Source organism: Paraburkholderia sp. J10-1, assembly GCF_905220165.1.
Taxonomy (GTDB): Bacteria; Pseudomonadota; Gammaproteobacteria; order Burkholderiales; family Burkholderiaceae; genus Paraburkholderia.
Genome location: NZ_CAJMYW010000003.1, coordinates 170,811 through 226,679, shown reverse-complemented (window position 1 = coordinate 226,679; position 55,869 = coordinate 170,811). Strand labels below are relative to the sequence as shown.

General features: G+C 61.6%; 60 protein-coding genes (2 of these 60 running past the window's edge). 37 read left to right on the top strand and 23 right to left on the bottom strand.

Annotated features, from left to right (window positions below):
- Positions 1–606 carry the 5' portion of a Bro-N domain-containing protein gene (locus U5A65_RS13650; RefSeq protein WP_321946560.1) on the bottom strand. Its footprint begins 213 nt before the window's first position, so the window shows 606 of its 819 coding nt (coding positions 1–606); its start codon is at positions 604–606; its stop codon lies beyond the left edge, outside the window.
- Between the two features lie 1,405 nt (positions 607–2,011).
- A complete protein-coding gene (locus U5A65_RS13645; protein WP_321946559.1) occupies positions 2,012–2,755 on the bottom strand; it encodes an XRE family transcriptional regulator in 744 nt (247 codons plus the stop codon).
- A gap of 405 nt (positions 2,756–3,160) precedes the next feature.
- Here U5A65_RS13645 and U5A65_RS13640 point away from each other — a divergent pair, with 405 nt between their 5' ends.
- The 21 genes from U5A65_RS13640 (at position 3,161) to U5A65_RS13540 (ending at position 17,981) form a co-directional block, all read left to right on the top strand.
- Entirely contained in the window at positions 3,161–3,427 is a 267-nt protein-coding gene (locus tag U5A65_RS13640; protein WP_321946558.1) for a hypothetical protein, read from the top strand.
- Positions 3,428–3,745: 318 nt separating this feature from the next.
- The gene (locus U5A65_RS13635) at positions 3,746–4,165 is read left to right on the top strand and encodes a hypothetical protein (RefSeq protein ID WP_321946557.1); all 420 of its coding nucleotides are present in this window, start codon (positions 3,746–3,748) and stop codon (positions 4,163–4,165) included.
- Between the two features lie 23 nt (positions 4,166–4,188).
- Complete coding sequence (locus tag U5A65_RS13630; RefSeq protein WP_321946556.1) at positions 4,189–4,785, top strand: nuclease domain-containing protein; 597 nt, start codon at positions 4,189–4,191, stop codon at positions 4,783–4,785.
- A 213-nt stretch (positions 4,786–4,998) separates the two neighbouring features.
- Positions 4,999–6,027, top strand: coding sequence for a site-specific DNA-methyltransferase (locus tag U5A65_RS13625; RefSeq protein ID WP_321946555.1), 1,029 nt, complete (start codon positions 4,999–5,001; stop codon positions 6,025–6,027).
- The gene (locus tag U5A65_RS13620; protein WP_321946554.1) at positions 6,021–6,467 is read left to right on the top strand and encodes an XF1762 family protein; all 447 of its coding nucleotides are present in this window, start codon (positions 6,021–6,023) and stop codon (positions 6,465–6,467) included. The genes U5A65_RS13625 and U5A65_RS13620 overlap by 7 nt, the downstream gene beginning before the upstream one ends.
- Positions 6,464–7,801, top strand: coding sequence for a DNA cytosine methyltransferase (locus U5A65_RS13615; RefSeq protein ID WP_321946553.1), 1,338 nt, complete (start codon positions 6,464–6,466; stop codon positions 7,799–7,801). The genes U5A65_RS13620 and U5A65_RS13615 overlap by 4 nt, the downstream gene beginning before the upstream one ends.
- Positions 7,798–8,073, top strand: a complete 276-nt coding sequence (locus tag U5A65_RS13610; RefSeq protein WP_321946552.1) for a hypothetical protein — start codon at positions 7,798–7,800, stop codon at positions 8,071–8,073. The genes U5A65_RS13615 and U5A65_RS13610 overlap by 4 nt, the downstream gene beginning before the upstream one ends.
- Before the next feature lie 89 nt (positions 8,074–8,162).
- The gene (locus U5A65_RS13605) at positions 8,163–9,005 is read left to right on the top strand and encodes a hypothetical protein (RefSeq protein ID WP_321946551.1); all 843 of its coding nucleotides are present in this window, start codon (positions 8,163–8,165) and stop codon (positions 9,003–9,005) included.
- Positions 9,002–9,298, top strand: a complete 297-nt coding sequence (locus U5A65_RS13600; RefSeq protein ID WP_321946550.1) for a hypothetical protein — start codon at positions 9,002–9,004, stop codon at positions 9,296–9,298. The genes U5A65_RS13605 and U5A65_RS13600 overlap by 4 nt, the downstream gene beginning before the upstream one ends.
- Positions 9,295–10,452, top strand: coding sequence for a hypothetical protein (locus U5A65_RS13595; RefSeq protein WP_321946549.1), 1,158 nt, complete (start codon positions 9,295–9,297; stop codon positions 10,450–10,452). Before U5A65_RS13600 ends, U5A65_RS13595 begins: the two co-directional genes overlap by 4 nt.
- Entirely contained in the window at positions 10,449–11,384 is a 936-nt protein-coding gene (locus U5A65_RS13590; protein ID WP_321946548.1) for a hypothetical protein, read from the top strand. The genes U5A65_RS13595 and U5A65_RS13590 overlap by 4 nt, the downstream gene beginning before the upstream one ends.
- A 518-nt stretch (positions 11,385–11,902) precedes the next feature.
- Positions 11,903–12,397: a hypothetical protein gene (locus U5A65_RS13585; protein WP_321946547.1), complete on the top strand. Its 495-nt coding sequence runs from the start codon at positions 11,903–11,905 to the stop codon at positions 12,395–12,397.
- Positions 12,394–12,627 (top strand): DUF2188 domain-containing protein, encoded by a 234-nt coding sequence (locus U5A65_RS13580; RefSeq protein WP_321946546.1) that lies wholly within the window; start codon positions 12,394–12,396, stop codon positions 12,625–12,627. Before U5A65_RS13585 ends, U5A65_RS13580 begins: the two co-directional genes overlap by 4 nt.
- The gene (locus U5A65_RS13575) at positions 12,620–13,123 is read left to right on the top strand and encodes a hypothetical protein (protein WP_321946545.1); all 504 of its coding nucleotides are present in this window, start codon (positions 12,620–12,622) and stop codon (positions 13,121–13,123) included. Before U5A65_RS13580 ends, U5A65_RS13575 begins: the two co-directional genes overlap by 8 nt.
- Entirely contained in the window at positions 13,123–13,644 is a 522-nt protein-coding gene (locus U5A65_RS13570) for a hypothetical protein (RefSeq protein WP_321946544.1), read from the top strand. The genes U5A65_RS13575 and U5A65_RS13570 overlap by 1 nt, the downstream gene beginning before the upstream one ends.
- A gap of 41 nt (positions 13,645–13,685) precedes the next feature.
- Positions 13,686–14,378, top strand: coding sequence for an XRE family transcriptional regulator (locus tag U5A65_RS13565; RefSeq protein ID WP_321946543.1), 693 nt, complete (start codon positions 13,686–13,688; stop codon positions 14,376–14,378).
- A gap of 9 nt (positions 14,379–14,387) precedes the next feature.
- On the top strand, positions 14,388–15,137 hold the full coding sequence (locus U5A65_RS13560) for a hypothetical protein (protein WP_321946542.1): 750 nt from the start codon (positions 14,388–14,390) through the stop codon (positions 15,135–15,137).
- 7 nt (positions 15,138–15,144) lie between these two features.
- Positions 15,145–16,686 (top strand): hypothetical protein, encoded by a 1,542-nt coding sequence (locus tag U5A65_RS13555; protein WP_321946541.1) that lies wholly within the window; start codon positions 15,145–15,147, stop codon positions 16,684–16,686.
- 214 nt (positions 16,687–16,900) lie between these two features.
- Entirely contained in the window at positions 16,901–17,107 is a 207-nt protein-coding gene (locus U5A65_RS13550) for a hypothetical protein (RefSeq protein ID WP_321946540.1), read from the top strand.
- Between the two features lie 21 nt (positions 17,108–17,128).
- Positions 17,129–17,362 carry a hypothetical protein gene (locus U5A65_RS13545; RefSeq protein WP_321946539.1) on the top strand — a complete coding sequence of 78 codons (234 nt, stop codon included), beginning with the start codon at positions 17,129–17,131 and terminating at the stop codon, positions 17,360–17,362.
- A gap of 139 nt (positions 17,363–17,501) precedes the next feature.
- A complete protein-coding gene (locus U5A65_RS13540) occupies positions 17,502–17,981 on the top strand; it encodes a hypothetical protein (protein ID WP_321946538.1) in 480 nt (159 codons plus the stop codon).
- A gap of 94 nt (positions 17,982–18,075) precedes the next feature.
- Here the strand turns inward: U5A65_RS13540 and U5A65_RS13535 are convergent, their stop codons facing one another.
- The 5 genes from U5A65_RS13535 to U5A65_RS13515 all read right to left on the bottom strand — a co-directional run bounded on the left by U5A65_RS13535 (position 18,076) and on the right by U5A65_RS13515 (position 21,545).
- Positions 18,076–18,288 carry a hypothetical protein gene (locus U5A65_RS13535; protein ID WP_321946537.1) on the bottom strand — a complete coding sequence of 71 codons (213 nt, stop codon included), beginning with the start codon at positions 18,286–18,288 and terminating at the stop codon, positions 18,076–18,078.
- A complete protein-coding gene (locus tag U5A65_RS13530) occupies positions 18,278–18,889 on the bottom strand; it encodes a macro domain-containing protein (protein ID WP_321946536.1) in 612 nt (203 codons plus the stop codon). The genes U5A65_RS13535 and U5A65_RS13530 overlap by 11 nt, the downstream gene beginning before the upstream one ends.
- Positions 18,886–20,361 carry a hypothetical protein gene (locus tag U5A65_RS13525; RefSeq protein ID WP_321946535.1) on the bottom strand — a complete coding sequence of 492 codons (1,476 nt, stop codon included), beginning with the start codon at positions 20,359–20,361 and terminating at the stop codon, positions 18,886–18,888. The genes U5A65_RS13530 and U5A65_RS13525 overlap by 4 nt, the downstream gene beginning before the upstream one ends.
- An 8-nt stretch (positions 20,362–20,369) precedes the next feature.
- Complete coding sequence (locus tag U5A65_RS13520) at positions 20,370–20,984, bottom strand: hypothetical protein (RefSeq protein ID WP_321946534.1); 615 nt, start codon at positions 20,982–20,984, stop codon at positions 20,370–20,372.
- A 270-nt stretch (positions 20,985–21,254) separates the two neighbouring features.
- Positions 21,255–21,545: a hypothetical protein gene (locus U5A65_RS13515; RefSeq protein WP_321946533.1), complete on the bottom strand. Its 291-nt coding sequence runs from the start codon at positions 21,543–21,545 to the stop codon at positions 21,255–21,257.
- Positions 21,546–21,729: 184 nt separating this feature from the next.
- Here U5A65_RS13515 and U5A65_RS13510 point away from each other — a divergent pair, with 184 nt between their 5' ends.
- The 6 genes from U5A65_RS13510 (at position 21,730) to U5A65_RS13485 (ending at position 32,001) form a co-directional block, all read left to right on the top strand.
- The gene (locus tag U5A65_RS13510) at positions 21,730–22,131 is read left to right on the top strand and encodes a hypothetical protein (protein WP_321946532.1); all 402 of its coding nucleotides are present in this window, start codon (positions 21,730–21,732) and stop codon (positions 22,129–22,131) included.
- A gap of 767 nt (positions 22,132–22,898) precedes the next feature.
- Positions 22,899–30,230, top strand: a complete 7,332-nt coding sequence (locus U5A65_RS13505) for a carbohydrate binding domain-containing protein (RefSeq protein ID WP_321946531.1) — start codon at positions 22,899–22,901, stop codon at positions 30,228–30,230.
- Between the two features lie 22 nt (positions 30,231–30,252).
- Positions 30,253–30,630: a hypothetical protein gene (locus tag U5A65_RS13500; protein WP_321946530.1), complete on the top strand. Its 378-nt coding sequence runs from the start codon at positions 30,253–30,255 to the stop codon at positions 30,628–30,630.
- An 81-nt stretch (positions 30,631–30,711) separates the two neighbouring features.
- On the top strand, positions 30,712–31,134 hold the full coding sequence (locus U5A65_RS13495; RefSeq protein WP_321946529.1) for a glycoside hydrolase family protein: 423 nt from the start codon (positions 30,712–30,714) through the stop codon (positions 31,132–31,134).
- Positions 31,134–31,550 (top strand): hypothetical protein, encoded by a 417-nt coding sequence (locus U5A65_RS13490; RefSeq protein WP_321946528.1) that lies wholly within the window; start codon positions 31,134–31,136, stop codon positions 31,548–31,550. Before U5A65_RS13495 ends, U5A65_RS13490 begins: the two co-directional genes overlap by 1 nt.
- Complete coding sequence (locus U5A65_RS13485) at positions 31,543–32,001, top strand: hypothetical protein (protein WP_321946527.1); 459 nt, start codon at positions 31,543–31,545, stop codon at positions 31,999–32,001. The genes U5A65_RS13490 and U5A65_RS13485 overlap by 8 nt, the downstream gene beginning before the upstream one ends.
- On the opposite strand, the gene U5A65_RS13480 is transcribed toward U5A65_RS13485, so the two are convergent.
- The 4 genes from U5A65_RS13480 to U5A65_RS13465 form a co-directional block, all read right to left on the bottom strand.
- Positions 31,988–32,311, bottom strand: coding sequence for an FxLYD domain-containing protein (locus U5A65_RS13480; RefSeq protein WP_321946526.1), 324 nt, complete (start codon positions 32,309–32,311; stop codon positions 31,988–31,990). The two genes, U5A65_RS13485 and U5A65_RS13480, sit on opposite strands and share 14 nt — an antisense overlap.
- Positions 32,312–32,382: 71 nt before the next feature.
- Positions 32,383–32,724, bottom strand: coding sequence for a hypothetical protein (locus tag U5A65_RS13475; protein WP_321946525.1), 342 nt, complete (start codon positions 32,722–32,724; stop codon positions 32,383–32,385).
- Positions 32,721–33,086 carry a tlde1 domain-containing protein gene (locus tag U5A65_RS13470; RefSeq protein WP_321946734.1) on the bottom strand — a complete coding sequence of 122 codons (366 nt, stop codon included), beginning with the start codon at positions 33,084–33,086 and terminating at the stop codon, positions 32,721–32,723. The genes U5A65_RS13475 and U5A65_RS13470 overlap by 4 nt, the downstream gene beginning before the upstream one ends.
- A 156-nt stretch (positions 33,087–33,242) precedes the next feature.
- On the bottom strand, positions 33,243–33,686 hold the full coding sequence (locus U5A65_RS13465; protein ID WP_321946524.1) for a hypothetical protein: 444 nt from the start codon (positions 33,684–33,686) through the stop codon (positions 33,243–33,245).
- Positions 33,687–33,864: 178 nt separating this feature from the next.
- Here U5A65_RS13465 and U5A65_RS13460 point away from each other — a divergent pair, with 178 nt between their 5' ends.
- On the top strand, positions 33,865–34,530 hold the full coding sequence (locus U5A65_RS13460; RefSeq protein ID WP_321946523.1) for an SOS response-associated peptidase: 666 nt from the start codon (positions 33,865–33,867) through the stop codon (positions 34,528–34,530).
- 13 nt (positions 34,531–34,543) lie between these two features.
- Here the strand turns inward: U5A65_RS13460 and U5A65_RS13455 are convergent, their stop codons facing one another.
- The 3 genes from U5A65_RS13455 to U5A65_RS13445 form a co-directional block, all read right to left on the bottom strand.
- Complete coding sequence (locus U5A65_RS13455) at positions 34,544–34,978, bottom strand: hypothetical protein (protein WP_321946522.1); 435 nt, start codon at positions 34,976–34,978, stop codon at positions 34,544–34,546.
- On the bottom strand, positions 34,975–35,742 hold the full coding sequence (locus U5A65_RS13450; protein ID WP_321946521.1) for a hypothetical protein: 768 nt from the start codon (positions 35,740–35,742) through the stop codon (positions 34,975–34,977). Before U5A65_RS13450 ends, U5A65_RS13455 begins: the two co-directional genes overlap by 4 nt.
- A gap of 287 nt (positions 35,743–36,029) precedes the next feature.
- Positions 36,030–37,304, bottom strand: coding sequence for a tyrosine-type recombinase/integrase (locus tag U5A65_RS13445; RefSeq protein WP_321946520.1), 1,275 nt, complete (start codon positions 37,302–37,304; stop codon positions 36,030–36,032).
- Between the two features lie 206 nt (positions 37,305–37,510).
- Between U5A65_RS13445 and U5A65_RS13440 the strand changes: the two genes are divergently transcribed.
- The 7 genes from U5A65_RS13440 (at position 37,511) to U5A65_RS13410 (ending at position 45,240) form a co-directional block, all read left to right on the top strand.
- Positions 37,511–38,212: a CDP-alcohol phosphatidyltransferase family protein gene (locus U5A65_RS13440; protein WP_321946519.1), complete on the top strand. Its 702-nt coding sequence runs from the start codon at positions 37,511–37,513 to the stop codon at positions 38,210–38,212.
- A complete protein-coding gene (locus tag U5A65_RS13435; RefSeq protein WP_321946518.1) occupies positions 38,209–39,018 on the top strand; it encodes a 2OG-Fe(II) oxygenase in 810 nt (269 codons plus the stop codon). Before U5A65_RS13440 ends, U5A65_RS13435 begins: the two co-directional genes overlap by 4 nt.
- On the top strand, positions 39,015–40,025 hold the full coding sequence (locus U5A65_RS13430; protein ID WP_321910816.1) for a flippase-like domain-containing protein: 1,011 nt from the start codon (positions 39,015–39,017) through the stop codon (positions 40,023–40,025). Before U5A65_RS13435 ends, U5A65_RS13430 begins: the two co-directional genes overlap by 4 nt.
- 28 nt (positions 40,026–40,053) lie before the next feature.
- Complete coding sequence (locus tag U5A65_RS13425) at positions 40,054–40,833, top strand: phosphocholine cytidylyltransferase family protein (RefSeq protein WP_321946517.1); 780 nt, start codon at positions 40,054–40,056, stop codon at positions 40,831–40,833.
- Positions 40,834–41,062: 229 nt separating this feature from the next.
- Complete coding sequence (locus tag U5A65_RS13420) at positions 41,063–42,466, top strand: MFS transporter (protein WP_321910821.1); 1,404 nt, start codon at positions 41,063–41,065, stop codon at positions 42,464–42,466.
- Positions 42,467–42,599: 133 nt separating this feature from the next.
- Complete coding sequence (gene ggt / locus U5A65_RS13415) at positions 42,600–44,330, top strand: gamma-glutamyltransferase (protein WP_321910823.1); 1,731 nt, start codon at positions 42,600–42,602, stop codon at positions 44,328–44,330.
- A gap of 367 nt (positions 44,331–44,697) precedes the next feature.
- Positions 44,698–45,240, top strand: coding sequence for a helix-turn-helix transcriptional regulator (locus tag U5A65_RS13410; RefSeq protein WP_321910825.1), 543 nt, complete (start codon positions 44,698–44,700; stop codon positions 45,238–45,240).
- Positions 45,241–45,258: 18 nt separating this feature from the next.
- Here the strand turns inward: U5A65_RS13410 and U5A65_RS13405 are convergent, their stop codons facing one another.
- The 3 genes from U5A65_RS13405 to U5A65_RS13395 form a co-directional block, all read right to left on the bottom strand.
- A complete protein-coding gene (locus U5A65_RS13405) occupies positions 45,259–45,450 on the bottom strand; it encodes a hypothetical protein (RefSeq protein ID WP_321946516.1) in 192 nt (63 codons plus the stop codon).
- Between the two features lie 34 nt (positions 45,451–45,484).
- The gene (locus U5A65_RS13400) at positions 45,485–47,188 is read right to left on the bottom strand and encodes an FAD-dependent oxidoreductase (RefSeq protein WP_321946515.1); all 1,704 of its coding nucleotides are present in this window, start codon (positions 47,186–47,188) and stop codon (positions 45,485–45,487) included.
- 156 nt (positions 47,189–47,344) lie between these two features.
- Entirely contained in the window at positions 47,345–48,163 is an 819-nt protein-coding gene (locus U5A65_RS13395) for a helix-turn-helix transcriptional regulator (protein ID WP_321910829.1), read from the bottom strand.
- Positions 48,164–48,392: 229 nt separating this feature from the next.
- Here U5A65_RS13395 and U5A65_RS13390 point away from each other — a divergent pair, with 229 nt between their 5' ends.
- Positions 48,393–49,415, top strand: a complete 1,023-nt coding sequence (locus U5A65_RS13390) for a VTT domain-containing protein (protein WP_321946514.1) — start codon at positions 48,393–48,395, stop codon at positions 49,413–49,415.
- A gap of 39 nt (positions 49,416–49,454) precedes the next feature.
- On the opposite strand, the gene U5A65_RS13385 is transcribed toward U5A65_RS13390, so the two are convergent.
- On the bottom strand, positions 49,455–50,882 hold the full coding sequence (locus tag U5A65_RS13385; RefSeq protein ID WP_321910831.1) for an MFS transporter: 1,428 nt from the start codon (positions 50,880–50,882) through the stop codon (positions 49,455–49,457).
- Between the two features lie 286 nt (positions 50,883–51,168).
- On the opposite strand from U5A65_RS13385, the gene U5A65_RS13380 reads away from it, so the two are divergent.
- Entirely contained in the window at positions 51,169–52,194 is a 1,026-nt protein-coding gene (locus tag U5A65_RS13380; RefSeq protein ID WP_321910833.1) for an aldo/keto reductase, read from the top strand.
- 27 nt (positions 52,195–52,221) lie between these two features.
- Here the strand turns inward: U5A65_RS13380 and U5A65_RS13375 are convergent, their stop codons facing one another.
- From U5A65_RS13375 to U5A65_RS13355, 5 genes are all read right to left on the bottom strand, one after another.
- Positions 52,222–52,398 (bottom strand): hypothetical protein, encoded by a 177-nt coding sequence (locus U5A65_RS13375; RefSeq protein ID WP_321910834.1) that lies wholly within the window; start codon positions 52,396–52,398, stop codon positions 52,222–52,224.
- Between the two features lie 558 nt (positions 52,399–52,956).
- A complete protein-coding gene (locus U5A65_RS13370) occupies positions 52,957–53,658 on the bottom strand; it encodes a carbonic anhydrase (protein ID WP_321910835.1) in 702 nt (233 codons plus the stop codon).
- A gap of 343 nt (positions 53,659–54,001) precedes the next feature.
- A complete protein-coding gene (locus U5A65_RS13365; protein WP_321946513.1) occupies positions 54,002–54,835 on the bottom strand; it encodes an ABC transporter ATP-binding protein in 834 nt (277 codons plus the stop codon).
- A 38-nt stretch (positions 54,836–54,873) separates the two neighbouring features.
- Positions 54,874–55,650, bottom strand: coding sequence for an ABC transporter permease (locus tag U5A65_RS13360; protein WP_321910883.1), 777 nt, complete (start codon positions 55,648–55,650; stop codon positions 54,874–54,876).
- A gap of 89 nt (positions 55,651–55,739) precedes the next feature.
- On the bottom strand, positions 55,740–55,869 hold the 3' end of the coding sequence (locus U5A65_RS13355; RefSeq protein ID WP_321946512.1) for an ABC transporter permease. 731 nt of this gene lie beyond the right edge of the window; the window shows 130 of its 861 coding nt (coding positions 732–861); its start codon lies beyond the right edge, outside the window; its stop codon occupies positions 55,740–55,742.

Below are 55,869 nucleotides of genomic sequence, written 5' to 3'. Positions count from 1 at the left end.
CCGGCGAAGCTCTTGAAGCAGGATCGGCATATGACGGTGTTCGAACGGATTCGGAGCGGGGCAGTTCGCGGCGCGCCTGAGCGCCGCCCAGACTGCTCTATTCGCGGTACGGTCGTATCGGAACTGGCCGGCGATGAGGTGAACGATGCGCGTGAGCTCGGTCATCTGCGCATAGGAGAGGGGGCCGGTGGGGAGATCGTCTTGCGGGTCGACGATAGGGGCGGGCTGCTCATAGCGGCCGTGCTTGCGGATGGCGGGCAGGACTTCGGCGGTGACCCACTTGCGGAAGCGGTGAGGGAGTGTCCCGCGCTTCACAGCGTCGCGGCAGCGAAGGATGAGGGTATAGAGGCCGGATTCGTTGATGATGTTGGCTTGGTCGTTACCGCGACTTAAGCCCTGAATTGAAGTAAGGGCTTGTTCGTCAGCGTCGAGCGCGTGCAGCGCCTTGGTTGGATTGCCGATACCAATGGCTCGGCAGACATCGGCGGCAACAAACCACGGCTCTCCATCGCGCTTGACACCGCGAATTGGATGACCTTCAAAGGAAAAGGAAAAATCGGGGGAACTAAGGTCGAGCGCGAGCGCGCCCTGTTGTGGGTGTGCCATGAAGCGACTCCTGCGTGAGCTTTGAAACCATCGCGGAGTCGCTTCTACACAACTCCGGGTGGTGGCCGGGAGGGTAGAAGCCGAACGCAGTCGGTGGGCGTATTCCCCTTGCGGGTATTGTGTTAGCCGCACTCCCGGCCTCTGAAAGGAGGCTGGACACAATAAATCCACGGGCTGACGGGCGTGGCGGCCGCTGCGTTTGGAGCTTCTACCCTCCAAGCGCGCACTATACCCATTCAGCAGTCAAACAATTATCCCATAATTGAAAACGTTGAGCGGCGTCAGGGTTGACGCTCAGGCCAGCGCCTTCGAAATGGCTGAATCGCCGTGGAGTGGTCGTATTGCGCGCGAGAGGGTGGCGGCGCTCGAGCGACCCGGTCGAGAGTTCCGGGGAGGGCTTTGCCGCTCGAGGCCACCATAGAGACGCCGGCCTGACATGCTGGCGGCCGACTCAACGAGGATAGCGACTCCCAACGCGGTGAACATGCTCGTTACCCCTCGGTGCGGCAATCGGTCCTGGTCACTGCGTTGTCACAATTCCAGTTCGCCAATTGGATCGAAGGACGGGCACGCGACGGGCACATTGTGCGCAGGCTTGCGAGCCGAGTTGCCGCGCCGTGCTCGACGCTCGCGCTTGCGCAATCGAACGTTGGAGCGCTCGCAGGCTTGTCCATATACGCCTGCACGATGCAGTACAACCAAAGGCCCAGTGCACACGCGACCCAGCGTGCGAGGACTTGAAAGCCCGATCTAAGGCTGGTCTTTGAGTTCATCGTGAGATCTCCCGTCGGTGGGCGGCAGCGCTGCTGCCTTGCCCGCTGTGGCACTTCGCCTGATGTAATCCGGTTGAAAGGGAAGCTCTGCGGCATCCTCGCCATCTGCGATCGCGTCGAAGCCATGCGCGGGCGGGCGCCCGGTAAGCTCGCGCAATCGCTTTTGAGCGAACCCGGGGTTAGGCCTTTCGAGAACAGGCAGCCTTTGAGTCATTGGTAGTGCGAAGGAGATTGAGGGCGCCGCAGCGGCGTAACAGCTACGCCGCATACGCCGAAGCGCTCAGCACTAGACTCTTGCACCGTCTCGTAGACGTCCATCGAAGACGGCCCAAGTGCACTAAAACGGAGCACGTCCCCTTGAGGCGTCTTGACCTTGACCGAAAACGTAATCATGAGAGCACTCCCGATCCAATCAACGATATTGTCGATATAGATATATCGATGAGCGAAGCGTATTCTGCTCCGATCGAGGGTGTCAATTCAAATGTCTATGTTTGCGTGCGCGGAGATTGATCGGGTGCAAGCTTGCGTATGATGCAAGTAGCGTGAAACTAGATAGGAGGCGTTTGCCCCCTGTCTTTTACAAAGAATTACGGCGGAGTTGGGGGACCTAGGTTTCCAGCTTGGCTCTTTCAGCCTTCACGACTTAGCAGACGACCCAAACACTTGAACTTGGTCAATTGCTCGACGGTTATGTCTTCGTCTGGATATCTGTGCTTGTCTTCGTTGACACTCGTGAGGGTTGCTTTGTCGCCGGTTGTTGCGACTTGGACGCGCTTTATTCGGACGCCTGCTGGCGTGCCGAGCGCGTAGACGTGTCCGCCTTCAAATGCTGCTGAGGGAGGGGCAACAAAGAGGCATAGATCGCCGTGAACAATGCTGGGATACATTGAATCACCGTCTGCGATGACTGCGACTACAGACTTTGGATCTAAACCGCGGGCCTCAAAGAATTGCTTAGTTTTTATGACTGGAGACCAAAGTTTCTCGAGGTCGGAAACTTTAACTTGAGCGGGTCCGGCTCCGCCGCAACTACCGGCGGAGGGCAGGAGCTTGATTGTGCGAAGCTCCGGTTGATTGCCGGCTTGTTGCTTTAGACCCTTCGGCCCCTCAGCCAAATCTGGCGTGCCTCGGCCAGTCTCAAGCCAAAGAGCGTCGACTTCGAGTGCCTTAGCGATGCTCGCGATCTTGCCGCTCGAGATTGAGCGTCCTTTCTCAAGCGCGGAGATCGTCGGCTGTCGCAGCTCCGCACGCTCGCCCAGCTCCAATTGTGACATTGGAGGGTTCTTGCTCAGACGTATTCTGCGCACGCGTTCGCCGATTGACTCTTGCTTCTTCATGAAAGGTTGCTCGATGGCGTTGAGAGTGTTGGCCATTTTGGCCAACACGTTGACTTTGTCGTGTCGGGCCACAGTCACGGTGCGAGTCCCGAGGATGTTTCAACTTGGCGACAGGGCCGCGGTGGCCACCCCCGTGCTTTAACTGTCGAATTCATCGTCCCCCCGCTATTTGATGGTGGTCTATAGATGCGTTTGACGGCTCAGCCCGATGCACTCCAACGACGGCGCGTCAGCGCGCGGTGTCACGCGAAGAGCAGAAATGACCATGCTAAATGACCATGCCTCAGGGCGTGCTTATACCATGAAATAGCACCATTCGAAACCCGGCCAAACTTTGACGTGGCACCGGCTACGTGTCGATCGTCAATCAAACATCTATTTGGTCTGTTGTTTCCATCTATTGAAATGCTTATACTTGTCCGACCGGTAAGGATGTCGGGAATGCGGTTCGCTCCCGATGAAACGAACGAGACGAACATGCGCATCTCCGAAACAATCCAGGCACTTCAAAAGGTTGGGCTCACGCAAGTGGCAATCGCGAAGGAGCTCGGCTGCCAGCAGGCGAATGTCAGTTATCACCTCAACGGCCGACGCGGAGGACGGGCCCGGAGCCCGCGTCCGTCCGAGAAGTTCGTTAGCGGGTTGCGAAGGCTGGTGCAGCGCTACGCAGACAGGCTCGACCTTCCGGCAGGGGCGCTCGATGAATAGGGTCGAGGGTTGCAATCGGGCGGCGCGTTGTCTTGCGTTCGCAAACGTTACACCTGTTCTCTACAGGTGCCGTCTGGGAAAGTTGTATGCGCAAGACATGATAAAAGCGCGAAACGCACCGTTGCGGATAGAGTTGCGTGCAGACCGGCCAGGAGGGCTGGCGGTCGACGGTTCAGGAGTTCTGACCGTGTGTCGTACTTACGATATGCATATAGAGCAGATCGAGGTTGTGAGGAGGGCGGACTGCGCCGCGGCAATCCGGGGGCCGGCGAGACGCATCGCAACAAGAGATCGGCTTTCATCGCTTGGGTGAGACAAATGAATCTTTCGGCAAGCAAGGACGAGACAGAAGTTGCTGCTGTCGGCAGGTTGAAACGATCGGGGCCATGGCGCGCGTATGCGTGCGCAGAGGGCATGGTCATTGCGAGTGACCGGGAAACGGCTAAACGGCTTTGCGACTGCTCCACGATCGGGTATGTGGGGATGACGTTGGGCTACAAGCGGTTCGTTGAGCGCCTGATCGACGATGAAATTCTGACGGACGACGGGCTGCCGCTGCGGGAGTACGTGGAGAGCGGCTTTTTCCTCGTGCATCTTGGTGACGATGACTACGACTCGGGAGCCGCACAGCGCGCACCGGGACTTGTCACGCTAGTCAGTCCGGAGGGGCAGGTCTGGCTTGCGAGGCGATATCCGCCCCGGGCAACAGCACGCACCGAGCGGCGAATGTTGGAGTGAATCGGCTACAAACGGGTTGAACGATGTCGAAGATTACGGACTCGGCGCGCGGCGAAGAATGCACGCTGCGCCTGCCGGGCATCTGCAGCTACGACCGTGAGCAGACGGTCTGGGCGCACGCCAACATCCTGGATGGTGGGAAAGCGTTGGGGAAGAAGCTCAAGCGCGTCGACCACCTTGGCGCCTACGCGTGCTACTTCTGCCACATGATTCTCGACGGCCAGGCGCCGCGACCGGCTTGGATGACGCGCGGCTTTGTGCTTGGCTGCTTCGAGCGCGGAATGGATACGAGCCGCTTGATCCTGGTGCGCAAGGGGCTCTGGCCGAAGGAAGCCGATCTCGCGACGAAGCCGGTGCGCCGTGCTCGCCCGATTACGAAGCGACCGACGGCGCCGGAAGATGACGCGCGCGAGAAGCGGCGATGGCCGTCGCGGCCGATGAAGACATCAGGGACCGGCGAGAGCCGCGCGAGCTACAACTGGCCGAGCCGGGAGCTCAAATCGGCGAATCGTCTTCAATCGCGTCCCTTTCCCTCACAGGCGAAAGGTGAGCGTTTGCGGGAGTCAAAGAGTCAACGGAGGGCTGACGTAAATCGGTCTGTGCGAAAAGCTGGCCTTTAGAGATAGAAACGCCTATATACTCATGATGAAATATAGAAATGGGAATTTTCTTCGGTGCAGGCACAACGATAGGGAGCGAGGGGAAGTGAAGGTTGGGGCAGGGCTTGCAATAGCTGGCGGGGCGGCGGTCTTTGCGTGGATCGCCGTCGCTTCGCCGTTCTCCGGCGCGGTCCTGTTGCTGCTCGGGTTTCTTTACCATTTCGTGGAGTGACCATGGGGCTCAATGATTGGCTCGACCGCTGCCACTTCGGCGACTGCCGCGACACGATGCGCGCCATGATCGCTGACGGCGTGAAAGTGCAGACGTGCGTGACGTCGCCGCCGTACTACGGACTCCGCGACTACGGGCACGCCGGCCAGTTTGGCCTCGAAGAGACACCCGCCCTCTATATCGAGGCGATGGTCGAAGTATTCCGGGCCGTGCGCGACGTGCTCGCTGATGATGGGACGCTTTGGCTGAACATCGGGGACAGTTACGCTGGCTCGTGGGGCTCGCAAGGACGCCAGGGCAACACCGGGCAGATGGCCGGAAGGTCCGTTGCGAATGTTCGTGAGCGATCGAAGATCCAAGCTGCGCGAATTGAAGCCGGCGCGTATCCGGCGAAGATGACTCGAACGAGCGCGATTCCAGAGGCCTCCGGGCTCAAGCCGAAAGACCTGATTGGCATCCCGTGGATGCTCGCCTTCGCACTACGCGCTGACGGGTGGTATCTGCGCTCTGACATCATCTGGTCGAAGGGTAACCCCATGCCGGAAAGCGTGACTGACCGCCCGACGAAAAGTCACGAGTACCTGTTCCTGCTCTCGAAATCAGAGCGCTACCACTACAACCACGAGGCGATCAAAGAGCCCGCTGTGAGCGAGCATGCGTCTGGCAACGGTTTCAAGCGCGATGCACGCCTGTCGTACATGGACGCAAATGGTGCCCGCGGGAACGATGAACATTGGACTGACGTTGGCGGCAGCCGGAATCGGCGTTCGGTCTGGAATATCAATACCCAACCATACAAGGGCGCGCACTTCGCTACGTTTCCCGAGGGTCTCGTTGAGCCTTGCGTGCTCGCAGGCTCGCGTGCTGGCGATGTCGTCTTTGATCCTTTCTTTGGTAGTGGCACGAGCGGCCGGGTCGCTCAACGCCTCGGGCGCAGCTACATCGGCCTTGAACTGAACTGCGAATACGAGCCGTTGCAGCGCGATCGCCTGCGACAGCCGTCGCTCCCGCTGGAGATCGGCTCGTGCTGACGGTCTCCCCGATCTCGCTCGATGAGGCGAACGCATTCGTTGCCGCGCACCATCGGCACCACGGCCCAGTCGTGGGCCACAAGTTCAGCATCGCTGCGGTCGACTCGCGCGCTGCGGTGTGCGGTGTCGCGATCGTCGGGCGCCCTGTAGCACGCGGCAACGACGACGGGTGGACCCTCGAGGTGAGTCGATGCTGCACAGATGGCACGCGTAACGCCTGTTCGATGCTCTACGGCGCCGCTTGGCGCGCGACGCGCGCGCTCGGATATCGGCGGTTGATCACCTACACGTTGCCTGCCGAGGGTGGTTCGAGCCTTCGTGGCGCTGGATGGCGACTCGTCGGCGCGCGCGGTGGCGGCAACTGGAACACGCCAGCGAGGCCGCGCGTCGATACCGACCAACTGCTGCGCGGACAAAAGCTTTTATGGGAGGCGGTGTGATCTACGGTTCCGTTTGCTCGGGGATCGAGGCCGCGAGTGTCGCGTGGCATCCACTGGGCTGGCGCGCGGCATGGTTCAGCGAGATCGAGCCGTTTCCGTGCGCTTTGCTCGCGCATCACTATCCGACCGTGCCGAATCTCGGCGACATGACGAACTTCAAGGTATGGCCCGATGCAGCTATCGATCTTCTCGTCGGCGGAACTCCCTGCCAAAGCTTCAGCGTCGCCGGACTCCGAAAAGGACTGGCAGACCCGCGTGGCAACCTCATGCTTACCTATCTTGCCATTGCTGCAAGATATCGGCCCCGCTGGCTGGTATGGGAAAACGTCCCCGGCGTCCTGTCGGCAGACGGAGGTAGGGCATTTGGAACCCTGCTCGGGGGGCTGGCAGAACTCGGGTATGGGTTCGCCTACCGCATTCTTGACGCTCAATATTTCGGAGTGGCCCAGCGACGCCGCCGTGTGTTCGTTGTCGGACACCTTGGAGACTGGCGACGTGCAGCCGCGGTACTTTTTGAGCGCGAAAGCCTGCTCGGGAATCCTGCGCCGAGCCGCGAAGCGGGGAAAGGAATTGCCCCGACCCTTAGCGCTCGCACTAAAGGTGGTGGCGGACTCGGCACGGACTTCGAATGCGACGGAGGATTGATTCCCGGCGTCGCTCGAGCACTGACGACCAGCAATCAGCGCATCGATGCCGAAACTGAAACGCTTCTCGTGGCGCATTTGTTGCGCGGCGAGGGCTTCGACACCACCGAGGACGGAACGGGGCGCGGTACGCCGCTAGTGCCGGTGGTCGCCCCAACGCTTCGAGCTGGAGGCAACGCAACCGGTGGAGCGCGGCCGTATGGAACCGATGTTGATACATGCGACAGCGTTGTTCCTGTTGCGTTCGATCTCCAGCAGATCACAAGCAAGGCGAACCGTTCACGTGTCGATGCTGCATTGCCAGCGCCGACGATGGCGAAACAAATTCAGATGCACGCCATTACGTTTCAGTCCTCGCAATCCGGCGTGCGCCTTGGCGATACGCATGCGACCTTGGACGCGAATAACGGGCCGCGCCGGCATAACGGCGTAATGGTCGGATCTGCTGTTCGCCGCTTAACCCCGCGCGAATGCGAGCGCCTTCAAGGTTTCCCCGACGACTACACCCGCATCACCCTGCGCGGTAAACCTGCCGCCGACGGCCCGCGCTACAAGGCGCTCGGGAACAGTATGGCGATTCCGCCCATGCGCTGGATTGGGGAGCGTATTCAGACGGTGGACGAATTGATCGCGTCACTAGGCGCGTATGTGCCTACTTCCGGGTTTCTGAGTAAGGAGGAATTGCGATGAATATTTCAGGGAAGCACATAGACACCTTGGTTGCACTCGTGGAGAACGGTCCATGCTGGGACGGCGACGTACCGAGCAAGAGCGCTCGCGACGAACTGATCGAGGCTGGCCTTGCTGTGCGCGTTGTCGTGAAGCTCGAAGACGGCTACACAGCGGCGACTTATGCGGGCCGCGAAGCATACAAGGCGCAGTTCGGCAATGCGGACACGATGCAGGAGGCGAAGGCATCTCGGCTGGCGGGGCGCGCGATCAGCAGCGCTAAGGCGCGTTGATTCGACTACGAGGCGCGCGGCTCTATCGGGGTGCAGATAGGGTGCGCAAGCGTATAGATCGAACAAGCTAACTATATCGGGATTGGGGCATGGCAAAGAACAGCGTTGACGTATACGGGGCGAAGACCAAAACGAATCTGATGGGCTTTGATCCCGATGAGCTCGTACTAGTGACGGATGAAAAGCATCCACTCTATGACTCGCGTGTGCACTTGCCGCTCGACGAGAACATGGTGCGCAACATCGACTACCAAGGAGTGATACAGCCGATCGAGGTCTGCAAGAACACCGAGACGGGGAAGATCGAGGTGGTTCTGGGGCGACAGCGCGTAAAGAACGCACGTGAGGCGAATCGCAGGCGCCGCGAACGCGGCGACCCGATTCGTTTGGTGCCCGGGTTCGTTCGTAGTCTCAAGCCGAAAGACCGCGTGAAAGCGCTGACTACTGCGATAGCAAGTGAAAACGTAATGCGTAAGCAGGAGACGCCCATATCGCGCGCCGAGAAGATGGCGCAGCAGATTGCGCTTGGTCGCAGTGACGCGGAGATGGAAGTTATCTTCGGCTGCAAGATGGCGACGATTCACGAAGCGCTGCGTTTGCTCGAGTGCTGCCAGGCGGTGCGGGACGCCGTTGAGAGCGGCACGATCAAGGCGAATCACGCATTGAAGCTGGCGGAACTCCCGCCGGAAGAGCAGCGCGCCAAGGTCGAGGCTCTCTGTGTGGCCGGCGAGGGCGCGAAGGGGCACGCAAAGGCGCGTGCACAGCGCGCGGTGCTGGAAGGCGAGGCGCCGCCGCGGATGATGACCCGAAAGAAGATTGAAGCGGAACTCGAGCAGGCGACGGGTGAGCGCGCCTCTGCTTTGCGCTGGGTGCTGGGCTTTGTCGAAGACGGCGCGGCGACCGGAACAGAAGACGAGCGGCGGCCGACATGAAGGCCTTCGGTTACGAGATCCCGGCGAAGGTTGAGGCCGCAATTCTTGACAGGATGCGTACCGCGACGTTTTTGCCCGTCAACATCGAAACGGAACTTCAGCGCCTTCTTCCGGCTGATGCGAGGCCCTGCGCGGGACGCGCACATCGGCGCGCGAGCCGTCCGGATATCTGCCGTCAGGCTTCAGAGCGGCTGATCAAGCGCGAGCGGCAAGCAGGAAGTATCGAAGTCATCGCTCGTCTTGGCCGCACGCCGATATTCAAATGGAGCGGACCGGGGGGTGAGGCGCAGTGAGGCTTTCCGACTTTCTCGATGGCGTCGGTCATCCCGTCGCTTACTACCCAGCGCTGGCGCAGCCATTGGGCGGGGTGAACGCGGCCATCTTATTCGGGCAGATCTATTACTGGCTCAAGCGCTCGACGCATGAGTTAGGTGTCCACAAGACGATGGCGGAACTGACCCGGGAGACGGGGCTATCGCGCACGGAGCAGGAGACTGCCCGGAAGGCTTTGCGGCGCTGCGGCGTGTTGATCGAGACGCATCGCCGCCTTGAGCACAAGGTCTATTTTCAGCTTGATCTGGACCGGCTTGAAGCGCTGATGGTTGAGCGCGCGCGAGCCGAGGAAGAGGGCGAAGGGGCGGCTGCATCCGCGAGTGCAGAAAGTCCGCATTCCCCAATGCAGGATTCCTGCATTGGGGGAATCGGGAAACCTGCATCCGGGGAAGCGGGAAACCCGCAGTCGCGAAGCGGCAAATCCAGCATCCGCGGCGCGGCAAATCCTGCATTCGTTAACGGGGTTAAGACTACTGCAGAGACTACAGCAGAGAGCAGCAGCAACGCGCACGAGGCTCCGCCTGTGGATAACTCGGGCCCGGATCTGCTGCCGCTGCTGCCTGACGGAGAAAAACCCGGACCACAACCCGGCGCGTCGGCTGCCGTTGCCGCGCCGCCGACACGCGAGGCCGAGCTCGTTGCGGCTCTGGCCGCGCTGCCGCGATGCGGATTCGACGCCGCGACGGACCGCACGCTGCTGCTGACGTGGGTCGGGCGCGAGGTGACGACGGCCGAGCTGGTCACGGCGCATGGCCGTGCGCTGGCGGCGAGAGCGCGCGACGGCGACGATCGGGCGGTGTTTGCGAATTTTCTCGCGCGATTTGTCGACGAGGTGCTGGCGGAGCGCGCCCCGGAGGCTGGCGGCGCTCCGGAATGGTGGGCGGCTGGCGAGCGCGAGGTCTGCAACGAGGGTTACCGGCTCGGTGTGCGCCCGAAGAAGCCGGACGAGCCGCTACACGCCTACCGGGTGCTTGTTGCGAAGGCCGCGGGCAAAGGCCCGTGGATCGATTGGGTCGTGAAACACGCGGAGCGCACGAACTCCCCCGAATTCTTCCGATACGTCACCGAGACATTCGGTGATGCCTTGATGCCTACGGACTACTACCCATCGTGAACGACATCCTTCAACAACCGGGCATGCGCGTGAAGACTTGGACGCACGATCAGCTCGCGCACGATCTCGCGGCACACCTTCGCGGCATGACAGACCGGCGTGTCTGGGTGGATATGCAACTCGGGCCTGCTGCGAGCGCTCGACCCGACGTGTACACGATCCCTTGCAGCTTCAGCCGCTTTACGCCGCTGGCGTACGAGGTGAAGGTGAGCATGGCGGATTTCCGGCGCGATATCACGAAGGGCAAATACACCGACTATCTCGCATACGCGAGTGGCGTCATCTTTGCGTGCCCGGCTGGCTTATTGAAGCGCGACGACATTCCCGCCGGCGCAGGCCTGATGACGCGGGGTGATGAGGGCTGGCGTGTCGTGAAGGCGCCGACGCTGACGAAGTGCCCTGATTTGCCGCGCGCGCTCTGGCTGAAGCTCGTGATGGACGGCGAGCGGCGCGACCATGAGCGCCACGCGTACATGGCACTGCATTGCCGGCGCGACCTCGTCGAACATCTGGCGGTCGAGAAGGTGCGGCGGCAGTTCGGCGAGGTGGTGGCCGCAGCCGTGCAGGACCATCGGAGCGCAACGACCGGTCGGCTCGCGGGCCTGCGCGCCGCGATCGATCATCAGGCGATGCTGCTCGAGGCGGAACTCGCGCGCGTGCAGCAGCGCCGCTCGGAAGAGTTGGCTGACCAGGGGCGCCAGTGCAGCGACCTGCTGCGCGATCTCGCCGCGGCGGTCGGCATGGAAGCGGACCCGCGCCCAGCGCACATCGAGAAGATGGTCCGACGGCTCGAGGCCATGATCGCACTTTCGCAACGGGACACGGCCGTGAAGGAACTGCTGGGGATCGTCGGGCAGTTCCGCTGGGGCGTGGATCGCGCGCGCGAAATCGAAGCGGCGGTGAAGGCGCGACAGCAACAGGAGGCAGCATGAGTAACGTTTCGTCGCTCAACGACAGGCGCAGATCGGTCTTTTACACCGTCACGATCGAGCACAAGTGGTCTGGGGCATTTAGTTTTTGGATAACGGGTGTCGGTGATGACCCGACGCCACAAAGCAGGCAGGCGATCGCTGCTGGGCTCCTGGAGGCGATTCGACTCATCGATTCATCCGTACTGGAAACCGCGGGCAGTTCGGTCAATTGTGCCGCGAATGACCACGGGCACGATGCGCGATCGTCGCAAGGGCCGTGCTGTTGTCGAGACTCCGACACCTGGCCGAGCGGCCAGTATTGCGCCTATGTCAACGGGCAACCGGCGTGTCGGAATGTCTCAACAGCAGACGGGGATACCGAGGGAAGTACCGGGGGTGAAGCATGAAGTCAGTGGTGCTTGTGGCGCTTTGCGCGTTGATCACCTGCATCAACGTAGCGCTGTTCTGGAAGAACTCGGAGTTGTACCAGAGCAGGGCCTATTGGCAAGGCTACGTTCGCGGTGCTTGTCAAAGCGGAGATGAAAAATGACTCCGGTGACTTTGCATCTAACCGTCTGGTTCCTCATTTATCTCTCAGTTGGCTTGGTCTTGATCGGTTACCGCTGGGCTGGGCTTTGCAGCGTGGTCATGGCGTTCGTGGCCGCGATCGCGCAGGCGCGTTCGCACGGGGTGGGCGCATGTTGACGGTGCTACGCGTCGAGGTGCCCAAGCTCGTCCCAATCACATACGGCAAATACAGGAACCGCGTCACCTACGAAGAGCGCGATACCGAACTTGTGACGTCGGTGCGCGCGCTTCGCCGCATCGAAAAGGCTGGCGGCTGGGACGAAGAGCGGATCGAGGCCGATGCGTATATCACGCCCGGTGAGGCCCGACAGATTGAGGGCAGGCGATCGGCGTGGAAAACACCGGAGATTCGCACATGCATTGTCCATGTGAGCAAAAACCGGAAGTCGCTGGCGGGCTTTCTTGCGAGCGGCGATCGCGAATGGGACGTGAGCGAAAAGCCATGACGAACAAGGATCAAGTGGTGGAGGACGCATTCTGGGTCGTTTCTCCGGAGGGCAAGTTGCCGCCTGAACTTCGCCACTCGACTCCGGCGGCTGCCGTTGCAGTGGCCGAAGGCATGGCGCGCGATAACCCCGGCGTGAAGTTTTACGTGCTTGTGCCGACTGCCGCGCGAGAGGCTAGCGGCATGGTGCAGACCGAGATCACGGCGCCGAAAGGTGGGCGGCATGGGTAAGGGCTCCCTTCGCTATCCAGCGAGCGCGATTGCAGGCGGGCGTTTCAATAACGCGGTGGTGCGCGGTGCGATTGTGGAAGCCGCGACAAATCTCGCGGACACGGCGCCAGTGCCGCTCGACGGCGCGATAGCCGCGCTATCGGGGCGCGCAAAGGTCGAGCCGAAGGCAAGCATGCAGGCGCTCGGCCGCCTCGGCGGCGGCGTGATGAACAAGACCGAGGGCGCATACGCGGACCATCTCATGGCCCTGCAATCTATGGGGAGCGTGCTCTGGTTCCGGTTTGAGGGGCTGAAGTTGCGCCTCGCAGACAAGACGTTCTATACGCCCGACTTCGCGGTGATCGTGGCGAGCGGCGCGATGGAGTTTCATGAGGTCAAGGGGCATATGACGGACGACGCGGCGGTCAAGATCAAAACTGCCGCGCGGCAGTACCCGTTCGTCTTCAAGCTGGTGCGGAAAGGCAAAGGCGGTGTTTGGGACATTAGGGAGGTGTGATGGGTGTCATGCAAGTAGGTTTGGCTTCGCGCTGGTCGCCGGCTGATGCCGCGGCGTTGGCCCGATTCGTGGATGGCGGCGAGATCCAGCCAGCAGCGTTCAAATACTTCTCAGGCCGTAGCAGGTCCGCCATACGCAAGAAGGCACGTGCAATGGGTTTGCTGACGGAGGAAGCCGCGCGCGATCGTGTCCTCAGGTTGATGAGGGACCGTCAAGTGCGTGTTGCTGCGGACGTCGCAAAGGCGCTCAAGCTCGAGCACGACGCGGCCGTGAGCATCCTTCGTGTGTTGTCACGAACGGGGCGAAACCAACAGGTCCATGTGGTTGGCCTCCTTGAGCGCCGGGTAGCGTACATGATCGGTCCGGGTGAGCACTGCCGCGACGATATCGAGATCAAAGACGGGTGCATGAAAAAGCGCTTTCGGCATGCGGACGAAGTCGCAGCTGCGGTGGCGCGCGCCGACTCAGTCGTCTTTCGTGCGTTTCACGCGATGGTGAGCGTGGGGCTCGTAAGCGCGTGAGCTTGAACAATGGAGCGTGAGCGATGAACGCGATAGCAGAAGTGATCGAGCAAACGTGCGCTGACGGCGCAGCGGCGGTAGTTCGCCATCGAATGGTGCGAAATCGCAACTTGCCCGAAGAGCTGGAGACGTTACGGCGCAATCTCATCGCGGCGCGCGTCATGAGCGGCCTGACGGCGCTCGAAGCATCCCATCGTTTTGGCTACAGGAACTCGACCCAGTTGAGCTTGATCGAGTCCGGGAAGCGGCCGACACCGCGCGAGCACGCATTCGTACGCCAGGCCGCGCGCGTCTATTCGGTTTCAACCGATTTCCTGCTCGGTCTATCTCCGCACATGGAGATCGATTCCCGCGTTGCACAGCAGCACGCGCTTATGAGGGGGATCGAGGATGTCATCGGCAGCACGGCGGCGCAATTCGCGAGCGCGATGATCCAGTTCACCGCGCAAACACAGCCCGTGCCGGGCGATTTTCGGCACGTGGCGGAGGCGACGGATCGCGTGGCTACTGCACTCGCACGGCTGCGCGAATGCTCGAAGTTTGATGACCTGAGGGGGAGCGCGCCTCTACTTGCAGCAATTGAGGCGCTTTCAACTGCCGTCGAACCGCTGCGTGCGAAAGTCAAGACGTTCAAGAGCATCGACGCGTATTTCGAGGATCTGCGGGAAGGGCGGGCCGAGCCGATACCTTGGTTGATGGAGCGCTATAGACAGCCGGACATTTTCGGCGAGTAGAGACGGGACATGACAGGCAAAACGAAAAAAGGCGCAGCGCCGGACGCGGCGCCCTCCACCAAAGCGAAGCCGAAGCGCGCAACTGCATCGCGCCCGACGAAGACAACGCGGAACAGCGCGGCCGAAAAGAAACCGGCTGCGCCCGCTAAGAAGGCCCCAGCAAAGCGCGCCGCGTCTCCCGCCGACACCGCAGCACCCGCCGAGCGGCGCGCCGCGGAGAAGCGCTCCGTTGGGCGCCCAACGGACTACAGGCCCGAGTTCTGCCAGATGATGATCGAGTTCTTCAACATCGAAGTTGAGAGCGAAGAGAAGTTGACGCTCGTCGACAAGAAGGGGGAGCAGATCGAGCAGACCATCAGGCGAACGAATCGCTATCCGACGATGGAGCGGTTTGCGTCCACGCTCGGCGTGACGCGCGAGACGCTGTACAACTGGGCAACTGCGAAGGAAAAGGATGGCAAGACTCCCTGCCATCCTGAATTTTTTCACGCGTATACGCGCGCGCGCGAGCTAGGAAATGCCCTTTTGATCGAAGGGGGCCTCGGTGGTAATTACGAGTCTCGCGTTGTGAACTTTGCTCTCATGAATCTGGCTGGGTGGAAGCAACAGGTTGAGGAAGAGTTCCGTGGGACCGTATCGGCCTCCACCGCGGCGGAACTTGACAAGGCATACAAGGACGGCATGGCGAATGCAGAGAGGATGCGTGAGGAGGCGTTGGCGCGTGCCAAAGATCGCACGGCCGGCGCAAGGGGCAAGTGACGCGTAGATGGCGCGTAAGTCACAACAGGCGCTACTGCCAGAGGACAGCCGCTACCTCGAGTTCGTCAAGCGCTATGCGTTCGACTGCACGCGCTTCGCGATAGAGGTTTGTGGCCTGAAACCCACCCATCAGCAGATCGAGCTCTTCGATAGCGTGAGCATGTCAGGCTCTCGTACGTCAGTCTCTTCTGGTCACGGGACTGGGAAAACCCTGTCATACGCGGTCATCGCGCTCTGGCATCTGCTCTGCTACAACCTGTCGAACACGATCATCTCCGCCCCCAAGATCAGCACGGTGCAGGATGGCGTGTGGAAGGGATTTGCGGACCTGAGTGCGCAGATACAGGGAGGCCTTCAGGCCTGGATCTGGGACTACTTCACCATTACGGCCACGCGTGTCTACGTCAAGGGCTTTAAAGCCAACTGGTGGGTGACTGCGAAGACAGCGCCACGGGGATCGCCTGAGAACCTTGCTGGCGCGCACCGTGACTGGCTCCTATGGCTGATTGACGAGGCCTCCGGCGTGCCGGACGCCAACTACAGCGTCATCACGGGCTCGCTGACCGATGCACGCAACCGCATGTGTCTGGCAAGCCAGCCAACCCGCTCTTCGGGCTTCTTCTACGACACCCACCACCAACTCTCGCTTGAGGATGGAGGTAAGTGGAACAACCTGGTTTTCAACTCCGAAGAATCGCCGCTTGTTTCCGTCGAGGCGATCGCAGAGAAGCGCACCCAGTACACCGAAGAGGAATACGAGATCAAGATTCGCGGGAGGTTCCCCGAGAACAGCTCGAAGTACCTGCTCGGCCCGCGCGCGATTACGGACTGCATTGGGCGCGAAGTATTTGGGCCAGACGAGGAATACGGGTGGATCCTGCCGGTGGACGTAGGCGGCGGCGGGTATCGCGATGAGAGCGTGATTCTCGCAATGAAGGTTTCTGGAAATGGCGAATACGGCGACGACGCCCGGCGTGCTCAACTTGTCGCTGTGCCGCTCTGCACGAACGAGAAGGACATCTCGGACCTGCATGGCGACATCGCTAACGAGTCGGGTGAACGAAGCAATTCGACGGCCGTCATCGACGCTGGCGGCATTGGGCTTGCGGTATGCAAGGCGCTCGACAAAGCCGGGTTCGGCAACTACATCAAAGTGAATTGGGGTAACCCGAACTTCAGCAAAGAGTACAAGAGCCGGTATGTGAATCAGCGCGCTCAGGCAACTTGCGGGCTCGCGCGTGCAGTGACAGAAGGCCGGTTTGGCATCTCGGCTGATCTGCCGAAGGCTTTTCTCAAGAAGCTCGTGAAGCAGGGCAGCCGGATTCCGTACCACTGGGACGACAAGGCCCGGCGATACATCGAGAAGAAGGAAACGATGCGCAAGGACGGCATACCGTCGCCGGATATCTGGGACGCGTGTTCATTCCCGTTCCTGGAGAGCGTCCACTACACGTTATCGGATGACGTTGCGGTTGCGAGCGGGCAGGGCAGCGCCGCCATTCAGGCAGCGCGCGAGAAGTTGAAGGGCGAACTTGGCGTGGAGAGCTAGGAAGCGTATGACCGATCAGGATGCAACGAAATGGCCTTCCAGCAGGCCGGCGGCGAAGGCGCTAGGGGTAAAGCGGTTCTTTACCGGGAGGCCGTGCAAGGTGGGCCACGTCGCGCCACGGTACGCCGACAACGGTGCGTGCGTCGAATGCATGAAGGCGCACGTTGCCGCGTCCCGCAAGAAGGCGACAAAGGCGCGCAAGGAGAAGAAGGCCATGAAGGTGATTCACGTGCCCGCGGTTGACTGCGTGATCGTGGCGGCTGAGCCGATGAACGCCGAGCAATCAGAAGCATTCCGGCGCGGCCTTATCGAAGCGCTCGAGCGCGGGCCGTGGCCGCCAGCAACGGGCGTTGCGGAAGCGCTGCTTGGAGATAGCGCAGTGCTGATCGCGGATGACGTCGAAATGCACGGGAAGCCCTAACTCGTGCGTTGGCTTCGAACGATGATCTCGCACGATCAAGCGCTGCTCGCCCTGGGCGGCGCCGCCATTTTCGCCACTTTGAGTTTCTTCGGAGTCGGCACCGGCGTAGCTGGTGTGTTGTGTACGGCTGGCGGACGCGCCATGCTGGTTGTACTGCGCGGTCGGCACCCTCACGGCGCCGACATCGTGGCCATGATCGCCGGCGCGACGATCGCTCTGCTGGCGGCGTTCGCCGCCAATGCTTCCCCTCTCTAACGCACCGATTGAAGTCGTTGGCACGCTGGATTCCTTGTTCGCAAACGCCTAATTTTCACGACTATTCTGTGCGCCACCGTACGGAACCGGTGATGTTTGCAAGTCTACCTTTCACGCATTACAACGACAGGAGCGTGAAATGGAAGACGACAACACTCAACCGCGAGATTCTTCTGAGGGCAAAGGAGCTTCGCCTATTCAAGATATTGGAATGGCGCTTACTGCCACGCTGGCCGACGTAGCAGCAAGCCAGATGTTCAACTTTGTGTTCGACTCATGGGAGCCGAATAGTCTTCATTGGCCAGCGCCGTCCAGTCTTTCTATCCAATGGGATGGATCCTGGTCATTCTTCGCCGCACATCTGGCGAATATGCGGCGGACTGGCGGTTTTTTCGATACCGGCACCACTTTTAATTTCGGGCTGACGCTTTCGTTTTATGACGTCGACGTCCCACTACACGCGAGTCACGCACCGATCTACACCACGAACATCGGTATAGCCTCGCTCGACTACAAGAACTCCGCAGACAATGTGGTCAAGAATGGTCTTGATCCACGGATCGCTGAGTTGGCGGCTCAAATTGTGTCCGCCAACTGCATCCAGACCATGTCAACCTGATGTTTGGCCGGGCCGGGCGCCGCAGCGAACAGTAGCGAACGACGCCCGCACGGCTACTGTTGCGCCTACATGATCGAGGGTAACCTCTCGTTGCTCATTGCTTAGCTCCTTGCGGTGAGGTGTCGCGCTTGTCGCGCTGGGGCCGCTCGACATACCCACAGTTGAAGCAACGCGCCGTCTCGTCTGATGTCATGTTCGCGCTGCGATACATGCCGGCTACATTGGGTAGCATGCCACTGCCGCACTGTGGACAATCCTCAATCTTGTGGCCGTTGATCGTGCGCATTCCAATAATTTCAACTGGCATCGTTGCCTCCTTTTTGCACGGCTGCAGCGCTCGAGGTCGACGGCACCTTCGTTTCGCTCATGTGCTGATGCGCCTCTGTCCACGCGGCGTGCAACTGGCGTGCGCAGTTATGGCCACTCATGCGGCCAGTCGCCGTCGCCAGCCCTGGCATCAAGATCGTAGGCTCGCGGCCCAGCGCCTTTACGCCGTCAGTCAGGGCGCAGCGGAGCACCGCGCGGAACGCAAGGTAAGCGTTGTTCGTATCGCTCACGTCGCCAGGCGGCCACGCCATCGTCGGCGCGCAAATCATCAACGGAATTGCGTCCGCGCGTTCGTCGTATGTAGTGATAAGCCTGGCGCTGCCGATGGGAAGGTGGCCGCCGTGCAGCGTGCGGATGTCACGCATCAACCGCGCTTCCAGTTGCCAGCCGAAGCGGTTGATGTAAATCTGGTCGATTCCGCCATCCATCCGGCCAGTCACGTTTGCGGGACTCACGATGATGTCAACCGGTTGGCTGCCGTAGTTCCAAATATTACCGGCTTCGGCGTCCCAAGACGGAAGGAGCGCGCGAACGTGGTCGACTACGCCCGAATGATTAAGGTCTCGAAAAATGATCTTCATGCTTTGCCCTTAGTGTAAGCCGGCCGCTCCGCATCGCTCATGCGCTGCTCGCTGGGGTGGGCGGCGAGCAGGGCGCGAACGGCCTGAATGACTGCGTTGCCGAGTAGGCGCACTTCTCCATCCTCGCCGTAGACGTGGACATGCTGCTTCACGAATGCGGAGAGAATTTGGTCATCCGTCAGCGCCGCTCCGGCTTGCGGGTGCGTGGGCTCGTCTGGGCTCGCGTTCGTTGTCGACGAAACTAGGCGGACGTCGATGTGCGGGGCGTAGCGCGCCTCCATCATCGCGAGATAAACGGTATGGGCATCCCAGCCAATCGGGCTGACGACTCGCTTAAACCACCTACCGTGACGATCGAACACGTCCCACAGGAGCCCCGCGCCGTCTTGCCACTGCATCAGGCGCGTGAGCGCTTCCTCCGCACCGGCTTGCGGTACTGCCGCGAGGTCGCGAATTGCGGCGATGATCTGGTCGTGAGGTTTGACGCCGAATTCACCGCGGTCTCGCCACTTCGGGTCGACTTCGCACAGCGCAGCCTGGATTGCTCGGAGTGATGTACGCGTATAGTCCTCCGTCGCGGCTTGCGGTGCGGTGGCGCGGGCTGCTTCGGCGTAAGCAATCATTTGCTCACGCGAATAGGCGCGGTCTGAATGATCGGCAAACGTGCGCAGCGGATCGGGCAGTGGCGGGAGGTCGAACGCCGCGCGCTCGTCGGGCTGAGCCTCTTCGTCTACGTCCGATTCCAGCTTGTGTCCATCTGACGGCGTTTCAGGCTCGCCCCAGTGCCCCTCAGCCGGCGAGCCTAGCAACGTTGGCGCTGCCGCAGCAGGGGCGACGGGGTTCAACTCGTAGGCTAGCTTGACGATTGCGTGCGCAAAAGCAAGCGTCTTGGGGTCAAGCGGCATTCCAATACACTCCGCGACCTTCAGCGCTGCGCCGCTATCGATACCAAGTGGCACAGCAGGGGCGACGAACTGCGCTGCATCTGCGGCTGCGAGCTTGGGCAAAGTCTCGGCGATGATCGCCATCATGCAGTCGCCGCCCGTCGCGCCGAACTGATCGGCATGCGCTTGAATGTAGTCGAACGCAGGCGCAAGCGTTGCCATCGCTCTCGCATAGAGGTCTTGCCACGCATCCAGCGCAGCAGGGGCGACGGGAGCTGCGTAGAGCGCTTCACCTTGGTGTCCGTGGTCGAGCGCATCCTGAATCGTGCGCTTGATGGTTTCCTGGTCGTCGGTGATCCACGGAACCCACGCGAAACCGGGGACGCGCGTGCGGAACCCGATAGGCGATTGCGCTGCATCGGAAGGGAGAGCTGCGACAGCGTGTTCAGCCACCGCCTTCAGGTTCGCGCGCACCGACTCGGCATTGCGCGTCTGTTTGAACATCAAGCACGCCGCGAACGGGTGATATTCGCCCGCCTCGCAGTGCATGCCGCATTCCGCACACGGCTTCAGTTCTTTCGCATCCATGTTGGTTCTCACTCCCACGATTCGATGATGAATTTTCCGAATACGCCGCGGAACGTGCCGAGGCCGATTGCCAAGCCGCCTTCCTCGACGAGGTTTCGAATTTCTTGCTCCTTGATCTCCTTGTTCGGGAAGATGTCGAGCGTGAATTCAATCGACCACGGAAGCGGCAGAACCGGGCGCTCTTTCGGGTTCGGAATGCCTTTGTCGAGACGCGCCACCGAGCGGTGCAGGTAGATGCCCGTCAGCGGCTCGCGGTCGTCCTCGAATTTGCCGACGCGGATCGGTTCGCCGTCGCGCAGCAGCGGCAGATAGTTCGGATTCGAAATTGGCCCGCTGATGCTCGTGAAACTCAAGCACGCGTTCGCGATGTCTTTGTACGCGCGCTTATCGCGCAGGCGCTTCGGGGCACTGTTCGTGTTGTGCGCCGTTAGAAACGACACAATATTGATGGCTGGCAGACACAAAATGTCCGTGCCAGGAACCTGATAGATCTTCTGGTGCCATTCCAGCTTCGTCTTGTTGTCGCCCGCGTAGCGGTCGAACATGATGTCCCGCACCCCCTTCAGCACCACGCGGCGCGTCACCTTGTCCAACCGCGTGTCCGATTTCGTCGTTACCGTCATTTCGATTCTCCATCGCTAAAGCCCTCGCCTTGCCTAACCACGCCAGTCACTGCCTCGCCAGGCTGTGCCGCGCCTCACCAAGCCGCGCCGTGCCAGGCTGCGTGATGCGCCACGCGCACCCGTGAACCCCGAAGAGCTCACGGCTACGTAGTAGCTCCTTGCCTCGCCCTTCCTTGACGGGCCTTTCCCAGCCATGCCCCGCCTCTCCGTGCAGAGCCGTGCCGAAAACCTGTGCTAGCCGCTCATATGCGCCTTCGCGCTAGTGGTGGGTCAGAACGGCGGGCAGTCACACTTGCCTGGCCACTCGCCGCATTCACGGCAGCGACGCGGCACCCAGCCAAAGAGCAGCCAGTAGCGGCAATTGCTCAGGAATCGCATGAAGTGGAAGTGACGGGTAAAGCCGACCATGTCCGCGTAGTCGCAGTCCGGAGCGCCGCAGCGTAGGCACGGCGTCGCGGGCATTTGATGGCTCCACGCAAGGTAGTCGGGCTCGCAGCCGAACCACCAACACTTCAGGCGTTTCACTGCGTCGCCCACCAGGCGCTTCAGGGTGTTGCTCATATTCATCTCTCGGATGGCGGGTTCAGTACAGGCACGAATGAGAGTATTGAAATATCTATATTTTGGCAATAGACAAATCACTGAATTTGATCGGGGTTGGAAAAGGTCGACCGGGCGCGTGTGCTCTTGCCCAATACATTGAAGGCGTCAATGAACCATCACTAGAACGCCTTTCCTACATGCAATGACGCTCGCCGCCATCTATGACCTGACTTTTGAGCAGGGCATCGCCCGAGAAATCGTTGTCTCGAAATGGGCCGACTGCAACGGCGACTTCATCAAGCTCGACGGATACAGCGCGCGTTTGCAGATCAGGGCATACGCGGCGTCGCCCGATGTTCTCTTCGACAAATCGACCGACGCCGGCGACATCACGATCGCCGACGACCGGATCGTCATTCAGTTCACCCAGGAAGACGCCGAAGCCATGGCGGATGGCGGGCGTCGCAAGCCTCTTCCGAATTCCGAAAAGCGTGCTCCGAAACGCCGCGTTGGTGTGTACGAGCTGCGCGTGTTCGCGCCCAACGGCGTGCCGTTTTCGCTGGTGTGCGGGGACGTTAATGTGATCCTCAAGGTGGTGCGATGAGTAGCAGGCTTCGAGTCGACTCTGTAACGGTCTGTGGTGGTCATATTGGTCCGCAGGGGCCAAAGGGAGACCGCGGGCCGCAAGGTGACCAGGGCGATCAAGGTCCGAAAGGTGACGTAGGGCCTGAGGGTCCGCGAGGGCCCGCTGGTGGTCCACAAGGCCCCGAGGGCCCGCAGGGGCCGCAAGGCCCTCAAGGTCCGCAGGGCATGGAAGGTCCCCAGGGGCCTGAGGGCGCGCGCGGCCCTCGAGGAGATGCGGGCGCTGTCGGTCCACAAGGCGAAGTGGGCCCGGCAGGGCCGCAGGGCGATAAAGGCGTGGCCGGGCCCCAGGGTACTGCGGGCCAGCAAGGCGTTCAAGGGCCTCAGGGAGACCGAGGCGAGCGCGGAGAGCTTGGTCCTCAAGGTGAGCGTGGTCCACAGGGCGACGTTGGCGCACAGGGCGACCAAGGGCCTGCTGGCGCGGTTGGGCCGCAGGGCGAGAAGGGACCACAAGGCGAGCGCGGTCGTACCGGCGCGACGGGTGCACAAGGGCCACAGGGACTGCAGGGGCTTCAGGGGGAGCGCGGCGAGCGTGGAGACCGCGGTGATCGTGGCGATCAAGGCGAGCGTGGGCTTACGGGCCCACGCGGGTCGACCGGTGCGATTGGTCCGCAAGGCGCTCAAGGCGAGCAAGGCCCAATTGGCCTGAAAGGCGATCGTGGAGACACGGGCGCGCGCGGAGAGCCGGGCGAGCGCGGAGCAGACGGGGAAGCTGGCGCCGAAGGGCCGATGGGCCTCAAGGGTGAAAGTGGCGAACCCGGCGCGCAGGGCCCGAAGGGTGATCGCGGCATCGACGGCGCTGTTGGTCCCCAGGGACCTCAAGGGGCGCAAGGTCTCAAAGGCGACAAAGGCGACAAAGGCGACAAGGGCGATACAGGGGCACAAGGCCCTGCTGGCGTAACTGGCGCTCAAGGCAAACAGGGAGACCGGGGTGACGTCGGACCCGTCGGCCCAGTAGGCCCGAAAGGCGATGACGGTGCGAAAGGCGCGACGGGCGCACAAGGCCCGAAGGGTGACGCTGGACCCCAGGGCGTCGCGGGTCCGCAAGGCCCTCAAGGCCTAACAGGCGAAAAAGGCGACCAAGGCAATATCGGGCCCGCCGGTCCTGTTGGCGCTCAGGGGCCAAGAGGCATTGACGGTGTCACTGGCAGGCAGGGGGACGTTGGTCCGGTGGGGCCGAAAGGCGACCCCGGGCCACAGGGTCTGGAGGGCGTGCAAGGGCCGACAGGCGAGCCCGGGCCGCTCAAGAAATTCCGGCAGCCTGGCGCGACTGCGGTCGATCTCGACTACGAAACGAAGATGCGGCAGCAGACCGTATCGGTTGAGGAGTATGGCGCGGTGCCAGGCGTCAAGGCTGACCAACGTCAGGCGATCGAGGACGCCGACGCCGATGCCGTTTCGACTGGCCGGAAACTCGTGTTCCCTCGCGACCAGGTCTTCTACGTGAGCGAGCTTTTTCTCTCCGCGCGTGAGATCGACTTTTGCGGCTGCACGATCAAGAAACTATCCGCCACGTCACAAGGGCAAGTGAACTGGGGCAATCGCGCGGACAAGAAAGCCGGTATTTCGGACGGTGTGCTCGAAAACCTGACCGTCGACGCGAACGGTCAGGCCAACGTGGTGAACCTGCGCCTGTATGGCAACCATACGCGGCCCAAGCTGAGAAACATCAATCTGCTGGACGCTGACCAGTACGCGTTCGGCATTGGCGCGCTCGCGAGTCCAGGCGATAAAGCTGACCTTATCAACGGGTTGGACGTCGATGGCATGTACATCGAGTCGTACCGCGGAAACGTGTTGCTTGGCACGCCGTATAGCATGGGGATCGAGTGCTTCCCTGGCGTGACGTGCTACGACTGGTCCTTCAAGAACGTCAAGACGAAGGGCCTGATCATCAACAAGATCCACGCCGTGGTGGGGCTCACGCTCTCGGACGTGAATTGCGAAGCGACTGCGAATTTCAACTCGTTCTCGTCGGGCTACTTCGAGATCAACAACTGCGACAAGGTTGACATCGATTCGAGCTGCCGCTTCCAGCAAAACGTGAGTGGCACGCTGTACTACTCGCTCAAGATCGGTGGCGACCGGGTCACTGGCTACGGCGGTTCAGCTTCGGATTTTCGTTTCTCTGGTTCAGTCGATTCGCTTGCTATTGCCGGCGTCAAGGACGTGACCGTAACGAGCGTCGCGAACGTCACCGGCAATATCGATGTCTACGGCACGAACGCGACGATCCACTTCAATGGCTCCTCGAGCGGCGTTATCGCGATGCAGGCCGCCGCCAGCGTCGATCTGTTCAAGATGTCCGGCGCACGGGTGGCGCTTCTGCGCTTGAACCAGGGCAGCATTGCAGCCTTCCAGTGGACCGGCGGCCGTTGGTCGATGAATGGCAACAACTCACGCTTCGCGGGGGTCACGGCGGGCCGCATTTCGGCTGTTGACATCGTGCTAACGGGGACACCGCAAAGCTATGCGATTCAAGCCGACGGCGCCACGACGGAACTTCGGCTAACCCACTGCACGGTCGACGGCGCATCAACATGGGATCGGCCATTCTACGTCTCCAACGGCGCAGTGCTACGCGTCATCTCGTGTGACGTCAATCGCTTCAAGACGGAGACGCTAACGGCTTCCGGCAGCCAGCAGCTGGCGGAGGAGGTCGATAACATCATAGACGGCATCTGGGATGTTAATGGACAGGTATCGTCGAAGCGCTTCAAGACCATTCAGGAAGCGATTAATCACGCAGTGACGACGGGGCGCCAGCTTGTGATCGAGCACGGGACAAAGATTCCGCAGGTGTCATGGGCCGGGCGTCTCGATTTGTTCGCGCGGGGAGTCGTGTATTGCGAATACGACGGCAAGAATGGGCCGTGGATGCGCGCGGCTCCGGGTGCTGATGGCAGCGGCCTCGTATTCGACTGCATCGACTATCAAGGCAACGGCGTGCTCGGTTTGATGCTCGATGCGCCGCGGTGCAAGGTCTATGTGAAGGCTGCGCGCAACATGACGGCGCAGGACTACTCAATCGCGAATCGGCAAGGGGTGGTCGTCTCTCAAGCGGCGGACTGCGAGATCGACGTGACGGCCTACGATTTCAGCATGGGGCCGCCGCAAGGGGCTAACGCGGTTCCGCGAGTCGTCACAACGGATGGTGGATCGATACGCAATAAGGTCCGTGTGAAGGCCTACCATTGCCACACCGTCTGGATCGAGAACGGAGTGAACAACACCGCCGAGTACGTCATCGCGGATAGCTGCACAGACAACGGTATCTACAACCTTGATAACTCACAGGGCATGAAGTGCGTGTTCCTGCAATACACGAACGGCAAAGACGAGGCGTTCGTTCTCAAGGGTAAATCGCCATGGATCGGGAAGGCAATCTTTGACGGCTGGAGTTTCCCGGGTGTACAGAACTGCTCCAACGCAGTGGTTGACGAAATATTCTTGCTGCCGACACCGGATGGCAAGCCGAGCACGAGCGCACTCCGCTCGCGCGACGGAAACGTCCAGTCTGATATCCGTATTGGGCGCATAACAGGCGACCTCACAGTCAACGAAACTACGGCCTACGCTCAAGGTGCGCTGTTCCAATTTTATGTTGGTGCGGTTGATATCCGCGTCAAAACGATTGATCTACGTGTGAAGTGGGCGGCGACGTCATGCGCGACAAATTTCATCTTGCATCGCAATGGGTCCATCGCTGAGTACGGTGACGTGCGCCTCCAGTTCGACGACGCGGACGGAAAGCCGGCTCAGGCGATGTACTGGGGCCGCCCGCCAGCACCCGCACGATTTGTACTAGCGAATACCGACTTTGACGCAAAGGACTATGAGTGGCTGAAGATCAGCGACGTCAACACGTCGAACGTCTTGCTGCCCGCCGGCCAGGAGATCAATGGCTCGGTACTCGTGAATCCGAGCACGGTGTATCCGCAGAACAGGACCGTCACCGCTACGGCCGCGCCGACATCTGGATCATGGAACCGAGGCGACACAGTACTGAACAAGTTCCCCTCTACCGGCGGCGCGACCGGATGGCGCTGCATCGCTTCCGGCACGCCCGGCACGTGGCGTTTGCTAGGTCAGGCTGGCGTCGGTAAGGGCACCACGCGACCTACCGCTGTTGCTCTTGGTCTGGTGAACGATTCAGATATGGTCGGTGCTGAATATCTGGACACGTCGATCGATGCGCAAGGGAAATACATCAAACACAACGGAACCACATGGGTTGACGTTGCGACAATCGATGCTCCCTTCCTTCAAACGGACGCAGCTAGCGGAGCAGTTCCAATCCCCCTCGCGGACGCGGTGCGTGAGCGTGTCAGCGTTAAGCGATTCGGAGCTGTAACCGGTGGTGATGCGAAAGACGGCAAGAAGAACTGGAACGCGTTTCAAAAAGCGATCCTCTACCTCATGGAGAAGGGCGGTGGCACCGTAGAGGTGGGGCGCGGACGATATGCGTTGGACGTATCCGTCCCGCTCATCGTGCCATCCCGTATAAGTTTTGCCGGCGAGGTTGGCGCGTCAATCATCGTGCCGGACATCTCCACTGTCGTCGATGTCGCTACGCGTCCTTGGCCGCTTGCGAACGGGGGCGTTTTTGTGTCAGGCAATCCACTGACCGGAGAACGGGCTGTGCTCGATCGCGGGACGGGCTGCGTTGGCATCCACTTCTACGGAATCGAGATCGAGTGCGACTTCACGCATTTTTCGCTCAGTGCTGGCAAGCAGTTGCGTGGCTTCGCAATCTACGACACGGTTGATACGTCGATATCACATTGCAGAGCCGAGAATCTTCCCAATACGGGCATCAATTTTCAAGGTTGCATTGATTTCCGGATCGTCGTTAACCGAGCCATCGGTAATGGTTTCGGGCCGCCCCTTGCTGTTGCGGCGTCTAAGAATGGCATCAGTGCATCTGGGCTGGCGCTCCCCAAGAGTAGGGCTCAAGGTAGCACGGGTGGGGTGGTCTCTGAGAACGTTTCCCGATACAACGCTGACGAGGGCATTCAGTACGGCCTCAACGGCAATATCGTGCTTTCGAGCAACGTTTGTATTGGCAATGGTGATTTGGGCATCGAGGGTGATACCTCATTTAACGTCACGGCGACGGCGTCGTCGCTGGGTTTTGAAGTTCCATCCAGAGCCTTGCTGATTAGCAATATCGTTGATGGCACAAAGCAGGATGGGACGCTCGGGCGAGGGGGGATTACGTTCAGCGGCGGCAACGAGGGTAGTTGCCTGCTGATCGCGAATATGGTGTCCAACACCGCTGGACAGCCAGGTCTCTCAGCGATGCAGCTCGGCGGCGGGTATGTCGTTCTGGAGAGTAACACTCTCGACAATTGTGACCCTGGGCCAAACCAACATCAGATTATGGTCAACGCCAAGGTCGTGCGTCTTCGCGGAAACACTGTTACCCGGCCCGGCTGGACAAATCAGCACAGTGCGGTCTTCGTGTACGGTGGGGTGCAGCGGGTGGAGATTGACGAAACCACTTCGGATGCCGTGCCGGGCACCAGTATTCAGGTACAAACCACGAACCCGGCATTTTCGCATTTGATTGCGCGCTCCAACACATCATTTGGGAGCGTCGCTGACGGCCTATTGTTCCAGCCGTTGGTTGACTGCTCTCCAGCACTCGTGAGCCTGTGTGACAACGCGTTTCTCGACGTGAATGCTGGCGGAACGGCTGACCGGCGAGCAATTTCGATCAAGGCTGACAGCGTCGATCTGAAGGTGACTATCGGCAAGCTGCAAGTCACGGACAATACCGCGACATATGCGAAGGCGACCCAATATGCCGTGGGATTGAAAAACCTCAAGGCAGGGGCCGTGGCAGCGGCTGAGATTCACGGTAATGACTTCGGCGCTCCGACGATGCCGAGCGGAAACCGCGTTGTAGACGAGCCTGATGCCGTCGCGTCGAATCAACTCTTCGAGCGCAACAACGGATTGCCCGGGCAGCGCGTGGCTCAAGCTACCGCCGCGCCGACTACCGGTTCGTGGTATCGCGGTGACACGGTATTGAACCCGCTCCCCTCTAGCGGGGGCGCGACGGGTTGGCGATGCGTCGCCACTGGTACTCCCGGTGTGTGGCGTCTGCTGGGTCAATCTGGAGTCGGCAAGGGAACTGCGCGGCCCACCGCCGTCTCGCTTGGCTTCGTCAATGACTCGGATATGGTAGGGGCTGAGTACATCGACACGTCGCAGGACGCACAGGGGAGATACCTAAAGCACAACGGGACAACGTGGCTGGATATCGCGGCGATCGCGACCAATTCGAACGTTGTGAATTCGTCCAACGAGTTGCGGGCACTTTCCGGGAAGACGTCCGCGCGAGCGCAACGTACTGGTTACTATGCGGCCGGCGATGGAGGTGGCGGACGTGACTTTGTCCTTGGCGCGCCCGGTTCGGCAACTGACGATGGTATCAGCGTGTTCACGGGACCGGATGGCCCGTGGATCGTGGAGCAAGTCGGCGACATGACGTTTTCGCAATGCGGAGCGCTCGGAAACTACGACGATAACGGCAACCCAGTAAAGGACGAGACCCAGCAGCTTCAGGCGGCATTTACCTGGGCCGCGAAGCGCGGCGCGACAATTCGCGCGCAGCCGTCACAACGCTTCTTGGCGTCAAAAACGCTTTATGCCTTCTTGCCAGGAAACTTTCAGTTTGACGGGGCTCGCATCGTGGCGGCCTCAGGATTCAAGGCGGACAAATTCAGCTACGGCAGCGATCCTGCTTACCCGGTGCTCGTGATCAGCGGCAAAGCCGGTACTGTGAGTCCCGCAACTGGCACAGCGATTCAGAATTTCAGCGTCATTGGGCCGTATGGTGGTGCGGTATCGAAACCGCCAAACCTACCTCTGAGCCAGTACGTAGTGCTTGACGGAATTCTCGTTTGTGGGGATTACGCGCAAATCAGTGACGCCAAGCTGATGCTCATGAGTGAAGGATTCCGTGATTCGCTCATCGTTGGTGGTTCGCACTGCTACCTCGTCGATTTCACGTGTCCAAGTATCGGAAAGGCTTGGCGCCGTGGTTGGCGGTGGCTGCGCGTCGATGATACGGGGGAGAATTTCCATATCCATGGTGGCAAGACGTTCAACTGCGTGAATTCTGCAGGCACGGCCGTTGGCATGTACGAAGACGGAACAACGAACCTGGACGCCGGGATTTACAGCCATTCCTTTGACTATTGCGACAGGTCAATGGAGTTGCGCAGCGGAATTTGGACGACTGTGGGATGTCATTGGGAAAACAACAATAACAATCCACACGTACGCCTCTTTAAGACAAACCAGATGCCTGGAACGCATCTCAGAGTGATAGGCGGATCAATAGGCGGTGGGCCGCTCGGCACAAACGGCCCTTACATCCCGAACGAGACATTCGGCGGGCGACCGTACCTGATCGGACTAAATGGCGACGTGTCGCTTGACTTCAACTCGAAGATCTCAGGTTTCAGCAACGTCAATACGTCGGTAGCCGTCAAGGAATCCGGCAATGACCCGGTGAAGGTCTACGTGAGAGGTTACAGCGACTGGAGATCGAATCAGAGTTCGGGCCTCGCGGTTCCATGGGCCGGCAGCAATCGGCTCTACAACGGCGGCTTCGAGACTGGTTCGTTCGACGGATGGAACTGCGTCGGACTTGGCAACGTATTTTCTATTGATTCGACGGACCCGCGTACTGGTAAGTACTGCTGCCAGATCCAGTTGGCGGACCCGGCCGCGTCTTCATCGGCGGTGCAGGATATCACGACAGTTAGTGCGAATCAGGTTTACGTGGTTGGGGGTTGGATCAAGAGTCCAGACCTAGAAGTGGTCAATGGTGGCTACGTGACTATTCGTGTGCAGTTCCTCACCAAGGACGCGAAAGTTATCGATGATGGCAATACAGGCGCAATCACAGGTCCAACCGACGGCTATCAGCAAACCGGGAAGCAGTTCATTGTTCCGGTCGGTGCCTCGATTATGCGAGTCCAGTGCTACGTTTTACACACGACAAGTCCGGTGCGTTTCGACGACGTGTTTGCTTGCCCAATCTAGCGTGCAGTGCATAAGGAGTGACATGAATATCGGCATCAGCATCAAAACTGAAAAGCAGACCACGGACGTACCGATGGGAGCGGCTCCAGCAGGTGTGCGCGTTTCACTCGCAGACTCCATCGGCAATGTCGCACTCGACACGAGCGGCGATATCGTCCAACCGATACTTTTGCGTGGACCAGCCTACACGGGCGCGTTCGAGAATATCAGGGAGGACAGCTACATCGTGAGCGCCGTTACCGTCGACTCAACAGGTAAGGAACTGAGCGAAGTAGTGAGCCAGGCCGTGTCGGCTTCAATGGTGGACGGTGTGGTTGTCATCTCACCTTGCGAGATGCCGCCAGCTTCAGTCGCAACCACTATCGATGTGCCGACTTCGATTGGCGCTGTGGTCGGCTAGGAAGCGTTCCGATAGGAAAGCGAGTGTCGAACTGTGGGCTCTCACTAACTACGATGGAGTCACACCTGTCAGGAGCCACAGATGTCACAGTTGGACTTGCGAGCGTTGAGGGCGGAGCTTGAGCGCGACGAAAAGCGCTGCCTCAAGCCATACATCGATACCGAAGGGAACACCAGTGTCGGGGTGGGTCGCAATCTCACCGCGGTCGGTATCTCAGATTCCGAGTGCGACTTCATGCTCGAGAACGATATTGCTAAGGCGCTCCGGCTGCTTGACCGTAATTTGCCCTGGTGGCGTCAGCTCGAACCCGTCCGCCAGCGCGTGCTCGCAAACATGGCATTCAATCTCGAGTACCGGCTTTTCACATTCAAGAAGGCGCTCGCGGCGATGGAGGCGCGGGACTTTTCAAAAGCCGCGGAAGAGATGCTGGCATCCAAATGGGCGGTACAGGTGGGCGAACGTGCGCAGCGCCTAGCCAAGATGATGCGTACGGGTGCGGTGTAATGGCTGAGCCTGTTACGTCCAGCTTCGGTGCTGCCGTCGTTGGCTTGCTGAGCGGCGCGCTCGGAGCTATGGCGACGAGTGCCGTGCATCTGCCGAGCAATACCGGTTTGCTATTCGGTGTCGTGGGCGGCAGTGCGATGTTCCTCGCGCGGCCACGGGAGGGCTCTCGATTCCAGAAGGCGATTTCGTTCGGTGTCTCCCTGAGCGGGGGGTATCACCTCTCGCTTTGGGTGCTCGAGGCACATCCCGGCTTCTCCGCGTGGGCAACGGGATTCTTTAGTTCACTCTTGATCGTGGCCGTCGCCGTAAAGGTGCTTGACTGGGTAGAGAAGAACGTTCAGCCCTTGCTCGACAAGTTGAGCACCTGGGTATTCGATAAATGGTTCGGAGGTGGCGGAGGTAAGTCGGATGAGTGAGCTGATGCGTTACTTGCACGTGCATGGGCCGTGGGACTTCACGACGTTGCTGCTTAACGGCGCCGCAGCAGTGTATATCGTGCTGCGGTTGGTTTTTGCCGACATCCCGAAGAACGCGGAGGTTAGCTGGACGAGCCGGCTGTGGAAATATGCATTTGTCGCTGTCTACACGTTCCTCGCGCTTCGGATTGGATTTGGACTGTACAAAACACCTGTCGATCCAGGCGAGCTTCTCGTCAATCAGCTTATAGCGGCGATGGTCTGGCGGTGCCGCGGCGATCTGCGAATTATTGATGACGCGCTCGCTCGAGCGGTAGAGCGCTGGAAGCAACGCGAGCAGGCGGCTAGTTCGAACGGTCGAAAATGGCCACGGAAATGGCTGCGATACGGTGCCGCCTGCTTGCTCGTCTGTGTGTTCCTGATCTTGTCGCGTTGCGTCACATCGTCCTGACTGAAACGACCTCCGAGCGTTCATAGGGAATTGTCGTGATGGCGCGGAATAGCCACTTTTGGCCCGGTGCAATTCCGAATGCTACCGCGCTTGTATTGCCGACAATGTTGCCCTGTGCATCCAATAGGTTGATCGTGATCGTTGCGCTTTCAATTCGATCGGGAGACGTGTTTGTCGCGGTGCCGGCAATAAAGCCGGACGATGTGCCAGGCGAAACTGTAGCCTTCATGTCGCTGAGTTGTAGGGCGCTTTCGGCGTGCGCGCTGAGAAAGGTGAGGCTGATGAGTGTTGCGATTACCAGCTTCTTCATGTTTGTGTCCTATGGTCCGGTTGATCGGTTTGCCGTTTGAGCCGATAGCCAGTCTCGCGTGCCAGACTACCTCACGGGCCGCCGAGCTTGCGTGAGACGACATAGACATCCACGCCACTCATCGAACACTCCGAAGATGATGCTTCGCTCGAGGTGATGACCTCGATCATTTGCCCCGCCTTGTCGTGGAACGTGATGTCATAGACCTGCCGGTAGCGATTTTTGCCGAGCTTCTCGGAAGCGAGCCGCACCGCTTTAGTCTTGGATTCGTCGATTTGTGACGGGTCGGTGATGCCCGCATTTTTCAGATGAACCAGCGCCATGTTGGTCGGCCAGCTTGCGCATTGTGGCGACGCGGCGAAGCATATGGCCGGTGCCGCTAGCGCCAGAGCGAAAATTGCTGAGCGCATCATGGGACCACCCGAAGTGTGTGATCACCACTCGACCATACCTGACGCCGTACAGTGTGATTCTGGATGATGCAGCCTTCGGATGCTTCGCCAGGGTGGCGTACGCTATCGCCGTGCATCATGAAGCCGTCGCGCCCGAATGTCATGGTGCCGTTCTGCGGTGTGAGCCGCATTGTGAAGTCGCCCGCGTGGTGGTGGTGGAAGGGCGCACCTATGACGTATGTGCCTTGTGGAATTGGCCCAGAGCCACGTGTGCCCTGCATGCTCCCATTGTTTCGTCCTGCGCCGTTGCCTGAATAACCTGTTCCCGCGACCCTGCCGTTGCGCGTCAATTGGCCTGTGCTTTGGCTATATGTCCAAGGCATCCATTGTCCCCTTTCGTTCATAGTTCGAGGACACGAACATAGAACGAAATTGGGCAGCAAAAGCGCCGTGGCACTGCTGATCATTGCGCGACCTCATGACCTGTTTGCGCTACAAACCAAGACGCATAACCACGCTGCGTGCTATGAACGAATCAGTCACTTGGAATTGCCAGTGAGCGGGCCGATGCGCTCGATCTCTTTATGAAGTCGGCGCCGGATGCGCGCGAGGGCCTTGCGCGCATCGTCGATCGTGGCGCTGTCTTTGGATAGATGCCAATATTCCTCTGCCGCTAGCGCTTCGAGCTCCGCAAATGCATGGCGGTCGGTCTGCACCTCAAGCGCTATGCGCCGCACGTCCGGGTGTTTGTGTTCAACCCAGATCCTTCGTAGTTCCCGATAGGTCGGCGTAACGAAAGGCGGGAGGCCGTATCGCGAACGCTCTGCCCGCTGACGGCGCTCGCGCGTCCAGTCAACTTCTGCCGGTGGCGCATCGACGAGCGGCCCGGTGTTGCGGTGTCGATCTCGCTTGGTGTGCTCGACACGATAGGAACGCGGATCATCGTAAGCGTGCCAGTCCGCCCGCGCTTCGTCGTCGGTCATCCAGACGGGTGTCTGCTCGAATCGGGCGGCGGCTTCGTTCCAACATGCCCACTTCCATTCCCAAACCGGGTTCATAACTCAAAACCTAAAATACTGTATGGATATACAGTATCATGCCATCTCGCAATTCCGCTAGGGCTGGCACAATGTGCCGAGCGGGATTTGGGGGAGGAATGAGATGTGCACGAACTACGCCGCTGCGCGCCGCGATCAGCTCTTCAAGCACTTTGGCGTCGAACCGCCAGATTCGCCTTGGAGGGATGAGGTCTATAAGGACTATCCGGCGCCGATCATTCGACGCGGCGATGGCGGCGCGCGCGCGGACGTCGCCACGTTCGGTATCGTGCCGCGCAAGCACATTCCGCCGGGCGTGCGAGTCTTCGACACGATGAACGCACGTGCGGAGACGGTCGGCGAGAAGCGCAGCTTCAGCGGTGCGTGGAAGCGGCAACAGCTTTGCCTGATACCGTGCGATTTTTTCTATGAGCCGGATTACGAGACCGGCAAGTCAGTGCGCTGGCGGATCGGCATGGCGTCGGGTGAGCCTTTCGCGATCGCGGGTCTGTGGCGCGAGTGGGACGAGGGGGAGGAGGGTAAGGCACTGTCCTTCACGATGCTCACGGTGAACGCCGCCGAACATCCACTAATGAAGCGCTTTCACAAGCCGGGGGACGAGAAGCGCTCGGTCCTGGTCGTGCCGCCTGATGAATATGAGGGCTGGCTCGGAAGCCGGTCGATGGATGAGGCGCGGACGTTCCTCAATCTCTTTCCAGCCGACAAGATGGCTGCCGAGCCCTTCCCAGCGCCACCGCGCGCAAAAAAAAGCGGCGTCGTCGATACCTGATGAGGTCCAGATATTACGGTTTACCGGCGCCCTGGCTTCCAGCAGTGCTGACTGCCGTTGTGCTGCCTGTCGCGTTCGCGCAAAGAGTTGTCGCGTTGCTGGCCGAAGTCGTTGCTTCAGCCTGCGTGACGGTAGCTTTGAGGTTGTAGTCGGCAACGACGCGCTGATCGATCAGCGGGCGCAATGACTTGCCTAACGCGATCGACCGAAGGTATTTCGGATTCTGCCGACTAATGAGTGGGTTGTTGAGCTGCGCGATTAGCTGCTCGTGTTTGCCTTTTGCGTTGCCCACGGAACCGGGAGTCGCCAAGGCGTCGTGAAATTCTTTGGCAGCGTGAAAGGCGCCGTAGTACGCTCGGCTACAAACTGCACGATAAGCCGCCTCGTCAGTAGCCGCCTTTAGCATGGCTGTTGCGCTGTCGACTAGTTCCTTCGGCGTTGCGCTCATGCAGGGGTGCCTTCAAAAACGACGTCGAAGGCGACGTCCTTCTCGATACCGGCTGCGTACTCTTCGGCTGCGAGTTCCATATTGAGATCGAACGCTTCGTTGGCAGAAACTGGCACACTGAATACGTATGTCACGCCGTTGAATAGGCCGTCCGCAACGGTCACTCGTGGATGGGCTTGGTTACGAATGTGGTGTCGTCGCAGGACCGTACCTGCCACATCGAGATGACGTGCGATTCGCTCGTCCGTGATACCAGCTTGTGCAAGGATTTTGTGCGCGTTCATTACCGTTTCGCGGTCGCCTTCGTTCCAAGGGATCTTCATTTCCTCGGCCCTCTCAGCAAAGCGGGCAACTTGCCCGATGGCACCACAACCAAATCCGAGTCGGATAGCGTCCGTGAAATGATTCATCTCCGGCGCACCGATTACTCGATAGGCCTCGTGAGCCGCAGAAAACATGCCAAGGTTTACGCAGTTCACGCCCCAATTTAGGAAATTAGTTCCACTGTCGCCAAGCTTCATGCTGGCATTGAACGCCTTTTCAGTTTCGTCCCAATTCCCTACAAGGGCGTACCAAGCACCCTGGACTTCCCATGCGGCGCGCGCATCCACGTTAAACAAGGCATCGATTTCGCGTCTGATAAGGCGAAGTTCTCGGCACTGGTCTGAAAGCGAATTCGGATCGAGAAAGTACGGCGACGCCATCTGAAGCGTGTTGATCCGATCTATGATCTGGCTCGTTTTTGGAGCCGGAAGTGCTTTCATTCTTGTGTCTTTATGGTGCGCCTAACGCGATGCTCGCTATCCAAAGTCAGGCTAGCACACGCGATCGAAACCGTGTGGCCACCCCGTCTAACGGCGTATTGCGAACTGTTACCGACCGAACACTGCCCTGTCCGACGAAATATCGGCGCAATTCGGTCAAATGTTACGGTTGGGTCGATGAATTATACGTGTCCGTATAGGCGGGGCGATAAATATTACCTATGGATTCTTTAGCCCTAGCTAAATCTTGCTGCTGCGCAATGCGCTCTGCATCGCCTGGTTGACAGCTACGCTGCGCGCCTTGGCCTGAGCTGCACCACGTTCGAGGTCGCAGGGGCTTCGTGCTTGCCGTGTGGGTCTGTGCTGTCGCAGCAACCGGCAATGAAGCGCGCCCACGCTTCCATAGCGGCCCGGCGCTCGGGGATTTCCTCGCGCACGTCGTATATGCCCTCGATTCCTGGCAGTTTATGGTTCAGGGCGATCTCGCTGATCTCCTTGCTGAATCCGAGATTTCGTAAGTGGCCTTTTGCCGTTGAGCGCGTGTCGTGGGGCGTGAAACGGCGTATCTCCAGCCCTTTGTCCTCAAAGGCGCGTGCGATCGCGTCACGCAGGATGTGGGTGTTCACGTGTCCGTCCAGTTTTTCCCACCGTGCAGGACAGAGCCAGTGTGAATCGCCTGAAAGCGCAATCAGCTCACGCATCCAGGTCACCACGAGCGGCGGCAGGGGGACCAGAAACCCCGTTTTCGTCTTGACAGTCGACCCACGTACGCGCCACGCGCCACGGTCGAGATCGATTAACTCCTTCTCCGCTTTCACCAGTTCAGAGGTCCGCACACAGGTTGCGAGCAGGATCCGGAACATCAGCCCGTTTGTCCGGCCGAGCAACGTATCGCAATCCGGTAAGAGGGTCCGCAACTCCTCTTCGGTCAGCATGACCCGCTTGCGCCTGGCTGGCGGTGCTCCGAGGATTGCCTCGAGGTCAACGCCGGTGGCCGGGTTTGAGTCGACCATGCGTCGGCCTGCAGCGTGCTTAAAAATACGACGCACCAGACCAAGCAGCGTTTTGCAAACTGAAAATGGGTGCCCGCACGTCTCGAGCATATAGACGATGTCCGATGATCGTGTCGCCTGAACCTCGAGCGCACCGAGTTTCGGCCGCAGTGTGGCGTCGAGTAGCCACGTGTACATCTTGACGCTGTTCGCTGCGAGCTGCGGGAAGCGCTTGTCGACGTAGTCGTCGCAAAGCTTGCTGACGGTCATTGCTTCGCGCACGCGGGCCTTCTGGACGCGCTTGTCGGCTGCCGGATCCTCGCCAGCGTCAATCTTGGTCCGATACGCCCGCGCCTTTTTTCGAGCGTCTGACAGGGTCAGATTGGGGTAGGTGCCCAGTGTGAGCTCACGCCGGCGTTGGCCTCTGCTATAGCGAAGGATCCAGGTCGCGGCTCGGGTATCGGAGAGGGTGAACGTAAGGCCGTCGCCGTCGCTCTTCGCAACAGGCTCGCCTTTAGCGAGCCAACGGCGCAGCTGCAGTTCGTCTAGCGCTTGGTGGACGCGTGCCATGGGAATCGGTCTATAACCCGTCAATAGATGGACGGACCGATTATTGGACTGTTCCAGCTACCAGTCTAGCTACCATCAAAACGCCTGACACAGCGCAACACGTTGACACACGATGAAAGTATCAACCCTTTGAAAATCATGGGTTTAGACATAAATGTGACACGTTACGACACACTAAGAAACACCTTACACTATACTGCGCGGTTATGACCGAAAAAGATAAACCTGCAAAAACGGCTCCGCGAGAGGTGCCACTACCGCGCACGTGGGATGCTCGCGCGGCGCGTTGGCTCGTCACTCCGCTCGTACCCACGCGCGTTACCCCGAATCACCTGACCACGCTGCGACTGCTGATTGGCGTTGCCGGCGGGTTCTATCTGGCGCGCGGCGGCTTTCTGCACGTCAATATTGGCGCATTTCTGATCGTATTGTCGAATTTTGTTGATCATACCGACGGCGAACTGGCGCGTATCAGCGGCAAAACCAGCCGTATCGGACATTTCTACGATCTCGCAGCGGACGCGCTCGTCACCGTCCTGCTGTTCTTCGGCATGGGCTACGGCCTCGGCGCCGTGGCCGGCCACACGGGCGCCGAATGGCGTGTGCCGCCGGCCGTGCTCGGCGGTATCGCGGGCGTTGCAGTCGCCATGATCTTTTTCCTGCGCATGCGCATCGAGGAAATGGCCGGCAAGGCGGGCACGCAGCAGGCGTTCGCCGGCGGTTTCGAGACTGAAGACGTGCTGTATCTGCTACCCCTTGTCACGCTGACGGGCGTGGTGTCGCCGTTCATTATCGCGGCTTCGATCGGGGCGCCGTTGTTCGCCATCTGGGTGGTGCTCGACTACGTGCGCGTGACGCGCCGTCAGCGCCCCGCCAAGGAAACCCCTCAGGTGTGGAGCAGCAGATGAGCTTGCAAGCAGAACAAGAACAGGTCGTAGCGCCTCCCGTCCCCGTTTCGGCCCGCGCCACACGCGCTGCGGCCGGCGAGCCGGACGGCGCGATCGGCCGCGCGCTGCAACCGTTGAACACCGCGCGCCTGCGCGCCGACTACGAGAGCCAGGGCTCGTTCCTGTATCTCTCCGATTTCCTGCCCGCCGACGCCACGCAACAGCTGATCGACGCGGCCAACGCGCTGCTCCCCGAAGTCAACCGCAACTATCTGCCGGGCCACAAGGCGGGCGGCAGCGTGAGCCGTCACACGATCGACCGCCTCGCGCCGTACATCGCCGAGCTTTACCGCTCGCCGCAACTGATCGCGTGGCTCGAAAAGATCACGGGCGACCGCCTGCAGCTTTCGCCCGAAGACGACCCGCACGCGTACGCACTGTATTACTACACGCGCGCCGGTGACCATATCGGCTGGCATTACGACACGTCGTATTACGACGGCCGCCGCTATACGGTGTTGCTCGGCGTGATCGACGAGTCGTCCTGCAAGCTCGATTACGAGCTGCACACGAAAGATTCGAACAAGGCCGACGAACCGGGCTCAGTGCAGTACCCGCCGGGCGCGCTCATCGTGTTCGACGGCGACAAGCTTCGTCATCGCGTCACGCCGAGCCTCGAAGGCGAAGTGCGCGTGTCGCTCACGCTCGAATACGTGACGAACCCGAACATGCGGCCGTGGCGGCGTTTCATCTCGAACATGAAGGACGCCATTGCGTACTTCGGTTTCCGCCAGGTGTTCCGCAAGGCGTTTGGAGGCAAGGCGTGAGCCGTGCTGCCATCCTGCTGCTGTCGGTCGGCACGGCACTCTTCATTGCGCTGCTCGCCTGGCAGGGCCTCGGCTCGGTAACGGGCGCGCTCGCGGCCGCCGGCTGGGGGCTCGTGCTCGTTGCCGCGTTCCACGTCGTGCCGCTCGCGCTCGACGCGGGTGCGATCGCCGTGCTTTTCGGCAAAGACGCACGCGTCGACCAGCGTGATGCGCTGCTCGCGCGCTGGACCGGCGAATCGGTCAACAGCCTGTTGCCGGCCGGCCAGATCGGCGGCCCCGTGGCGATGGTGCGCCAGCTTGCCCAACGCGGCATGTCGATGCGTGACGCGGCGGCGGCCATCACCGTGAGCACGACGCTGCAGGCCGTGGCGCAGATTGTGTTTGCCGTATTCGGCATCGTGCTTTTTTCGGCCTATGCCGCGAACGGCGCGCCGCGTGATCTCGGCGTCGCGGCGCTGATCGCGACCGCCGTGCTTGGCGGCCTGATCGCGCTGTTCTATGTCGCGCAGCGCCGTGGTCTGTTTGGCCGCCTGCTACGTCTGGCTTCGAAGGTATTCGGCAAGCGCGACTGGTCGGCGCTTGCCACGCGCGCCGATGCTGTCGACGAGGCCGTGAAGTCGCTTTACGCCGAGCGTGGCCGCGTGGCGGCCAGCTTCGCGCTGAGCCTCGCGGGCTGGCTCGTGGGCACGGTGGAAGTGTGGCTCGCGCTGCGCTTTCTCGGCCATCCCGTAGGCTGGATCGATGCGCTGCTGCTCGAGAGCATCGGTCAGGCCATTCGCGGTGCCGCTTTCGCCATTCCTGGCTCGCTGGGCGTGCAAGAGGGCGGTTACCTGCTGCTCGCGCCGCTCGTCGGCCTGCCGCCCGAGGCGGCGCTCGCGCTCTCGCTCGCCAAGCGCGCGCGCGAAATCCTGCTCGGCTTGCCGGGCCTGCTGTATCTGCATTTCAGCGAACGTAGCTGGCAACGCCGGCGCGCCTCGCGCGTCTGTGCTGTCGAAGTCGCCGATTGACCTTTTTTCTCCCAAGGAACGTTTGCGCATGCGCGCCATCATTCTCGCGGCAGGCCTTGGCCTGCGCCTTCAGCAACCGGCTGGAGATCAGTTTCCGAAATGTCTGCTGCAGTTCGAGGGCGTGACGCTGCTCGAACGCCATTTGCAATTCCTGGAAGAGGCGGGCGTGACGGAAGTCGTGCTCGCGCTCGGTTTCCAGCCTGAGCTGGTCGAGGCCGAACTCAAGCGCATCAGCTGGCCGCACAAGGTCGAGGTCGTGATGAATCCGCGCTTCGACCTGGGCAGCGTGCTCACGGTGCACCGCACGGCCGAGGCGCTCACGCGCGGCGGCGACGTGCTGCTCATGGACGCCGACGTGCTCTACGACGAGCGCGTGTTCGCGCCGCTCGTGGCAGGGGACGCGTCGGCCAACCGCCTGCTGATCGACCGCGACTTCGAAGCCGGCGACGAGCCCGTGAAGCTGTGCCTGCGCAACGGCGTGCCCGTCGAACTGCGCAAGCAACTGGCGGTCGGTCTGCAATACGACACGATCGGCGAGTCGGTGGGTTTCTTCCGCCTGAACGAAGCAACGGCGCGCCGCTTTGCGCAGATCGTCGAAGGTTATGTCGATACGGGCCGCGCGAACCTGCCGCACGAAGAAGCGCTGCGCGACCTGCTGCTCGAGCGCGGCAGCGAGTTCGAGACCGCGGACGTGACCGGCGCGCCGTGGATCGAGATCGACTTCCCCAACGACGTGACGCGCGCCGCGCAACAGGTGCTGCCGCAACTGCGTCCGGTGGTGAGCCGTGTGAAGCAGACGGCTGTCTGAAGCGCATCGGCGCGGATTGCTCGACGCTTGATGTCTGATTAGGCCGCGAGATCTGTCGCCGCTTGAAAGCGGCGGCGGGCTTCGCGGCTTTCACTTTTGCGCGTGTGATTGCATCGCGCCGCATCGGCAAAAGCGCGCCGCTTCATCTGTTGCAGGGTTCCCGTTTTCCGCAACAAGGGCCATAATGGCAGCTTTACGCCATCAGCCACGCTGATCGTCGTTCCTGCCCATGCCATTAGCCCTAGGCACATTCATCGTTCCGCTCATTGTCGCGTGCTCGATGTTCATGGAGAACGTGGACGGGACGGTCATCGTCACCTCGCTCCCCGCATTGGCCCGCGATCTCGGCCAGGACCCCATCACACTCAAGCTGGCCGTCACGAGCTACGTGATCGGCCTCGGCGTGTTCATTCCGATTTGCGGCTGGGTGGCCGATCGCTTCGGCTCGCGCAACGTGTTTCGCACGGCCATTGGCATCTTCATGGCGGGGTCGCTGCTGTGTGCGGCTTCGCGGTCGCTCGAGATGTTCGTGGCCGCCCGCTTCGTGCAGGGCATTGGCGGCGCGATGATGGTGCCGGTGGGCCGCATCATCATCTTCCGCTCGCTGCCCAAATCGGACTTCATTCGCGCGGTCAACTATCTCACGGTGCCCGCGTTGCTCGGGCCGGTCGTGGGGCCGCCGCTTGGCGGGTTCATCACCACGTATCTGCATTGGCGGCTGATTTTCTTCATCAACATTCCGATTGGCGTGCTCGGCATCTGGCTCGCGAACCGGCATATCGCGAACATGCACGAGGAGCACCCGGGCCGGCTCGACTGGGCGGGTTTCGTGCTCTCCGCGGGTGGGGCGTCGCTCTTCATGCTCGGCCTTTCGCTGGTGGGCGGCGAGCTTGTCGCCACCGGCACGGCAGTGACGATGTGTGTGATCGGCGCGTTGCTGCTGGGCGCCTATTGGTTGTATGCGCAACGTGTCGAGCGGCCCGTGCTCGATCTGAAGTTTCTGCGCATCCCCACGTTCAACGCGAGCGTGGCAGGCGGGTCGCTGTTTCGCATCGGGCTCGGCGCCGTGCCTTTTTTGTTACCGCTCACGCTGCAGGAAGGGCTCGGCATGACGGCGTTCGCTTCAGGCGCCATCACGTGTGCTTCGGCGTTCGGCTCGATCTTCATGAAAGCGATCGTTTCGCGCGTGCTCGGGCGCTTTGGCTTTCGCCGCACGCTCATGGTCAACGCGGTGCTCGCAGGAACGGCCATCGCAATTTGCGGCTCGTTTTCGCCTGGCATGCCGGTGTGGCTCATCTGGGTCATCGTGCTCGCGGGCGGGATCTTTCCTTCGCTGCAATTTACCGGCCTTAATTCGCTCGCCTATGCCGATATTCCAACGCGCGACATCGGTCGCGCCACGAGCGTGGCAAGCGTGATCCAGCAGGTGTCGCTCGGCCTCGGCGTGACGATTGCGGGCCTCGTGCTGCAGATTTCGCATCGCGTGCAAGGCCATCCGACCATCGTCTGGTCCGACTTCTGGCCCGCGTTTCTCGTGGTCGGGCTCTTTTCTGTGGCGTCGATTCCGGTGACGATGCGTTTGCCCGCGAATGCGGGAGAGGAAATTGCGCGCGGCCGGCGCGGCAAGGCGTGATGCAGGCTGGGGCGTTCGCTTTGCACAACTGTGGAATCAGCGGATCGCCGGATCGCAATCGTTTTCCTGGCGTGCTATAAGGCCAAGGCAGGTATCCGGTAGGCCCTACAAACCGAATCATGGGGTGCACTCAATGAAGCTGGTTGAAAAAACGAAAATTTCCGCTGCCACTCTCGCACTGCTTTCGCTATCCGCTTTGTCCACGGGCTTCCTCGAAGCCACACCGGCCTTTGCGAAGGACACGGCGCAACGCCCTGCGGTCCTCAACGCAGCGGCGGTGGCCGTTGCCGACAAGTACGCGGCCGACGCCGCCGAGCAGATCTTCAAGGAGGGCGGCAACGCCGTCGACGCGGCGGTCGCCATCGCCTTTTCGCTCGCCGTGACGTACCCGGAAGCCGGCAACATCGGCGGCGGCGGGTTCATGACGCTCTACGTGAACGGTAAACCGTACTTCCTCGACTATCGCGAGCGCGCGCCGCTCGCCGCCACGCGCACGATGTACCTCGACGACAAGGGCAACGTGATCGAGGGCAAGAGTCTGTATGGCTACGACGCCGTGGGCGTGCCGGGCACCGTGGAGGGCATGTGGGAAGCGCAGAAGCGCTTCGGCAAGCTGCCGTGGAAGCAGGTGCTCGCGCCCGCAATCAAGTACGCCCGCGACGGTTTTGTCGTCGATGAGCAGCTTGCCAAGCGCCGCGAGGCCGCAGAGAAGGACTTTGCCGGCAAGACCAACTTCGACGAATACTTCGGCGACCTGAAGGAGGGCGTGACGTTCAAGCAGCCCGATCTCGCCAATGTGCTCACGCGCATTGCGAACCAGGGCGCGAAGGACTTCTACGACGGCAAGACCGCCGACTTGATCGCCGCCTCGATGAAGGGTCATGGCCTCATCACGAAGCGCGATCTGCAGGAGTACAAGGCCGTGTGGCGTCAGCCGGTCGAGGCGAAGTGGAACGGCTATGAAATCATCACCGCGCCGCCTCCGAGTTCGGGTGGCGTGGGCCTCGTGCAGCTGCTCAAGATGAAGGCGATGCTCGCGCCGCAGTTCAAGGACGTGCCGCTCAATTCGCCGCAGTACATCCACCTGATCTCGGAGATCGAGAAACGCGTGTTCGCGGATCGCGCGCAATATCTCGGCGACCCCGACTTCTACAAGGTGCCGGTCGCGCAGCTCACCGACGACGCGTACCTCGCGAAGCGCGCCGCCGAAGTCGATCCGGACAAGCCTTCCGACACCAAGAGCGTGCAGCCGGGCCTCGGCACCTCGATGCCGGAAAAGGCGGAAACGACGCACTTCTCGGTGGTCGACAAGTGGGGCAATGCCGTCTCGAACACGTACACGATCAACGGCTACTTCGGCTCAGGCGTGGTCGTGCCGGGCGCCGGCATCGTGCTCAACGACGAGATGGACGATTTCGCATCCAAGCCGGGCGTGCCGAACATGTTCGGCGTGGTGGGCAGCGACGCGAACGCGATCCAGCCGAAGAAGCGTCCGCTGTCGTCGATGACGCCGACCATTCTCACGAAGGACGGCAAGGTGGCGCTCGTGATCGGCACGCCGGGCGGTTCGCGCATCTTCACGTCGATCTTCCAGGTGATCAACAACAACTACGACTTCGACATGCCGTTGAAGGACGCGGTGGCGGCGATGCGCTTCCACCACCAGTTGCTGCCGCCCAACACGATTTTCTGGGAGCCGTACCAGCCCATCGACGGTGAACTCGCCAAGCAGGTCGAGGCGAAGGGCTACGTGCTGAAGGGCCAGAGCTTCAATGGCGACATTCAGGCGATCCGTATCAACGGCGATACGCCCGACGCGGTTTCCGATCCGCGCGGCCGCGGCGTGTCGCGCTTGATCCAGTAAAACCGCGATGCCGATGCGAAACCATGCGCCGCGCATGAAAGCTAACCATTTCGCATCGGCAACCTGGCATGGGGTGGCAAAAGTTTGCATGACGTGAGCGTTTGTCCTCAAATTTGGGGATGCCGCGCGGTTATTCATCGCGTACTATGCAACCTCCGGCGGAAGACAGCCCTTTGCCGGCGTGTGTTTTTCTTGGGGCGGCGTTTGCCGCCCCATTTTCTTTTCGGCACTTCCGTTCCACAGCTACACGGCTGTACAGCTTCACAGTCAGACCGCATATTGAATTCGTCAGGCGAGGTTCGTTTGGTTCTGACGTTTGCGCCGCCATGCAAGTGAGGCGCGCGCCCACTTCTCGTTGTACCTGAGCATGGACCTGACGAGCCGCGAACTCGCGTTGATCGCCGATGTCTTCAAGCTGCTGGCCGACCATATCCTGCCGGAGGGCGCGTTGCGCCTCGAGGTGGGGCGGCGTCTGCTCGAACTGCTGCGCGCCGATGGCCTGCATGCGAGCGCGGATCTGTTCATCTGGTCGGGCGAAGAGAATCTCGATCATCTGCGCGTTCGGCGCGGCAAGCGGAGCGAGCCTTTTTCCGATCGGGAACGGGTGCTGTTCGATCTGTTGCGTCCGGCCTTCATCGCTGCACTGGCGCGCTCGCGCGCGCAGGCGGCGCACGCTCAGCCGACGCAAGGCGAGACATCCGCCGCAGATAACGAAGCGATCAGCCGCTTGACGCGGCGCGAGCGCGACGTGGTCGCGCTCGTGGTGGAAGGCCTGCTCGACAAGGAGATCGCCGAGCGGCTAGGCATTTCTTATACGACCGTGCGCACGCATCTCGATCGTTCGTTTCAGAAGCTCGGCGTCACCAACCGCTCGCGCCTCGCGCGCCTCGTGCAGTCGGCGCAGCGCTAAGGCGCGCTGCGTTTTCCTTTATTTCGGCGGGGCCGCCGAAACGTTCTCACCCGCCGCATCGATCAAGCCGACGCAGGTTTGCGCGTTGCCGATCCGCTCGATCGCGAGCAGCGCAAAGCGCGCGAGAAAGAGCGAGCCGTTGGCTTCGCCCAGATTGGTCACGGTCTTGCACAAGTGCGTGTAGACGGTGTCGAGTTCGCTGTCGGTCATGGCTATCTCCATCTGTACTTGATTGCGCCAGCGCTCAGGCGCACAGCGCATGGTCGAGGGCGGCGAGCGCTTGCGCGGCGACCGTGCCGGCGTCGCCGTGCCAGCGGCCGAGCACGTGGCCGTCCGGGCGCACGAGGTAGAGCGTGCCGGGCTGCGCGCCGTACATCGGGAACAGGCGTCCCGTGTGGTCCCAGCCGCTGCGGCATGGCGTATCGGCACTCTGGCGCTGCGCGAGCGGTACCAGCGCGAACGGCAGCGCGCGTGCGGCCAGCGTCGTTTCGAGCGCGGCGATCGGGGCGGGCGTTGCGCCATCCTCGCTGAAGTAGAACGCCGTGAAGCACGGCGCGATCAAGTCGGTCACGTGGCCTGCGCGCGCGCCTGCCTGATCGACGATCGTGAGCGGGCATTCGGGCAGCACCGTGCCCGGCGCGGGACCGTTTGCGAAGGCGTCGGAGGCCGCATTGAGCGGCGAGGCCGTGTAGGCGATGGCCGAAGTCTGGCGCGGATTGATCAGCGAGCGCACGGCGGCGTGCTCGCGCGCGAGGCTCAGCACGGCGGTGCGCATCAGATCGAAGGCGAACGACGGCGGCGCCATGAATTCCGTGCTCTTCGTGCCGTAGCTCAAGTTTTCGTGCGCGGCGTAGACGCGCTCGTCGGAGTAGCTGTCGAGCAACGCGTCGCTCGCGAGCCCCTTCACGACATAGGCGAGTTTCCACGCCAGATTGTCGGCGTCGTCGATGCCCGAGTTCGCGCCGCGCACGCCGAAGATCGGCACGAGGTGCGCCGCGTCGCCCGCGAACAGCACGCGGCCGTGGCGATAGCGCTCGAGCGTGAGTGCGTTGGCCTTGTAGATCGTGATCCAGACCGGCGACCACGACGCCTTCTCGCCCATCATGTCGAGCAGGCTCTGCACGCGCGGCATGACGTTTTCGGGTTTGATTGCCTCGTCGGCGTCCTCGCCGTCGCGCAGCTGATAGTCGATGCGCCACACGTTGTCGGGCTGCTTGTGGACGAGCACGGTCGAGCCGGGATTCGAGGCCGGATCGAAATACGCGAGGCGCTCCGTAGGCCGCGCGCTGTCGAGCAGGATGTCGACGATCACATAGCGACCCTCGTAGCTCGTGCCCTGGAGCTTCAGGCCGAGCGCTTCGCGCACCGTGCTGCGGCCGCCGTCCGCGGCGATGAGCCAGTCGGTCTGCGCGGTGTAGTCGCCTGCGGGCGAGGAGAGCGAGAGCGTGGCGCCGTGCGCGTCTTCCTGCAGGGCCGTGACTCTCGTTTGCCAGCGAATGTCGATCAGGTCGGCGTGCTGTTCGGCAGCATCGAGCAGAAACTGCTCGATGTGGTACTGCGCGAGGTTGACCATCGGCGGCAGCTTCTGGTTTTCGTCCTGCGGCATCGTGAAGTGCAGCACTTCGTCGTTGCGATAGAAGCTGCGCCCACCCGTCCACGGCAGGCCTTTGGCGAGGAAACCGTCGAGCGCGCCAAGGCGTTCGATGATTTCGAGGCTGCGGCGCGAGATGCAGATCGCGCGGCTGCCGTAGCAGACCGACTCGTCGGCTTCGATCAGCACCGAGTGCACGCCGTGCTTCGCGAGACCGAGCGCGATGGCGAGGCCTACCGGGCCGCCGCCGACGATCGTCACGGCGTGGCGCTGGGCTTCACGGCCGCCTTCGAGTACGGGCAGGCGCGCGGCGTACTGCTTCGCCTCGAACGGATAAGGTTTGAATTCGGCGCTCATGGGGAATGCGTCTCCATACGTAAGTCTTGTGCTTGCCGGCTTGCCCCGAGCGGAGGCGCTGGCGATGAAGGCAGTATGGAGCGCGAGGCGCGGCCCGCTGTCCTCAATTTGGGTACAGGAGGCTTACGGCAGGAGACGAGGGTTTGCGGCGGTGAACTAGCTCTGATCCGTCGCCAGACATAGCGCAAAGAGCTGGCGCTGGCTCGAAATCCCCAGCCGCTGGTACGCGCGTTTCTGATAAGTCACGACGCTGCTGGGCTTCACGCCCATGCATTCGGCGATTTCAACGGCGCTGCGTCCTTCGAGCACGCCGCGCAGGGCGTCGAGTTCGCGTTTGGACAGCGTGGGGCAGAGCCCGCGCAGGCGCGCAAGCATCATCTGAGGAATGCCGAGCTGGCTCTGGCCGCGAATCGTGTAGTGATGCCGCGCCGACTCGCCGATCAGCGGCGCGAGCGATTCGACCAGTTCGACTTCGGCCGGCTGAAAATTCCCGGCGTCGCTTTCGCGGTACAGGTTCACGGAAAGCCAGATATCGGCGGCCGGCTGCAGCAGCAGCGAGAGCCGGTCGGACACGTTGGGCGTGGCGTAGCACGCGGTGCGGTAACCGTCGTGCGCGATATCGGCGCTGCTTTGCCAGTGCAGCACGAGCGACGAGCCCGGCTTGTCGGCCGAACCGCCGTTGACGATCTGCTGATTGCCGTCGAGCGCGTAGAAGAGGCGCGCGTAAGTGTCGGCGACGTCGCGCAGGAAGCGCCCGCCGCGATGATCGGCCACGGAAACCGTGCGCGGGCGGTTGCCGAATTCGTACGCGAACACCGTGCATTGCGTGACCGACGTCGCCGGGCCGAGCATGTTCAGCACTTCGGCGGCGAGCGCGTTGGCGTCGTCGCGGCCGATAGCCGAAACGAGGCTGGTGACGCGCGAGAGGTCGAATTGACCTGCCTGCCTCGGTCGATCGAGATGCCAGTAACGCATGTTTCTTAACGGAAAACGGCTAAAAAGGCGACTTTTACGAGATTAGCATCGTTTCGCACTAGCGCGAAAGCGCCTGCAGCGGGGCCGGATCGGCCTGCGGGGCGCCCTCGTAAGCTTTGCGTCAACGTAAGCAGGGAACGGCACGTTGGGGTAATCTCCACCCTCGGCCGGCGCGATATTCGCGTCATGTTTCCTTACCTGAACATCCCTGCGCGCAGGTTATCTCCAAATGTTGACGCTCCCCACCGCGATTCCACCCGATTTCGGCGCCGGAGCGGTCTTTCTCAGCGTACTCGTCACGCAACTGGGCGTGCCCGTGCCGGCCGCGCCGGTGCTGATTCTCGCGGGCACGATGGCAGCGGGCGGCGAGACATCCTACACAAGCCTGTTGCTGGCGGCCGTAATCGCGACGCTGCTGGCCGATTCGCTGTGGTTCGCCGCGGGCCGCAAGCGTGGGCGGCGTCTGCTCAATGGGCTCGTGCGCTTTTCGCTGTCGCTGGACACCACCATCCGCATCGCGCGCAATGTATTCGAGCGCTACGGCGCGCCCATTCTCGCGGTGGCGAAGTTCGTACCGGGGCTCGGCCTGATTTCCGCGCCGCTGCTCGGTACGACAACGGTGGCCGTGCATGTCTTCCTGCTTTGGGACACGGTTGGCGCGGCGTTGTGGGCGGGCACCTGGTTGCTCGGCGGCGCGGCGCTGCATGCCGAAATCGTGCGTTTCGCGGCGTTCGTGCGTGCGAACGGCATGACAATCTTCGACGTGCTCGCCGCGGCGGGCGTGCTGTTCCTTGGCTGGCGCTGGCTGCGGCGCATGCAGTTCCGCCACTGGCTTGCCACGCATCGTATTTCGCCCGATCAGCTCGACGAGATGATGAAGTCGAGCGCGCCGCCCATCGTGCTCGACGCGCGCCCGCAAACCGTGCGCGAGAAAGAGGCCTACCGGATTCCAGGCGCGCGGCCGCTGAATCTCGAATCGAGCGAAGAACTGTCGCCCGAGTTGCTCGGGCGTCCGATCGTCGTGTACTGCGTGTGCCCGAACGAAGCGACGGCCAAGCGCATCGTCGATCAGTTGCGCAACAAGCACATCTACCATGCGCGCGCGCTCAGGGGCGGCCTCGACGCCTGGGAGCGCCACGGTTATCCGGTCGAGCCGCTGTCCAACGAGTTCCACGCCGCGCATGAACATGCCGATGAACTCGAAGCGGGCGAGGAACCGGAATACACCGTGCGGGCAAGCCTTTCCAAATAACGGTCGTTCCGCCGCGCGCCGCCCGGCGCGCGGTGCTCCCTAGGCGCGCTGCCTGCGCGAGCCGCCGCCCACGTTCTGTCCCGCGTCGCGCGCCATCTGCGCGTACCCCCACACCGAAATCAGCGTGAGCACGCCGGCGCCGAGAAAGGCGAGCCGGAAGTCGTCGAGCGTGAACACATGGCCGGTCGTTTCGCCGTTGACGTGCGCGGCCACCCGCAGCGCGAGCGCGCCGAATGCAATGCCAAGGCCAATGGTCATCTGCGCCGCCGCGCTCCAGAGCGTGCTGGCCGCGCTCATCTGCGGCTGCGCGACATCGGCGTAGGCGAGCGTTGCGAGGGTGGAAAACTGCATCGAGCGCGTCACGCCGTACACGAACACGACGATCAGCACGATGGCGAGCGGCGTGCCGGGCGTGAGCAGGCCGCACGCGATCAACGAGACGCCCGCCACGCTCACGTCCACAACCGAAACGAGCCGGAAGCCCCAGCGTTCCAGAATGCGCGTGGTGAGCGCCTTCATGCCGAGATTGCCGAGCGCGCTCGCGAGCAGCAGCAGGCCGGACTTGAACGCGGAGAGACCGAAGCCGATCTGGAACATCAGCGGCATCAGATAAGGCGCCGCGCCGATGCCGATACGCGTGATCGAGCCGGTCACGATCGTGACGGAAAACGTCGGGACCTTCAGCGTGGAAACATCGACGAGCGGATGCGGATGACGCTTCGCATGCACGAACGCGACGACGCCGATCGCGACGCCCGCCGCAACGATCGCCACCGCGCGCCACGGATTCTGGCCAACCTGACTCGCGAGTTCCGCGCCGTAGAGAATGGCGGTCAGCGACGCCCCGCTCAGCACGAGGCCCGTAACATCGAGCGGCCGGCGCTGCTCGCCGCGCAGGTTCGGCACGATCGCGGCGATGGCCGCGAGCACGGCAATGCCGAACGGCACGTTCAGCAGAAAGATCCAGCGCCACGACGCGTAGGTCGTAATGAAGCCGCCGATCGGCGGTCCCACCACGGGTGCGGCGATGGCGGGCCAGGTGATCGTCGAGATCGCCTGCATGAGCTTGCTTTTCTCGGTGCTGCGCACGACGACCATGCGCCCGACCGGCACCATCATCGCGCCGCCGATGCCTTGCAGAATGCGCGCGGCCACGAACTCGTCGACGTTCTGCGAGATCCCGCACAGCACGGACGCGACCGTGAACGTGACCACGGCGCCGAAGAACACGGTGCGCGCGCCGCAGCGGTCCGCCACCCAGCCGCTGGCCGGAATGAAGATGGCGAGCGCGAGCATATAGGCGGTCACGCCGAGGCTCAGGCTATTCGGACCGATGCCGAACGAGCGCGCCATCTGCGGCAGCGCCGTGGCGATGACGGTCGTGTCCAGATACTCCATGAAGAACGTGGCGGCGACGAGGTACGGCAGCCAGCCGACGCCGGAAGAACGTTGCGCGGGAGCGGTCATTGCGCCTCCGCGCAGGAGAGGGGAATCAACGTCATCGTGGTGCGGGTCCTGTGCGGTCTGCGGGCGAATTGTGGCGACTCGTGCCGATCGGAATCGTGCGGACCGGATCGTGAAGCCAAAAGCCCGTAGCGAAAGGCGACAGTTTCCAATACGCAAAAGCATCTGTACAGCCGCGCGGCGGGCGGCGGCCCTGTGAGACCTTCGCGGCAAGCCCAAATCGAAGCGCGTAGACTCGTGCGCTGTCGGCATCTCATCGTCAACTCCCTTGATCAATGGAGGATCGGAAATGGAATACCGTTTTCTGGGTGCGTCTGGAATGAAGGTGCCGGTGCTGAGTTTCGGCACCGGCACGTTCGGCGGCAAAGGCGAGTTCTTCGAGGCCTGGGGCGCAACCGACGTTGCCGAAGCGCGAAAGCTCATCGACATTTGCCTCGACGCCGGCGTGACGATGTTCGATACCGCGGATATCTATTCGAGCGGCGCGTCGGAGTCGGTGCTCGGCGAAGCGCTCAAGGGGCGCCGCGACAAGGCGATCATCTCGACCAAGGCGACCTTCCGCTTCGACGACGAACCCAATAACGTGGGCTCGTCGCGCTTTCACCTGAAGCGCGCGGTTGACGCGGCGCTCAAACGTCTGCAGACCGACCATATCGACCTGTTCCAGTTGCATGGTTTCGATGCGCGCACACCGGCCGAGGAAGTGCTGTCCACGCTCGATGAACTCGTGCGCGCGGGCAAGATTCTCTATACGGGCGTGTCGAACTTCTCGGGCTGGCACCTGATGAAATCGCTGGCGGTGGCCGATCGCTACGGCTACCCGCGGTACGTCGCGAACCAGACGTACTACTCGCTGATCGGCCGCGACTACGAGTGGGAATTGATGCCGCTCGGGCTCGATCAGGGCGTGGGCGCCGTGGTGTGGAGCCCGCTGGGCTGGGGGCGTTTGACGGGCAAGATCCGGCGCGGCCAGCCGCTGCCGGAGAAGAGCCGTCTGCATAAAACGGCGGAGCAGGGTCCGCCGGTGCCGGACGAATACCTCTTTCGCGTGCTCGACGCCATCGACGAGATCGCGAAGGAAACCGGCAAGACCGTGCCGCAGATTGCATTGAACTGGCTGCTGCAGCGCCCGACGGTCGCGACGGTGCTGATCGGCGCGCGCGACGAGGCGCAGTTGCGCCAGAACCTCGGTGCGGTCGGCTGGAATCTCACGCCCGAACAGGTCGCGAAGCTCGACGCCGCGAGCGCCGTGCGCCCTGTTTATCCCTACTGGCACCAGGAGGGGTTCGCCGAGCGCAATCCGTCGCCGGTTTGACGAGAGTCTTCGCTGAGCGAGGTTGCCTCAAGCCGCTTCGGCCTGGCGCAGGATCTGGGTCGCGCCCAGATGCAGCGCCAGGGCGAAGAACTCGCGTTCCGCGAGATTGAGTGTCTTCGCGGCGGCCATTGCGCGGTAATGGTCTTCGGGGTGCAGGAACAGCTTGACTTCGACTTTCGACTGACAGTTCTGCGCGGACTCCACGGATGCTTCTCCTTCGGTAACCGGGCGCTCGGCCCGTGACGGGTGCGAAGCCCATTACCGGGCGTCCATACGCGCAAAGGCGCGCGCCGTGTACCGCGATGTAAGCAGCGGTATGAAACGGCGATGACGCGGAGTGGGCCTTGAAAGTTCGCCTGCCTGGGCGCGTGCGCGACGGCAGGACACGCGCGCTGAACTAGCGAAGCGTGGGACGACGCAATGCGCCGGTAGTGCGATTGAAGCCGGGATGAGACAGGTGATGCGACGGCGGGGCAACGTGCTGCATAAGCGACCAACCTCCGGAATTCTTCTTCTTGTGCGGCAGGGCGCCGCATGTAGTACGGGCGCCAGTGTAGTCGCGTTTCGGCCTAGGGTAAACCCCTAATTCGAAAAGAATTATTGCGTAGATTGAGATAGTTGCCGGACAAGATCCGAAATGCTTGGTGGGCGCACTTCAGTTCATGCGGAATGGATAAGGGGAATGAATGGGGCGGCGAGAACCGCCGCCCCGGCGCCAGCCTGAGAGCGGGCGTGAAGCTTGGGCGCGTCAGCGCCCGGCCATTATTCCTCGACGCGCTTGCGCAGGCGCGAGCGCGCCTCGGCGAGCGACAGGAACTTGCCATGTGCTTCGTCCAGCACGGTGACCTTGCCGTGGCCGATGTCATAGACCCAGCCCTGCAGTTCGAGCTGGCCCTGGGCCACGCGCGCCGCCACCGCGGGGTGCGTGCGAAGGTGCGTGAGTTGCAGGCGGACGTTTTCTTCGACGAGCGCCTGGACGATGTGGTCGTCGTCCAGACCGCGCGTCTTCACCACGCTGCGTGCGGCTTCCGCGTTGCGCAGCCATGCCTGCACCGTGGGCATGTTGGCCGTGGCTTCCGCGCCCGAGGCGAGGCCCTTCATCGCGCCGCAGTCGGTATGGCCGCACAGCACGATCTGCTTCACGTTGAGCGCGAGCACCGCAAATTCCACGACGGCCGACACGCCGCCGAGCATTTCGCCATAGGCCGGCACGATATTGCCGATGTTGCGGCAAACGAACAGATCACCGGGCTTGGCCTGCGTGATCATTTCCGGCGAAACGCGCGAGTCGGCGCAGGTGATGAACAGCGTGTGCGGCGCCTGGCTATGGGCGAGGCTGTGGAACAGCTCCTTGTTGCCCGGGAAAACGTGATGAGTGAATTCGTCCACGCCGTCGAGCAGGTGTAACAGATCGCAGCCGCACGAATCGGAGTGATCGTCGTGCGAGTGGGTGTTGTCTGGCATGGATGTTTCTCTCTTTATCATGAATCGACACTATCGAATGGCAACAGCGGGAGTTTACGCTGAGCCGACCCTTGGCGGATCGGAAAACTTCGCGTCACGCTGCGCGAGACAGCCGCCTTCCCGGTATCGAGGTGTCGAACCGGCGGGATATGTCGATAAACCGGCCGAAAAGACAGCTAAGTGCGGGAAAGTTGGCTTGCCGAGTGGGGCGCCTGCGCGGCGTGCGTTTCCGTTCGAAACGAGATTTTCTCACGCCGCGCGCAATTGGCCCATCGGGGGTGTCGCCGGGAGTGTCGGGATCAAGACGAGAGAGGGAACGCGACCGACCAGTCGGTCGGCGCGTTCACCATGCCATGCGCCATTGACCTGAAGAATGGGCAGGGGCGTCGACCAGCAACGTGTCGCCGGGCGGTGTCGTTCCATCGGAGAAGTCTGCGAGGATTTCGTCGCGCAGCCGCACGAAGCGCGGATCGGCGCGCTCGCGCGGGCGCGGCAATGCCACGTCGACGATGCGACGGATGCGGCCGGGGCGCGGCGCCATCGTCACGACGCGGTCACCGAGGTAGATCGCCTCGTCCACATCGTGGGTGACGAGGATCATCGTGATGCGTTCGCTTTCCCAGATGCGCAGCAATTCGTTTTGCAGGCGGCTGCGCGTGAGGGCGTCGAGCGCGCCGAACGGTTCGTCGAGCAGCAGCACGCGCGGACGATTGACCAGGCCGCGCGCGATCGCTACGCGCTGCGCCATGCCACCCGAGAGTTGATGCGGATACGCCCGCTCGAAACCCTTGAGGCCCACGAGTGCGATGTGCTCAGCCACGGCCTCGTGCTTCTTGCGCGCCGAAAGCGGGGCATTGCGCAGCGCCGCCAGAATGTTTTGTTCGGCGGTGAGCCACGGAAACAGCCGATGATCCTGGAACACGATGCCGCGCTCGAGCGACGTGTCGCCTACGCGCTCGCCGCGCATCATGATTGCGCCGCTATAGCCCGCGTCGAGGCCGGCGATGAGCCGCAGCAGCGTGGATTTGCCGCATCCGCTCGCGCCGAGCACGCTCACGAATTCACCGGGACGCACATGCAGCGTCACATCGTCGAGCACGGCGAGCGCGGACTCGCCTGCGCCGTAACGCTTGCTCACGTGCAGAATGTCGAGTCCCTCGGGTTCAATGGTGCTCATCGGGTTTTCTCTCAGGTTCATTTGATTTGCAATGCGAATCATTGGGCGGTGATATGCAACCGTGCCAGCACCGTTCGCTCCACGCGGCGTGCGAGCGCATTGAGCGCCCAGCCAATCGCACCCACGACGATGATGCCGAACAGCACGAGGTCCATGCGGAATTGTTCGCTGCCGTCGATCAGCAGATTGCCGATGCCGCTGCCGGCAACGAGCAGATACTCCGCGCCGAGCGTGGCGAGCCACGAATAGATGAGCGCGAGATAGAGGCCCGTGAAAATCGAGGGCAGTGCGGCCGGCAACAGGACGTGGCGGACAAGCTGCAGACGCGAATAGCGCAGCGCCTGCGCGAGTTCGACGTATTGGCGCGGAACGGCGTGAATGCCGTCGCACGTGTGGGCGGCAACGGGGAGCAACGCCGCCAGCGAAAGAAAGACGACCTTGGCGGCGTCGCCGAGCCCGAACCACACGGAAATGAGCGGAATCCACGCGAACAGCGAGATCTGCTTGAACGTGTCGAAGCTCGGCCCCACGACGCGCGCGGCGATGCGCGAGAGCCCCAGCGCGCCGCCCAGCAGAAGGCCCGCCGTGGCGCCGATCGCGAAGCCGCAGGCTTCGCGTGCGAGCGATGCTGAAAGCGCTCGGGCCAACGCGCCGCTCTCGATCTGTTCGTGAGCGGTGCGAACCACATCGGCGGGACTCACTAGCAGGCCGCTTTTCACGAGATGCGAGGCGCTCAAGGCCCACCACAGCGCAATGGCGACGAGGGGCAGGGCTGCTCCGCGTAGATCGAGAGTTCGTCGCGGTTTGGTCTCCATGGTTGCTTCGCAGGCGCAAGCGGGGCGCACGGATTTGCGTGCGAGCGATAATTTCATGGCGAACGTTCCTCTGGGGTGATTGGCTGCCATCAAGCGCGAAACGCCGATGGCGTACCGCGCCGCAAACGCCGCTCGAGCGCATCGAGCAGCCGGTTGATGACGAGGCCGACCGCGCCCACCACAACCACGGAAGCCATCACGAGATCGAGCTGAAAGAGC

Bases quoted from the DNA above. Each gene is read 5' to 3' on its own strand.
- U5A65_RS13645 (WP_321946559.1), bottom strand. From the start codon at position 2,755: ATGGCCAACACTCTCAACGCCATCGAGCAACCTTTCATGAAGAAGCAA.
- U5A65_RS13640 (WP_321946558.1), top strand. From the start codon at position 3,161: ATGCGGTTCGCTCCCGATGAAACGAACGAGACGAACATGCGCATCTCC.
- U5A65_RS13635 (WP_321946557.1), top strand. From the start codon at position 3,746: ATGAATCTTTCGGCAAGCAAGGACGAGACAGAAGTTGCTGCTGTCGGC.
- U5A65_RS13630 (WP_321946556.1), top strand. From the start codon at position 4,189: ATGTCGAAGATTACGGACTCGGCGCGCGGCGAAGAATGCACGCTGCGC.
- U5A65_RS13625 (WP_321946555.1), top strand. From the start codon at position 4,999: ATGGGGCTCAATGATTGGCTCGACCGCTGCCACTTCGGCGACTGCCGC.
- U5A65_RS13610 (WP_321946552.1), top strand. From the start codon at position 7,798: ATGAATATTTCAGGGAAGCACATAGACACCTTGGTTGCACTCGTGGAG.
- U5A65_RS13605 (WP_321946551.1), top strand. From the start codon at position 8,163: ATGGCAAAGAACAGCGTTGACGTATACGGGGCGAAGACCAAAACGAAT.
- U5A65_RS13600 (WP_321946550.1), top strand. From the start codon at position 9,002: ATGAAGGCCTTCGGTTACGAGATCCCGGCGAAGGTTGAGGCCGCAATT.
- U5A65_RS13585 (WP_321946547.1), top strand. From the start codon at position 11,903: ATGAAAAATGACTCCGGTGACTTTGCATCTAACCGTCTGGTTCCTCAT.
- U5A65_RS13580 (WP_321946546.1), top strand. From the start codon at position 12,394: ATGACGAACAAGGATCAAGTGGTGGAGGACGCATTCTGGGTCGTTTCT.
- U5A65_RS13575 (WP_321946545.1), top strand. From the start codon at position 12,620: ATGGGTAAGGGCTCCCTTCGCTATCCAGCGAGCGCGATTGCAGGCGGG.
- U5A65_RS13570 (WP_321946544.1), top strand. From the start codon at position 13,123: ATGGGTGTCATGCAAGTAGGTTTGGCTTCGCGCTGGTCGCCGGCTGAT.
- U5A65_RS13560 (WP_321946542.1), top strand. From the start codon at position 14,388: ATGACAGGCAAAACGAAAAAAGGCGCAGCGCCGGACGCGGCGCCCTCC.
- U5A65_RS13555 (WP_321946541.1), top strand. From the start codon at position 15,145: ATGGCGCGTAAGTCACAACAGGCGCTACTGCCAGAGGACAGCCGCTAC.
- U5A65_RS13550 (WP_321946540.1), top strand. From the start codon at position 16,901: ATGAAGGTGATTCACGTGCCCGCGGTTGACTGCGTGATCGTGGCGGCT.
- U5A65_RS13545 (WP_321946539.1), top strand. From the start codon at position 17,129: ATGATCTCGCACGATCAAGCGCTGCTCGCCCTGGGCGGCGCCGCCATT.
- U5A65_RS13540 (WP_321946538.1), top strand. From the start codon at position 17,502: ATGGAAGACGACAACACTCAACCGCGAGATTCTTCTGAGGGCAAAGGA.
- U5A65_RS13535 (WP_321946537.1), bottom strand. From the start codon at position 18,288: ATGCCAGTTGAAATTATTGGAATGCGCACGATCAACGGCCACAAGATT.
- U5A65_RS13530 (WP_321946536.1), bottom strand. From the start codon at position 18,889: ATGAAGATCATTTTTCGAGACCTTAATCATTCGGGCGTAGTCGACCAC.
- U5A65_RS13525 (WP_321946535.1), bottom strand. From the start codon at position 20,361: ATGGATGCGAAAGAACTGAAGCCGTGTGCGGAATGCGGCATGCACTGC.
- U5A65_RS13520 (WP_321946534.1), bottom strand. From the start codon at position 20,984: ATGACGGTAACGACGAAATCGGACACGCGGTTGGACAAGGTGACGCGC.
- U5A65_RS13515 (WP_321946533.1), bottom strand. From the start codon at position 21,545: ATGAGCAACACCCTGAAGCGCCTGGTGGGCGACGCAGTGAAACGCCTG.
- U5A65_RS13510 (WP_321946532.1), top strand. From the start codon at position 21,730: ATGACGCTCGCCGCCATCTATGACCTGACTTTTGAGCAGGGCATCGCC.
- U5A65_RS13505 (WP_321946531.1), top strand. From the start codon at position 22,899: ATGGGCCTCAAGGGTGAAAGTGGCGAACCCGGCGCGCAGGGCCCGAAG.
- U5A65_RS13500 (WP_321946530.1), top strand. From the start codon at position 30,253: ATGAATATCGGCATCAGCATCAAAACTGAAAAGCAGACCACGGACGTA.
- U5A65_RS13495 (WP_321946529.1), top strand. From the start codon at position 30,712: ATGTCACAGTTGGACTTGCGAGCGTTGAGGGCGGAGCTTGAGCGCGAC.
- U5A65_RS13490 (WP_321946528.1), top strand. From the start codon at position 31,134: ATGGCTGAGCCTGTTACGTCCAGCTTCGGTGCTGCCGTCGTTGGCTTG.
- U5A65_RS13485 (WP_321946527.1), top strand. From the start codon at position 31,543: ATGAGTGAGCTGATGCGTTACTTGCACGTGCATGGGCCGTGGGACTTC.
- U5A65_RS13480 (WP_321946526.1), bottom strand. From the start codon at position 32,311: ATGAAGAAGCTGGTAATCGCAACACTCATCAGCCTCACCTTTCTCAGC.
- U5A65_RS13475 (WP_321946525.1), bottom strand. From the start codon at position 32,724: ATGATGCGCTCAGCAATTTTCGCTCTGGCGCTAGCGGCACCGGCCATA.
- U5A65_RS13470 (WP_321946734.1), bottom strand. From the start codon at position 33,086: ATGCCTTGGACATATAGCCAAAGCACAGGCCAATTGACGCGCAACGGC.
- U5A65_RS13465 (WP_321946524.1), bottom strand. From the start codon at position 33,686: ATGACCGACGACGAAGCGCGGGCGGACTGGCACGCTTACGATGATCCG.
- U5A65_RS13460 (WP_321946523.1), top strand. From the start codon at position 33,865: ATGTGCACGAACTACGCCGCTGCGCGCCGCGATCAGCTCTTCAAGCAC.
- U5A65_RS13455 (WP_321946522.1), bottom strand. From the start codon at position 34,978: ATGAGCGCAACGCCGAAGGAACTAGTCGACAGCGCAACAGCCATGCTA.
- U5A65_RS13450 (WP_321946521.1), bottom strand. From the start codon at position 35,742: ATGAAAGCACTTCCGGCTCCAAAAACGAGCCAGATCATAGATCGGATC.
- U5A65_RS13445 (WP_321946520.1), bottom strand. From the start codon at position 37,304: ATGGCACGCGTCCACCAAGCGCTAGACGAACTGCAGCTGCGCCGTTGG.
- U5A65_RS13440 (WP_321946519.1), top strand. From the start codon at position 37,511: ATGACCGAAAAAGATAAACCTGCAAAAACGGCTCCGCGAGAGGTGCCA.
- U5A65_RS13435 (WP_321946518.1), top strand. From the start codon at position 38,209: ATGAGCTTGCAAGCAGAACAAGAACAGGTCGTAGCGCCTCCCGTCCCC.
- U5A65_RS13425 (WP_321946517.1), top strand. From the start codon at position 40,054: ATGCGCGCCATCATTCTCGCGGCAGGCCTTGGCCTGCGCCTTCAGCAA.
- U5A65_RS13420 (WP_321910821.1), top strand. From the start codon at position 41,063: ATGCCATTAGCCCTAGGCACATTCATCGTTCCGCTCATTGTCGCGTGC.
- ggt (WP_321910823.1), top strand. From the start codon at position 42,600: ATGAAGCTGGTTGAAAAAACGAAAATTTCCGCTGCCACTCTCGCACTG.
- U5A65_RS13410 (WP_321910825.1), top strand. From the start codon at position 44,698: ATGGACCTGACGAGCCGCGAACTCGCGTTGATCGCCGATGTCTTCAAG.
- U5A65_RS13405 (WP_321946516.1), bottom strand. From the start codon at position 45,450: ATGACCGACAGCGAACTCGACACCGTCTACACGCACTTGTGCAAGACC.
- U5A65_RS13400 (WP_321946515.1), bottom strand. From the start codon at position 47,188: ATGAGCGCCGAATTCAAACCTTATCCGTTCGAGGCGAAGCAGTACGCC.
- U5A65_RS13395 (WP_321910829.1), bottom strand. From the start codon at position 48,163: ATGCGTTACTGGCATCTCGATCGACCGAGGCAGGCAGGTCAATTCGAC.
- U5A65_RS13390 (WP_321946514.1), top strand. From the start codon at position 48,393: ATGTTGACGCTCCCCACCGCGATTCCACCCGATTTCGGCGCCGGAGCG.
- U5A65_RS13385 (WP_321910831.1), bottom strand. From the start codon at position 50,882: ATGACCGCTCCCGCGCAACGTTCTTCCGGCGTCGGCTGGCTGCCGTAC.
- U5A65_RS13380 (WP_321910833.1), top strand. From the start codon at position 51,169: ATGGAATACCGTTTTCTGGGTGCGTCTGGAATGAAGGTGCCGGTGCTG.
- U5A65_RS13370 (WP_321910835.1), bottom strand. From the start codon at position 53,658: ATGCCAGACAACACCCACTCGCACGACGATCACTCCGATTCGTGCGGC.
- U5A65_RS13365 (WP_321946513.1), bottom strand. From the start codon at position 54,835: ATGAGCACCATTGAACCCGAGGGACTCGACATTCTGCACGTGAGCAAG.
- U5A65_RS13360 (WP_321910883.1), bottom strand. From the start codon at position 55,650: ATGGAGACCAAACCGCGACGAACTCTCGATCTACGCGGAGCAGCCCTG.